Annotated in this window: 41 protein-coding genes and 1 tRNA gene (1 of these 42 running past the window's edge); 16 read left to right on the top strand and 26 right to left on the bottom strand. The window is 48.9% G+C overall.

What is annotated here, in order from left to right:
- Positions 1–348: 348 nt before the first annotated feature.
- Positions 349–1,644 (top strand): IS110 family transposase, encoded by a 1,296-nt coding sequence (locus tag VZT47_RS02425; RefSeq protein ID WP_330223391.1) that lies wholly within the window; start codon positions 349–351, stop codon positions 1,642–1,644.
- A gap of 46 nt (positions 1,645–1,690) precedes the next feature.
- Here the strand turns inward: VZT47_RS02425 and VZT47_RS02430 are convergent, their stop codons facing one another.
- From VZT47_RS02430 to VZT47_RS02450, 5 genes are all read right to left on the bottom strand, one after another.
- The gene (locus tag VZT47_RS02430; RefSeq protein WP_330223392.1) at positions 1,691–1,903 is read right to left on the bottom strand and encodes a hypothetical protein; all 213 of its coding nucleotides are present in this window, start codon (positions 1,901–1,903) and stop codon (positions 1,691–1,693) included.
- Between the two features lie 2 nt (positions 1,904–1,905).
- A complete protein-coding gene (locus tag VZT47_RS02435) occupies positions 1,906–3,438 on the bottom strand; it encodes a sodium/proline symporter (protein WP_330223393.1) in 1,533 nt (510 codons plus the stop codon).
- A 431-nt stretch (positions 3,439–3,869) separates the two neighbouring features.
- The gene (locus VZT47_RS02440; protein ID WP_330223394.1) at positions 3,870–5,168 is read right to left on the bottom strand and encodes an ATP-binding protein; all 1,299 of its coding nucleotides are present in this window, start codon (positions 5,166–5,168) and stop codon (positions 3,870–3,872) included.
- Positions 5,169–5,489: 321 nt separating this feature from the next.
- Positions 5,490–6,593 carry a metallophosphoesterase gene (locus VZT47_RS02445; RefSeq protein ID WP_330223395.1) on the bottom strand — a complete coding sequence of 368 codons (1,104 nt, stop codon included), beginning with the start codon at positions 6,591–6,593 and terminating at the stop codon, positions 5,490–5,492.
- An 837-nt stretch (positions 6,594–7,430) separates the two neighbouring features.
- Positions 7,431–8,357, bottom strand: coding sequence for a hypothetical protein (locus VZT47_RS02450; RefSeq protein WP_330223396.1), 927 nt, complete (start codon positions 8,355–8,357; stop codon positions 7,431–7,433).
- Positions 8,358–8,438: 81 nt separating this feature from the next.
- Here VZT47_RS02450 and VZT47_RS02455 point away from each other — a divergent pair, with 81 nt between their 5' ends.
- The 4 genes from VZT47_RS02455 (at position 8,439) to VZT47_RS02470 (ending at position 12,837) form a co-directional block, all read left to right on the top strand.
- On the top strand, positions 8,439–9,668 hold the full coding sequence (locus VZT47_RS02455) for a WYL domain-containing protein (protein WP_330223397.1): 1,230 nt from the start codon (positions 8,439–8,441) through the stop codon (positions 9,666–9,668).
- Positions 9,655–10,566, top strand: coding sequence for a WYL domain-containing protein (locus VZT47_RS02460; protein WP_330223398.1), 912 nt, complete (start codon positions 9,655–9,657; stop codon positions 10,564–10,566). The genes VZT47_RS02455 and VZT47_RS02460 overlap by 14 nt, the downstream gene beginning before the upstream one ends.
- Before the next feature lie 407 nt (positions 10,567–10,973).
- Positions 10,974–12,449 (top strand): DUF2828 family protein, encoded by a 1,476-nt coding sequence (locus VZT47_RS02465; protein ID WP_330223399.1) that lies wholly within the window; start codon positions 10,974–10,976, stop codon positions 12,447–12,449.
- A 160-nt stretch (positions 12,450–12,609) separates the two neighbouring features.
- Entirely contained in the window at positions 12,610–12,837 is a 228-nt protein-coding gene (locus tag VZT47_RS02470) for a hypothetical protein (protein ID WP_330223400.1), read from the top strand.
- A 171-nt stretch (positions 12,838–13,008) separates the two neighbouring features.
- On the opposite strand, the gene VZT47_RS02475 is transcribed toward VZT47_RS02470, so the two are convergent.
- From VZT47_RS02475 to truA, 7 genes are all read right to left on the bottom strand, one after another.
- Entirely contained in the window at positions 13,009–14,610 is a 1,602-nt protein-coding gene (locus tag VZT47_RS02475) for a subtype B tannase (protein ID WP_330223401.1), read from the bottom strand.
- Between the two features lie 362 nt (positions 14,611–14,972).
- On the bottom strand, positions 14,973–16,391 hold the full coding sequence (locus VZT47_RS02480; RefSeq protein ID WP_330223402.1) for a glutamate synthase-related protein: 1,419 nt from the start codon (positions 16,389–16,391) through the stop codon (positions 14,973–14,975).
- A gap of 351 nt (positions 16,392–16,742) precedes the next feature.
- Positions 16,743–16,922 (bottom strand): hypothetical protein, encoded by a 180-nt coding sequence (locus tag VZT47_RS02485; RefSeq protein WP_330223403.1) that lies wholly within the window; start codon positions 16,920–16,922, stop codon positions 16,743–16,745.
- Between the two features lie 363 nt (positions 16,923–17,285).
- Positions 17,286–18,119, bottom strand: a complete 834-nt coding sequence (locus tag VZT47_RS02490) for an alpha/beta hydrolase family protein (protein ID WP_330223404.1) — start codon at positions 18,117–18,119, stop codon at positions 17,286–17,288.
- Positions 18,109–19,377: a dicarboxylate/amino acid:cation symporter gene (locus tag VZT47_RS02495; RefSeq protein ID WP_330223405.1), complete on the bottom strand. Its 1,269-nt coding sequence runs from the start codon at positions 19,375–19,377 to the stop codon at positions 18,109–18,111. The genes VZT47_RS02490 and VZT47_RS02495 overlap by 11 nt, the downstream gene beginning before the upstream one ends.
- Before the next feature lie 484 nt (positions 19,378–19,861).
- Positions 19,862–19,953, bottom strand: a tRNA-Ser gene (locus VZT47_RS02500).
- A gap of 308 nt (positions 19,954–20,261) precedes the next feature.
- Positions 20,262–20,999, bottom strand: coding sequence for a tRNA pseudouridine(38-40) synthase TruA (truA, locus tag VZT47_RS02505; RefSeq protein ID WP_330223406.1), 738 nt, complete (start codon positions 20,997–20,999; stop codon positions 20,262–20,264).
- 1,207 nt (positions 21,000–22,206) lie between these two features.
- On the opposite strand from truA, the gene VZT47_RS02510 reads away from it, so the two are divergent.
- The 3 genes from VZT47_RS02510 (at position 22,207) to VZT47_RS02520 (ending at position 24,907) form a co-directional block, all read left to right on the top strand.
- On the top strand, positions 22,207–22,590 hold the full coding sequence (locus tag VZT47_RS02510) for a hypothetical protein (protein WP_330223407.1): 384 nt from the start codon (positions 22,207–22,209) through the stop codon (positions 22,588–22,590).
- Positions 22,590–23,876 (top strand): M18 family aminopeptidase, encoded by a 1,287-nt coding sequence (locus VZT47_RS02515; RefSeq protein WP_330223408.1) that lies wholly within the window; start codon positions 22,590–22,592, stop codon positions 23,874–23,876. Before VZT47_RS02510 ends, VZT47_RS02515 begins: the two co-directional genes overlap by 1 nt.
- Before the next feature lie 236 nt (positions 23,877–24,112).
- Positions 24,113–24,907 (top strand): carbon-nitrogen family hydrolase, encoded by a 795-nt coding sequence (locus VZT47_RS02520; RefSeq protein ID WP_330223409.1) that lies wholly within the window; start codon positions 24,113–24,115, stop codon positions 24,905–24,907.
- Between the two features lie 74 nt (positions 24,908–24,981).
- On the opposite strand, the gene VZT47_RS02525 is transcribed toward VZT47_RS02520, so the two are convergent.
- The 4 genes from VZT47_RS02525 to VZT47_RS02540 all read right to left on the bottom strand — a co-directional run bounded on the left by VZT47_RS02525 (position 24,982) and on the right by VZT47_RS02540 (position 27,564).
- On the bottom strand, positions 24,982–25,485 hold the full coding sequence (locus VZT47_RS02525; protein WP_330223410.1) for a transporter: 504 nt from the start codon (positions 25,483–25,485) through the stop codon (positions 24,982–24,984).
- Between the two features lie 457 nt (positions 25,486–25,942).
- Complete coding sequence (locus VZT47_RS02530; protein ID WP_330223411.1) at positions 25,943–26,398, bottom strand: hypothetical protein; 456 nt, start codon at positions 26,396–26,398, stop codon at positions 25,943–25,945.
- The gene (locus VZT47_RS02535) at positions 26,391–26,885 is read right to left on the bottom strand and encodes a hypothetical protein (protein ID WP_330223412.1); all 495 of its coding nucleotides are present in this window, start codon (positions 26,883–26,885) and stop codon (positions 26,391–26,393) included. The genes VZT47_RS02530 and VZT47_RS02535 overlap by 8 nt, the downstream gene beginning before the upstream one ends.
- Positions 26,872–27,564, bottom strand: coding sequence for a DUF4417 domain-containing protein (locus VZT47_RS02540; protein ID WP_330223413.1), 693 nt, complete (start codon positions 27,562–27,564; stop codon positions 26,872–26,874). The genes VZT47_RS02535 and VZT47_RS02540 overlap by 14 nt, the downstream gene beginning before the upstream one ends.
- Before the next feature lie 509 nt (positions 27,565–28,073).
- Here VZT47_RS02540 and VZT47_RS02545 point away from each other — a divergent pair.
- Positions 28,074–28,601, top strand: a complete 528-nt coding sequence (locus VZT47_RS02545; RefSeq protein WP_330223414.1) for a helix-turn-helix domain-containing protein — start codon at positions 28,074–28,076, stop codon at positions 28,599–28,601.
- A gap of 146 nt (positions 28,602–28,747) precedes the next feature.
- Here the strand turns inward: VZT47_RS02545 and typA are convergent, their stop codons facing one another.
- Complete coding sequence (gene typA, locus VZT47_RS02550) at positions 28,748–30,568, bottom strand: translational GTPase TypA (protein ID WP_330223415.1); 1,821 nt, start codon at positions 30,566–30,568, stop codon at positions 28,748–28,750.
- 299 nt (positions 30,569–30,867) lie between these two features.
- On the opposite strand from typA, the gene VZT47_RS02555 reads away from it, so the two are divergent.
- The 6 genes from VZT47_RS02555 to VZT47_RS02580 all read left to right on the top strand — a co-directional run bounded on the left by VZT47_RS02555 (position 30,868) and on the right by VZT47_RS02580 (position 36,666).
- Positions 30,868–31,485 (top strand): GTP pyrophosphokinase, encoded by a 618-nt coding sequence (locus VZT47_RS02555; RefSeq protein WP_330223416.1) that lies wholly within the window; start codon positions 30,868–30,870, stop codon positions 31,483–31,485.
- Between the two features lie 251 nt (positions 31,486–31,736).
- Positions 31,737–32,417: a response regulator transcription factor gene (locus tag VZT47_RS02560; RefSeq protein ID WP_330223417.1), complete on the top strand. Its 681-nt coding sequence runs from the start codon at positions 31,737–31,739 to the stop codon at positions 32,415–32,417.
- A complete protein-coding gene (locus VZT47_RS02565) occupies positions 32,414–33,694 on the top strand; it encodes a sensor histidine kinase (protein WP_330223418.1) in 1,281 nt (426 codons plus the stop codon). The genes VZT47_RS02560 and VZT47_RS02565 overlap by 4 nt, the downstream gene beginning before the upstream one ends.
- 666 nt (positions 33,695–34,360) lie before the next feature.
- The gene (gene panC, locus VZT47_RS02570; RefSeq protein WP_330223419.1) at positions 34,361–35,212 is read left to right on the top strand and encodes a pantoate--beta-alanine ligase; all 852 of its coding nucleotides are present in this window, start codon (positions 34,361–34,363) and stop codon (positions 35,210–35,212) included.
- A 3-nt stretch (positions 35,213–35,215) separates the two neighbouring features.
- Entirely contained in the window at positions 35,216–35,599 is a 384-nt protein-coding gene (panD, locus tag VZT47_RS02575; RefSeq protein WP_330223420.1) for an aspartate 1-decarboxylase, read from the top strand.
- A 101-nt stretch (positions 35,600–35,700) separates the two neighbouring features.
- Positions 35,701–36,666, top strand: coding sequence for a bile acid:sodium symporter family protein (locus tag VZT47_RS02580; protein WP_330223421.1), 966 nt, complete (start codon positions 35,701–35,703; stop codon positions 36,664–36,666).
- Between the two features lie 230 nt (positions 36,667–36,896).
- Here the strand turns inward: VZT47_RS02580 and VZT47_RS02585 are convergent, their stop codons facing one another.
- The 5 genes from VZT47_RS02585 to VZT47_RS02605 all read right to left on the bottom strand — a co-directional run bounded on the left by VZT47_RS02585 (position 36,897) and on the right by VZT47_RS02605 (position 44,350).
- Positions 36,897–37,826, bottom strand: a complete 930-nt coding sequence (locus VZT47_RS02585) for a YihY/virulence factor BrkB family protein (RefSeq protein ID WP_330223422.1) — start codon at positions 37,824–37,826, stop codon at positions 36,897–36,899.
- Between the two features lie 314 nt (positions 37,827–38,140).
- Positions 38,141–41,884 (bottom strand): phosphoribosylformylglycinamidine synthase, encoded by a 3,744-nt coding sequence (locus VZT47_RS02590; RefSeq protein WP_330223423.1) that lies wholly within the window; start codon positions 41,882–41,884, stop codon positions 38,141–38,143.
- Between the two features lie 373 nt (positions 41,885–42,257).
- Positions 42,258–42,458 (bottom strand): helix-turn-helix domain-containing protein, encoded by a 201-nt coding sequence (locus VZT47_RS02595; RefSeq protein ID WP_330223424.1) that lies wholly within the window; start codon positions 42,456–42,458, stop codon positions 42,258–42,260.
- Positions 42,459–42,794: 336 nt separating this feature from the next.
- Positions 42,795–43,568, bottom strand: a complete 774-nt coding sequence (locus VZT47_RS02600; RefSeq protein ID WP_330223425.1) for a hypothetical protein — start codon at positions 43,566–43,568, stop codon at positions 42,795–42,797.
- Entirely contained in the window at positions 43,568–44,350 is a 783-nt protein-coding gene (locus tag VZT47_RS02605) for a hypothetical protein (protein WP_330223426.1), read from the bottom strand. The genes VZT47_RS02600 and VZT47_RS02605 overlap by 1 nt, the downstream gene beginning before the upstream one ends.
- A 205-nt stretch (positions 44,351–44,555) precedes the next feature.
- Between VZT47_RS02605 and VZT47_RS02610 the strand changes: the two genes are divergently transcribed.
- The gene (locus VZT47_RS02610) at positions 44,556–45,173 is read left to right on the top strand and encodes a hypothetical protein (protein WP_330223427.1); all 618 of its coding nucleotides are present in this window, start codon (positions 44,556–44,558) and stop codon (positions 45,171–45,173) included.
- Here VZT47_RS02610 and rpoC read toward each other — a convergent pair.
- The 4 genes from rpoC to VZT47_RS02630 all read right to left on the bottom strand — a co-directional run.
- Complete coding sequence (rpoC, locus tag VZT47_RS02615; protein WP_330223428.1) at positions 45,118–49,263, bottom strand: DNA-directed RNA polymerase subunit beta'; 4,146 nt, start codon at positions 49,261–49,263, stop codon at positions 45,118–45,120. The two genes, VZT47_RS02610 and rpoC, sit on opposite strands and share 56 nt — an antisense overlap.
- A 20-nt stretch (positions 49,264–49,283) precedes the next feature.
- On the bottom strand, positions 49,284–53,153 hold the full coding sequence (gene rpoB, locus VZT47_RS02620; protein ID WP_442877412.1) for a DNA-directed RNA polymerase subunit beta: 3,870 nt from the start codon (positions 53,151–53,153) through the stop codon (positions 49,284–49,286).
- A 515-nt stretch (positions 53,154–53,668) separates the two neighbouring features.
- Positions 53,669–57,097 carry a pyruvate carboxylase gene (locus VZT47_RS02625; RefSeq protein WP_330223430.1) on the bottom strand — a complete coding sequence of 1,143 codons (3,429 nt, stop codon included), beginning with the start codon at positions 57,095–57,097 and terminating at the stop codon, positions 53,669–53,671.
- A 470-nt stretch (positions 57,098–57,567) separates the two neighbouring features.
- On the bottom strand, positions 57,568–57,671 hold the end of the coding sequence (locus VZT47_RS02630; RefSeq protein ID WP_330223431.1) for a lactate/malate family dehydrogenase. 859 nt of this gene lie beyond the right edge of the window; the window shows 104 of its 963 coding nt (coding positions 860–963); its start codon lies beyond the right edge, outside the window — the gene reads right to left on this strand; its stop codon occupies positions 57,568–57,570.

A 57,671-nucleotide genomic window follows, 5' to 3' on the forward strand; every position in this document is an offset into this window, starting at 1 on the left:
CCCCTCGTATCATAGGTGTAGAAGCTAAGAAATATGGCTTCTACACCTATTTGAGCTTTATTAGAAGCTCTATTGTGCAAGGTATCCTGATGCTACAATCTAGGTAGATGGATTGTGACCGGGCAACGGCTTTCCCCCCTTGTGGCACCTTTATGGTGACTACTACGACAGCATGCCGCCTGCCTTAACCGTCACATACTGCGTACACAGATGTTGCACCCTGGGCGAGAAGAGGTTCCAGCAACATAATCTTCTACGGGGCACTGCTTATTTGCGAGGATTCGGTTAGCGGTTAGGATCAGGATACGCCTTGTCACAATCCAAAGTTATCGCCAGAAAGGTGGTGGAATGATCATGACAAAGGCGGAAGACACTTTATCGACGCTGTTTGTCGGGATTGATGTTGGTTCAAGAAATAATGTTGTAGCTCTCATGACATTTAATGACTTGAGGCCGTTTTCTACATTCACTATAACCAACAATCAGCCCGGCTTGGATCTGCTGATCAAGAAACTGGTCAGCTGTCTGAAAAGGCGAAAAGATCTCAGTAAACTGGTTATCGCACTTGAATCCACAGGTATGTACAGCCTGCTTTTTTCAAGCAATCTGGCCTGTGCTCCCGAGCTGAATGTATACGACTCGAAGGTATATATCCTGAATCCAAGGGCGACCAGCAGCTACAAAGGATCGTGTCAAACCATAGGTAAGACCGATAAAATCGATGCTTATGCCATAGCGGATTTTGCCCGTGCAGGGAAGATACAATGCAGGCCCTGGCGCGGAGCCCAATTTCTTGGTCTGCAGCGGTTAACCCGGCAGAGACTCCATCTCGTGAATACCCTAAGCAGGGAAAAAACCTACATGCTGTCGAATATTTATCTCAAGTTCAGCGAATTAACGATGCTGAAGGGAGATGAGCGTCCATTCTACAGCAATTTCACAGCGACAGGACTGTCAACCCTGACCGATTTCCTTTCACCCGAGGATATAGCCAGGACCCCGTTAGAGGAACTGGTAGACATCCTCAACAAAAAGAGCAGGAATGGCTTTGCGGATCCCGTGAAGACGGCAGAACTGCTGCAAAAAGCGGCCAGAAACTCATTTAAACTGGACCGCTGCGCCTACGAAGCATTGACTATTGCTATTGCATCCTCAATCAACCTGTGCAAGGCCATACAGGATGAAATAAAGGCGATAGATAGGGCCATAATTAAGGAGATTCGTGGCTTTGATCCACTTGCCTATGAGGTATTGCAGTCAATCCCCGGAATCGGTCCTGTCTATGCAGCAGGGATTCTTGCTGAAATAGGGAAGATTGACCTGTTCCCCAGGCAGGACTCACTGGCATTATATACCGGCATAGTCTGGAAACGTAATGATTCTTCTGAGTTTAAAGGGGAAGATACCCATATGGCAAAGCAGGGTAATTCTTACCTGCGATACTACCTGATTGAAGCTGCCAACCAGATTAAGAATTATTGTCCGGAATTCTATGAAACATACCATAGAAAATTTTCTCAAACAAAGACGCATCAACACAAGAGAGCCCTCGCACTCACAGCACGTAAACTTGTCCGGTTGATTTTTAGATTGCTGGCTAATAATGAACTGTACTCCCCGGAGAAGGCAAGAAGGCTAAAGTGAATTTAATCATTCTCTAATCTTTGATGGGACCCCCGCAGAGATAGTTTTAGAATACGCCAAATTCCGAATGCAATAACAAAAAGCTTCGGAATTTTTTTATTTTCCCTCTTGACATATGACCAGATTGCTGTTTGCAATAAACCTCCGCTAACATCACCTGAAAAGGCGCGCCCATCTTCTGCCGCGCACCATCTTCACTTACCACTTTTTCATCAAAAAAGCTGTCCCTCATAGGAGAGACAGCTTTTATATTTCCCAAAATCAGAATCCTGCGCCCGCTTCTTTGAATTCTTTTTCTATGGATTCATCAGGAGCTTTTGTCAGCAGGCTGACAACGACGATGAAGAAAAGGCCGGTCAGGAAAGCCGGGAGCAGTTCATAAATCCCGAAAACTCCGCCCATCGGTTTCACCAGGTATTTCCATACAAAGACCATGATACCGCTCGTTATCATACCGCAGATGGCACCGGAAAGAGTAGCCCGTTTCCAGAAAAGAGCACAGATCATAACCGGTCCGAAGCAGGCGCCAAAGCCGGCCCAGGCAAAGGATACGATGCCAAAGACAGAGCTGTTCGGGTCTCTGGCAAGAAGGATACCGAGAAGGGCAATGCAAAGAACGGTCACCCGGGCTGCCAGCATGCTCTTTCCCGGGGAAAGTTCCTTGTGCATGAATTCCTGAAGAAGGTTCTGGGATACGGAAGATGCCGCAGCCAGAAGCTGGGAATCGGCGGTGGACATGACGCTGGCCAGAATGCCGGAAAGAATGATGCCTGCCAGAATGGCCGGAATGATGCCGAAAGTGGCGATAAGATTGGAAATTTCAACAACTACCGTTTCCGTTCCTGATCCGTGCAGCATGGGAATGAGTCCATCCACAGACATTTTTCTTCCTGCAATACCGATGCATACGACCATCAGCATGGACAGGAATGCCCAGGTAGAAGCGACCCGGCGGGAAAGTTTCAGTTTTGCTTCATCTTTGATGGCCATGTAACGGAGAAGGAAATGAGGCATGCCGAAGTAACCGAGGCCCCAGGAAAGAGTCGTAATGATCATAAGAGGAGTGTAAGGTTTGCTTTCACCGGTGGCTTCGATATAGGTTTCATTCATGGAAAGATAACCCGGAAGCTGAGATGCATTTTCAATGACTGCATCGATGCCCCCGGCACTGATTACTGCTACGACCAGGACAAAGAAAAGAGCTGTAGTCATGAGGATACTCTGGATGAGGTCCGTCATGGAAGCTGCCAGGAATCCTCCGGTTGCCGTATATCCTACGATAACGACTGCGGAAATCAGCATGGCCGTCATATAATCCATTCCAAAGAGGGATGCAAAAAGTTTGCCGCAGCCCGCAAAGCCGGATGCCGTATAAGGAATGAAGAAGATAATGATGATGACAGCGGAAATCGCCGTCAGGATACATTTTTCATCATGGAAACGGTTCGCAAAGAACTGGGGCACCGTGATGGCATTCACAACCTGGGAATACCGGCGGATGCGCCTTGCTACCAAGAGCCAGGAAAGATAGGTGCCTGCAGAAAGTCCGATAATCGTCCAGCCCACATCAGCTGCCCCGGAAAGGTAAGCAAGTCCCGGAAGGCCCATCATGAGGTAACTGGACATATCCGACGCTTCTGCCGACATGGCCGTCACGAATGGTCCAAGGGACCGGCCGCCCAGGAAAAAGTCGGACGTGGATGACGTCTTCTTCGCGCACAGGAACCCGATCACAAGCATCCCCACCAGGTACACGAAGATGGTGCCAAGGATAAAAATAATGGATGTCTTCATATTACGCTCCCCCTTTGAGATATCCTCTATATGAGGACAATTATACCATAATTTCATGACTTATCGGGTTAAAAATTCAGAAAAATGATAGAAATATACGAATTTATTGGTTTCACGCATATTTCCTGCTTCCGATTCTTATTTTCTGATATAAAAAGGAGCCGTACAATAATTACGCCATATGTTGAATTGACGAAATTTATAAAGTGATCAGTTCATAGTTCATAGTGATCGGTGAAAGAGTCCCGCATCAAATTAGACAGCGGACCGATTTATAAACGGATCTCATTGAAAAAGTATAAATTTCATATAAAACGGCCGTCTCCCACTATCTGAAGGCGGCCACTACAACTGCGAACTGATAACTAATAACTATATTCCCCAAAATTTATAAAATGATGGTTTCTATTTTTGTACACCCTCTCTTTTGATTAAATTTCCTTCAGATACGACGTCAATCCATAGAGGGGCACATTCACCATCCAGTCCTGCTCCCTCCAGCCTGCCGTGGAGGTGCGAATGGCAAGGAACGGATGATATTTCCCGCAGTATACCTTGAGGCTTTTGGCCTGGAGATTGTCTTCCGCCTTCACCTCGATGGGCACTATATTTCTTCCCTTCTGCACCAGGAAGTCAAGCTCCATCCGGCTTTCATCGGACAGATAATAAGGCGTGAGCCCCGTATCCGAGACAAGCTGCTGGAGGACAAACTGTTCCGTGAGAGCCCCCTTGAACTCCGTAAAAATCTGATTTCCTTCCAGTATGGACAAAGCATCCAGTTCACTCAAAGCCCCCAGAAGACCGATATCCACCATGTAGAGCTTGAATGCGGTAAGGTCCACATACGCCTTGAGCGGCATGGCAGATTTGGTCACACGAAATACTTTATGAATGAGCCCGCAGTCCAGGAGCCATTCGATGGCAATTTCAAAGTCTTTCAGGCGGCTCCCCTTTTTGATCTGCCCAAAGAAGAATTTCTTATTTTCCTTTGCCAGCTGCAGGGGAATGCCATTCCACACCATGCGCAGCCTGGCAAGGTCCGTCCCCTTCACATGTTTGCCGAAATCTCCATCATACTGGGAAAGGATCTGCTGCTGCAGGCGCCGGACTTCTTTATAATCTTTATGCTCACGGAAAAAATCCACGATTTCCGGCATACCGCCCACATAGTAATAGTTTCGGAGCCAGAAAAGGAACCGATCTTTCCAGTCATTCCATAGATTCTTGTCCTCTGACGCCAATGCCCTGACCAGTGACGATTCTCCCATGGCGTCAAGAAATTCCCTGAAATTCAACGGATGGAGATCCAGCTCATCCACTTTGCCTACAGGATAGGAAATACCCTCATGAATGGCCACACCGAGAAGGGAACCGGCCGCAATGATGGGATACTCCGGCCCATTCTCACAGAAAAATTTCAAAGTCTCCAGAGCTCGGGGCGCTTCCTGGATTTCATCAAAAATAAGGAGCGTGTCTCCCGGCGTGATTTCCACACCGCTGGCAATATTGAGACTCATGAGCAGCCGGTCCATTGAAAAATCCTGATCGAAAATGGCTTTCATGGTCCTGTTGTTAAAGAAGGAAATATAGGCAGTCTTCTTGAAATAAAGCCGTCCGAATTCCTTCATAAGCCAGGTCTTCCCCACCTGGCGGGCTCCCTTTAAAAGAAGCGGTTTCCGGTTCGGCCGGTCCTTCCATTCCAGAAGCTTCTCCATAGCATACCGTTTCATAAGATTCCTCCTTTCTTCCTGCCGATTGATTTATTTTCATTATACACTTTTGCTTAGGACTTTTCTTCTATATTATACATTTTTGTCGATGACTTTTTGGTAATTCAATACATTTTTGTTTACAACTTTTAGCGTAATTATTACATTTTTCACTCGCACTTTGTTCTTGTAAATTCAATGCATTCAAAAAGCCCGCTCTCTAATTTTATGCGGGCTAACTTTCTCTGATCAATATGAACTGATTACTTTTCCATTCCCGTTATTTCAACATATGTGTAATAGTTGAGCATCTCCTCTTTATGATGAAAATTCCAAACTTGTTTACCTGTTTTCCACTTTTTTCACTTCAATCAGCACGATTTCCGGTTTATGGCCATTCCGGAAGCAGGCGCCCCAGGCTCCGTAGCCGCTGGTCACGATGGCGGTGAGGTTTCCGTATTTCTTTGTCCCGAAATAGAAAGGGAAATGTTTCCCCACGAAATAGGAATTCGGCCAGAACTGGCCTCCGTGGGTGTGACCGGCCAGGAACAGGTCTGCCCCTTTCCGGGAGGCGTCTTTCATATGCACCGGTTCATGCTCCAGGACGATATGGAATTTTCCCGGGAAGCTTTCAAAGGAATCATCGGGATGGTAGCTGTAGTCCATGACTCCCGTGAGGACGGCGCCATTTCGAAGTTCTTCCGATTCGCCGTGAAGTATCTGAATGCCTTGTTCTTTCAGGATGGTTCCTTCCAGCCTGAGATTCTGTCCATAATGGTCATGGTTGCCAAAGACCGCATAGGTCCCCAGAGGCGCTTTGAAATGGGCCAAGCCTTCCAGACTTTTTTCGCGGAGCACCGTGTTCAGGTCTCCGTCAATGATATCCCCTCCGATGAGGACAAGGTCCGGCTTCAGATGATTGATGCGGCGCACCATCTGCCGTGCGAAGCTTTTCCCAAGATGCGGTCCCAGATGGATATCGCTCACAAAGGCGATGGTGAAATCGTCCACATCTTTTTCCGTTTTCACCTTCACCCGCCGGACGATGGGATGATGACCATCCCAGATGCCCCTTACCAGGATGAGGAATAAAAGGAAGGCCGCTCCTCCGGCATACATGGAAAGAGCGCTTTCCTTATAGGGCAGGAGGGCTTTGAAGAAAAAGGAAATACGGAGGAGAATCCATGGAATGAGGAGGAGCAGACCGTAGTAAACATAAAAGAAAATATACCCGCCCAGGCGGCCCAGAAATTTCACAAAGGTTAGCGGCAGCCTGTGAGCCAGGGTATGGGGAATGACGAAAAGAAAGGGCAGCAGAAGAAATACAATGAGTCCCCCAACATGGTTGATGGAACGGAACCCATGGGAAAAGAGGGCCCAGAGGCCGCCGGAAATGACGGCGCCCATAAGGCCGAGGATGGAATAGAATATATCGCGGGGAGCCATGCAGTTTGTCTCCTTTTAGGGAAATAATGGATGGAGTCACCAGTCCGAATCGGGGTGCGGGGTGCGGGATGCGGGGTGCGGGGTGCGGGAAGGTGGGCGCCTTGAAATAATACAGGCGCCTCTTTTTATGCGCACATCAGGATGACCGGCTTTTGAACCGGGGCTGTCGGGAGGCTCGGGCGTATCGGGGTAGTCGGGAAGGTGGCGCCCTTCGGGCGCAAATTTAGACTTGGCCTTCGGCTCTCAATTGGCGGATCAAACGTTTTTATCAATAAAAAATAGAATGACGGTCAATTTCTTTATTTCTATTATACTATAGGTAAAAAGAGAAAAGGGCGTGTACATAAACAAAAATCATTATTTAAAAACTTTAGGAAAATAGTTATCAGTGATCAGTAATCAGTTCGCAGTTGTGGTGGGCCTTTTTATATAAGAATTTAAACATTTTCCAGAAGAACTGTGTATAAAAATGGCCCGCCATCCAAAGATGCGGGCCTCCTTCACTGAGAACTATGAACTGAGAACTGATCACTTTATAAATTTCAGCAATTCAAGTTTGTGCAATTATTGTACAGTTCCCTGGGGCAGGCGGTGAACCGGCTGTATTATATTTCCCATAAAAAAGGCAGCGCCCTATCTGAAGCGCTGCCGCCTTCACGAACCACGAATCACGATTCGCACCATGAGAAACTAAATGCCAACTGCTAACGGCCAGCTGCTAACGGCTAACTGCTAATGGCTAACTGCTAATGGCTAACGGCTAACTGCTAACGGCTAACTGCTAACGGCTAACTGCTAACGGCTAACTGCTAACGGCTAACTGCTAACGTCTAACCACTATTTCTTCTCTTCCTTTGCCTCTTTCCTCACTTCTTCGGGAATGGTGAAGTCCGTATCTTTTGGAAGGGCATCGAAGGTGATTTCCATGTCCATTTCGCTCTGGCTCAGAAGGCCTTTCATGAGGAGTTTCGTCCCTTCATCTCCCTGGAGGGTATCGAGGAACGCATTTCCCACATTGCGCACCGTATCGGTCAGGGGCAGGGCCATCTTCGTGATGCGGTTTGCTTTTTTATCGATGGACACATTGGCCGTAATCGATCCCTGCTTTGCAATAGCCGAAAGGACGGCGGCCACGGTCTTCTTCTGGTCGGCGGACAATTTGTCCCATTTCTTCTCGTCCCCCGGTTTATAGACGCCGGACACGTCAAATTCCACGGCATACTGGTTCTTGTAATCTTTTTTGACGGACTTCACGGATTTCATGAAGTTGTCCACGGCTGCGGAACCGGCATCTCCGGCGCGTTCGTAGACGGACATGGGGACTGTCTGCTTCAGCCACTGTTCTTTGCCGTTTTTATTGTTTTCAATGTAAATGATGAGGTCTTTGCCATCTTTGCTCTCTTCCGCATAGGCATAGCTTTCGGCGGACCGGTTCCCGTCTACCGTGACGGTCATCACGCTCTTTGCCTGAGTCGGATTTTTCTTCGCATAGATGACGTTGTGGGCAAGGACTTTCCCTACCAGGGGAAATTTCCCCTGCCCGTCGATGGTATACATGCCGCTTTCATCAGCAGTCATATTTCCGATAGCCGATGCCAGCTCGAGGGCCGGGGCGGAAAGGGTCTCCGACGGAGATTTTTTCTCCGTCTGCACTTCCGCAGCCGGTTTTTCTTCAGGGCTCGCAGAGGGTTCTGCAGCCAAAGTATTTCCTGTAAGGCCAAGCAGCAGAGCTGCCAGGCACATTGTTTTCTTCAGAGTATTCATAGTTACCTCCCGTATAAAGAAATTTTACCATAAAATCCGTCCCGAAAGTATATAGTATAATAAAGAAATAAGGAGGCATCCATGGCATACAGCGAACTCATCAAAAACTTTGACCATATCCGCGAATACCTGCGGGATTTTTTCGTTTATGGTTTCCATACCAGGGATGAATTTTCCGCCAAAAGCGGGCGGAGTTATGACAATGAGCGGCGGCGCATCGAAAATTACCTGGATGGCTGGGTTTCTTTCCGCCAGACCCCGACCGGGAAAACCCTCTTTATTTCCCCCGAAGGCAGCCGGGTCACCCACAATCCCCTGTACCGTGCCTTCAAGGCAAAGAGCTTCACCAGCCGGGATATTACCCTCCATTTCATGATTCTTGATTTCCTCTCCGATGGGAAGTCTTATAGTTTTCAGGAAATAGAAAATGTTCTCTACGACCGGTACCTGGCCCATTATGAGGGTCTTTTCTTCGATGAGTCCACGCTCCGGAAAAAGCTGAAGGAATATGCGTCCCTGGGCCTTCTGGTCATGGAAAAAGAAGGACGGAAGGTGACTTACCATATTTCCAAAGATGAAATCCGGCTTGAAGACTGCCGGGACCTTCTCCGCTTTGCTTCGGAGGAAAACCTCCTGGGCGTCATCGGAAGCTGTATGGAAGACCGCCTTGGCGAAGAGGAAAGTCCCCTCCTTTTCCGGAATCATTCCTTCATGAACATGCTGGACAGCGAGACGGCAGCCGTCATTCTGGGGGCCATCCGCGAGAAAAGGTGGCTCAAAATACGGAAAGTGAACCATCGGGACGGTTCGGAAAAGCTTCTCTCCACGATTCCCTGGAAAGTGTACGTGAGCCTCCGGAGCGGCCGGAATTACCTGCTGGCCGGGACTTCCCCGGGAAATCTGGTTTCCATCCGCATCGATTATATCCGTTCCATTTCTGCGGGAGATCAAGCAGCCGATTATGATGAGCTGGCTGCCCGCTGGAAGGAAACCGTTTCCCCCATGTGGGGCGTGGTCATCCGGAGACGGCTGGAACATATTTCCATGGATATCCATGTGGAGCCGGATGAAAATTTCATTGTCAGGAGGCTGGAGCGGGAAAAGCGCTGTGGGAAAGTCACCCGGATCGATGAAAAAACCTTTCGTTTTGAGGCAGACGTCATGGATTCCCTGGAAATGGTGCCCTGGATCCGCACCTTTTTCGGCCGCATCACAAGACTTTCCGCGGACAACCCACGCCTTCTCCGCTGGATTCATCAGGATTTGAAAGAAATGTCCTCCCTTTACGAGGTGAACCATGATATTCAGTGAAATATACAGCCTCTACTACAAGGCGGTCTCCCGGATCCTGGCCCTTTCGGTAGAAGGAAAGCTGACGGAAAAAGACCTGTACGCCATCTCGAGGGAAAATGCCTTCCCCGAAAGCGCCATGACCATCGTCCCCGCCCTGAGAAATAAAGAATGGCCGCTCCTCGCCGATGACCTTCATACGCCCCTTGAAAGAGCACCCCGCCTCCCCCTTTCCACCCTCGAAAAACGATGGCTGAAGGCGGTGCTTTCCGATCCCCGGGTCTCCCTCTTTGCACCTGAAATGAAGGGTCTTGAAGAAATAGAACCCCTCTTTGACCTGCAGGATATTGTCTGCTTTGACCGCTATCGGGACGGAGACCCTTTTACGAACGAAAGATACCGGGCCCGCTTCCGCACCATCTGGAAAGCCCTGAAAGAGAAAAAACTTCTTCACCTGGAATTCATCAGCGGAAAAGGAAATACGGTTTCCGGCACCTGCCTTCCATTGAAACTGGAATATTCCGATACGGACGATAAATTCCGTCTCCTCGCCCTGAAAGAAGGAGAAATCCGCACCATCAACCTTGGCCGCATTACCAGGACGGAAATCGGGAATCCCGCCCCCGACAGTGCCATCCCCGATGAACCTTCCCCGAAAAGAAACGCTGTCTTCATCATCACCGACGAACGAAACGCCCTTCAGCGGGTGCTCATGCAGTTCTCCCATTATAAAAAAGAAGCGGAAAAGCTGGACAAAAAGCACGTGAAAGTCACCCTCACTTATGACCAGGATGAAGAAATTGATCTCACCATCCAGCTCCTCTCCTTTGGCCGGTTCATTGAAGTCCTGTCCCCGGATTCCATCCGGAAAAATATAAGGGAAAGGATTGAAAAGCAGATTCAGTTCTTCAACAATTGACTCCGCCGGACTCATCCAATGACCGAACAAGCAGCAATAGGTAATGGCTGATGGCTATCGGCTAACTGCTAATGGCTAATAGGTAATGGCCTCCCCTGCGCACAAAAACCATGAGCCCATGGTTTTCCCCCGCCTGTGTACATTCCCCATATATAATCGTGCTGCACCAGCAGCACACCTTCCCGCGCCCCGCACCCCGCACCCCGCATCCCGATTCAAATAACCACAAGCAGAGTGAGGATGATACCAATGAACTGCTCTATATTTAGGATACTAAAAGTTGATGGCTCGGCTGATGGCCCGGCTGGCAGCCCCTCAGTTCGCACCTTTTTTTCCGTGAAAAAAAGGTGCTTTTATTTTATCCTTAAACCATCAGAAACGCCGATGAGTCAAAAGCAGGAGGAACCATGTGGAACGAAATGAAGGAAGAAGCCAATGTCACAAGAACCGAAAACGGGGCAAAGACCTGCCACTCCACCCTTTCCGGCTGCCTTGACTTCTTTGCCTCTGCCGGAGCCATGCGGCAGGCGCCGGACGCGGAAATCCGGGACCGGTTCATCCGTGCCTTTGCGGAAAATCCCACACTGGCCATGAAAATCCTCTTTTACGCAAGAGACATCCGGGGCGGGCTGGGTGAACGCCGTCTTTTCCGCACCATCCTGGAATATCTGGGTAATAACAGGCCCGATACGGTCCGTAAAAATCTCTCCCTCATTCCCTTTTACGGGCGGTACGATGATTTGCTGGTCCTCATGGATACGCCACTCTTCAAAGAAACATCCTGTTTTCTCAAAGAGCAGCTGGACAGTGATGTAAAGGCACTGGAAGGAGGGAAAGAAAATTTGTCCCTCCTTGCCAAATGGCTTCCTTCCATCAATACGTCGGATCCGGAAAAAGTCCGCAAAGCCCGGCACCTTGCCAGAGCTTTCGGTATGAATGAAAAGACTTACCGGAAGACTCTTTCCGCCCTGCGGAAGCGGCTGGACGTACTGGAACCCCGCCTCTGCCGGAAAGACTATACCTTTGATTACGAAGAAGTTCCTGCGAAAGCCATATTGAAATACAGGGCTGCCTTCAGGAAAAATGACAGGAAGAGGTACGACCGATTTCAGGATAAAGTGGAAAACCGGGAAGCCTTCATTCACACCGATACCCTTCTTCCCTACGAAATCATCCGTCCCCTGCTCAATGACTATTTCAGGAGGAGACCCACTCCGTATGAAAAAAACCGGACCCTGGAAATCCTCTGGAATAACCAGAAAGACTATGCCGGCGGCCAGAATGCCCTCGCTGTGATCGACGGTTCCGGCTCCATGTACAACGGGGGGAATCCCCTGCCCGCCGCAGTGGCCCAGTCCCTGGCCCTTTACTTTGCAGAAAGAAATACAGGGTCCTTCGGAAATCGGTTCATCACTTTCTCCGAAACGCCGCAGCTGGTGGAAATCAGAGGAAATACCCTCGCAGAGAAGCTGCACCATATTTCTACCTTCAATGAATGCGCCAATACAAATCTCAAAGCGGTTTTCGAGCTCATTCTGAATGCTGCCGTGAAACACCATATCCCGCAGAAAGAGCTCCCTGAAAAGCTCTACATCATTTCAGACATGGAATTCGACGACTGCATGGAAGAAGGGGATGTGACGAACTTCGAATACGCGAAGAAAATCTTCCGGGAGGCGGGCTGCCGTCTTCCTCAGGTCATTTTCTGGAATGTGGCTGGTGATACGAGGCAGTTTCCCGTGACCCTTCATGAAACGGGCACCCTTCTGGTATCCGGCTGCCATCCCATCCTCTTCCGCCAGATCCTTGAAGGGAAAACGGATCCTTATGCATTTATGCTTGAAATTGCAGGAGGTAAACGATATGAACCGGTTACCGCCTGAAATTTATAAAATGCCCCGGGGGCATGCCTGTCAGTCAGGACGGGCCCTGTCCATTCCTGTCAGCCGTTCTCCGCCTGACGCGTAGTTTTAAAAGTGGATATGACATCTGGATTGTCCCTGGTCATGCCATGGATGCAGATGCCAACAGCAAACTTCCAACATGTTACTGATCAGCATCGCTGCTGCGATTCACCATAAAATGCAGCGGCAGCCCTGCGCAGGAGATCAACGGATTCCTTCGGCGGAAGCCGGAAAAGAGCCGAATCATGCAGAGCTTCTATCCGATAAAGTCTTCATCTGGATCAATTCTTCAGGTGCTCACAGCCCTATTTCTTCCGAAGAAACGCTCATGAAGCAGGGCCCATACCCCGGGGCAATCCCATCATGAGTTGTTGAAAAACGCATCTGGTTCGTTTTGATTCTGCGGATGAACGCTTTTATCAGATCCAAAAAGACCGTACAGAATGATTTTCATTCCGTACGGTCTTTTTACGACAGTGATCAGGTCACCGATACTGAACAATTTGCTCTTAAAGTCATTTATGATTTTCCGGTTCTTTCATCTTTTCAGGCATACCGAATCAATCCACCGGAAGAGCTCTTCCAGGTCGTAATCTCCCCCGTGGCCCACGTCCCAGGGAGAGAAGAAATCCACTTTATACCCCGCATTCCGAAGTTTCAATGCCAGCACGGCAGGGACGGCAATGGTGGTATCCGTATCTTTCTCTCCGTGGCGGATGCGCCAATATTTCGCAGTATCCACACCTTTTTCCCCGATATAATTCAGAGGATTCATCATGCGGATGATATCTTTGTCCGCCATGCCCGGTTTCCTGGCGGTATTGTGATGGGAGGAAAAGCCGGTGAAATGGAGTTTGTCTTTCTTTGCCGTGCCGAATTCCTGATTTTCCGCCGAGGACAGATCGAAGGCGTCAAAGGCAGGGGTCCCCTTGAGGCGGCCCACGGTTTCTGCATATTTCTCAAGATCCACGTCATAGACGTTCCCATAGCGCACTTTGAGCCAGGTGAGGTCATTCAGCTTTTTACCCGCATACACCGCTTTCTGGGCAGAAGCTTCGTAGAGACCTGCGATATAATCGGCAAAGGGTCCCGTGCCGTCTTCATCGAGATAGAGCCAGCGCCCTTTTTCATCTTCCAGCGCCAGGTCATTGACGTAACGGATATACATCTTTTTCAGTTCTTCCGCTGCCCTGATTTCTTTGTCCGTGAGAGTTTTCACCTCTCCTGCCGGCGGCGCATTGTCCGGAAGGGTCTGGGACGGTTTTTCTCCGTTTTCCGCTGGAGCCCCTCCGGGAGATTTGTCTCCCGCGGGAGCGGCGGGCATTTTCCTGTTTCTCTGATTATAGGTATGGACGTGGCTGAACATCCACTCATAGGCCATATCCGCATGGTCCAGGTCCGTGATGGGGCAGTATACGGAGGAGCCATAAATATCGTCCCTTTCATCCGCGGCGCCTAAAGCTTTGAGGTAAGGTTCGTAATCTTTCGCATTGCCCGTGGCGCCGATCAGGGAAGAAAGAGCTCCGCCGGACGAAGTGCCGTTGGAAATTATTTTTTCCGTGTCTCCGGGAAGGATGCCTTTATTGTGGCGAAGATAGCGGACCGCCGCCTTCATATCCACGATACAGGCAGGAGCCTTTCCCGTATATTTCCCCTTTGCATCCTGATTCGTCCGCCCCCGGGCACCCGGAGCAGCCACTACATAGCCATGGTCCAGGGCAGAGAGAATCGCATTGGGCCCGCCGGTCATCCGGTCATTTTCCAGAGGCGTCCCCGCCTTCCCGGGCATGTAGCCTCCCACCGTATTGGGAAGGAAAATGGGCGCCGTTTCTGCCGTATAGCCATGAATCGTTTCCCCCTGGAAATACCCTTCGGGGACGTAAATATTCATGGTCTGGTACTCTTTGTCTACCGGTTTGGCCACATAGAGAAGGTTCCTATAGGCACGGAACGTCACGTCCCGGCCTTCCACCTTCATGGTCATGGTTTCATAATTGTCGGCAGAAAGGTCCAGCGGCGAGGCGGCTTTGATTTCCTGAAAAAGGGGCGGCACTTCTCCCCCTTTTGCCGAAACATTCCAGGGCAGGAGGAGAGCCGATGCCGCAAGAAGAGCCAGCCCGTATTTCCTTACCATTCTCATAAATGCTCCCTTTCTAAAACAAGAATCATCTATCTGTAAAGTATCATGAGAAATATGTTTTTGCAAGCAAAAAGCCCGGCTCTTTCGAGCCGGGCTTTTCGTTCCCAAGTCGTTAAAAAGGTAACACGAAGAAAACAGACTGTTTCCTGTCTCAAAGAATTTCCATCTGATTGCTGAAGATCTTCATTTCGGTACCGATTCGGGAAAAACTCATCGCTCCCCGTCCCGCATTCCATGGTTGCGCGCTGCGGGACCCTGCGGGGAACGATTTATTTCTCTCTATAGATATAGTAGAAAAAAATTGCGTTTTGTATCATTAATTTTTCATTAAGTCTACAAAATTCTCTGCCATCAAGGAGGATTCAATCTTCTCCCGCATGACGGATGCCGGTGTATTTGTGGATTTCTTCACTCGTCGTAATGAGGTCTTTTACGGAAAGGTCATGGATATCATGATGGCCTGTGACTCTGGCAAAAGAGGCCAGTTCGGAGAAAGCCACCTTGAAATAGTTGGCCACTCTCTGTGCCCCGATATCCACATGGAGACGCTTCCGGAGTTCCGGATCCTGGGTAGCAATGCCTACGGGGCAATGACCACTCCCGCAAATCCGATACTGCTGGCAGCCCAGGGCCATTAAAGCTCCCGTAGCGACTGCAATGGCATCAGCTCCCATGGCAATGGCTTTGGCAAAATCTGCGCTCGTCCGAAGTCCCCCGGTAATGACGAGGCTCACGTCGGAATGCTGTTCATCCAGATATTTCCTTGCCCGGGCAAGGGCATAAATGGTGGGAACCGTGGTCGCTTCACGGAGCAGGAAGGGGCTCGAGCCCGTAGCGCCGCCCCGTCCATCGATGGTGATGAAATCAGGCTTTGCAAAGAGGGCAAATTTCAGATCCTTTTCAATGTGCCCTGCCGCCAGCTTGATGCCGATCGGCCGTCCCTCGGAAATTGTCCGCAGTCTGGCAACGAACGCTTTCAGGTCTTCTTTCGTTTTTATTTCCTTGAACTTACTGGGGCTCTGGATATCCTCGCCCACCTTCTTGCCACGAATTTCCGCGATTTCCGGAGTGACCTTTTCTCCCGGAAGATGGCCGCCCATGCCGGGCTTCGTGCCCTGACCGATCTTGATCTCGATGGCGTCCGCTTCTTTCAGGTTCTTTTCCGTCACGGAGTACATATTCGGGATGATTTCAAAGATATACTTGTAGGCTGCCGCCTTTTCTTCCGGAAGGATGCCCCCTTCGCCGCTGCACATGGCCGTCTTTGCCAAAGCCGTCCCCTTTGACAAAGCCTCTTTGGCTTCCTTCGAAAGGGCGCCGAAAGACATGTGGGACACATAAACCGGTCCGTCAAGAATCATGGGCTTTGCCGCATGTTTGCCGATCACCGTTTTCAGGTTCACTTCTTCATCATCAAAAAGAGGCGCCGGATTCAGCTGCCCCCCCAGGAGAAGAATATCTTCCCATTTCGGAAGGGGAAGACGGGTGCTCATGCAGGCATGAAGAGTCTTTCCGGTGACCGCCATTTCATGGATTTCCCACATGGCACGGACCTTCGGGTCCTCCCTGGCCGTTTCAGGATCATAGGCAAGAGAAATTTCTTCTTTTGCCGGAGTCTCCGGAGCTGCCGGAGCCCGTCCTGCATCCTCAGATTCCTCAATCTTCACGAAATTGCTCACGTCTTCCCGGCACTTCGGGCAGAACTTCAGCTCGGAAATGGGCTTTCCTTCCTTTTCTTCATCATAAATATAACCACATATCCTGCACTTGTACCTGGCCATAATGGACCTCCTTTATAAAAATTGTTTCAGCCCTTCCCCAAGGCGCCTGAAACAGGATTTCCAATCGATGAAAGACAAACTCTTACTTTAATTATAACGGCAAAGAATTTTTTAATCAATAAAACGAATACATGGAAATGTTCATCGTCCGGGGCCTTTTCAGGCAAAGCAAAAGAGCCCATCCTTTCGAATGAGCTCTCATTGTGGCGGAGAGAGGGGGATTCGAACCCCCGTGACGGTATTCGCCGTCAACATAATTTCCAGGTACACCTGTTAACGTCCAACAAATATTTTTCTGTCAAGGTGTCGCAAAATACCCGATTTTATCGTATATTCTGTCACTTCGAATGTTTACGGATATTTCTTTATGCTGACATCTTTCCCATCAAAGCTGATGATGTCCCCTTCAGGAAGCGTAACCATTCTATTGCCGACATGGTCAGGATCGTCCATGCTGAAAAGGATGGATTCCCCAAAACCATGTCCTCCTGTTTCCTGTGCCGTCAGTGTTACAGGTTCTTCTGATTTCATTGGCCTTTATTTCACGCAGAAAAGACTTCTTCGTTGTTCACTCGCCCTCGTGATTCTACTTTTACAGCTTATAGCTCATACAATTGTATGAAAAGAAGAAGATGAAAAGGACACCGAAAATATAGAGCCAGATACCGATGTTGTGCGTACCACCCTTTTCCCTTTCCAGCCATCTGCTGAGACTGTATACCCCCAGACCAGGGACAAAAGCTCCTGGACCAGCCCAAAATGATTTCAGCACCACGACCAGTCAGGTTATAAAAAGCAAACTGCCCAGGCAGCTGATGAGATATGAAATCTGAAATCACAGCTGCCATGGGCAATCACCTTCTTTATACCAATTCTTTTTTTATTGCTGTGTCCTTATCCCATGACTTTCCCTATCCAGCCGCAGATGGTTTTGGCCAGGACTAATCTGGCCGTATCCATCCCGTGGTTAGAAGGCAACAGCACATAGTCATGTATGGCTTTAGTACCTGCGGTCTGCAAGGCCTTCCAGAAAGGATCCAGGATGACGGCAGGCGGTGTAACAGGGTCCTTAGTACCACCTATCAGCAGCAGATTGTGGTCCTTGAAATAAGGAGCGGAACCGGCAAATCTCCATTCTTCCTGGTGACTGATGCTATCCTGCCATAATTCTTCAAAATCCTTTACGTGGAGCACTGTGGCGAACTCCTTGAATTCCTGCTTCAGCAGAGGCTCGGTTTCATCTCCGTGCAATACCGTATGGTCCAGGGGACAGTAGGCAATGACCCCGCGGATAAAGGGGCGTTTTCTGGCCGCATTGATAACAGTAGAGCCGCCGGCGGAGTGACCAGCTAAAAAGATAGCATCCGGATCAATGCCATATTTTTCCACCCCTGTAGTCCGGGCCCAGTCTGTGGCTGCCAGGCAGTCTTCCAAACAATGGGAGAAGGTATAGTCCCCATCACTGCCCCAGGCGCCCCGGTGATACAGCCGGATTACCACACAGCCTATGCGACGCAGGCATTGGGCCAGATCATCAAAGTTGTTGGTGCCAGGAATCCCATGGCACATGATTACGGCAGGATGAGGAGCCTCATAGATACCACTGGGCAGATAGAGTTCTCCCAGCATCCGGTCTCCGTTTACAGGAAGTATGAAATCCAGGGAATCCGGGAGAGGAGCGTCTCCATAGTCCGGTTCCTGAAGAACGTAATTCGCATTAAGTATCATTATATAATTCGCCCTTTCCACTCAAATTTTTCTTATACCAGTCTTTACCGTGGAAGATACGGGTAATCAACATAGAGACAACCGTATCACCACAGGAGTTCAACAGAGTGCAGCCTGGGTCGAACAGTTCGATAACCATCAGCAGGATGGGGAAGGCACTTTCTGGCAGGTGGAACACGGACAAAATCATGGTTTCGCCGGCAGCACCGCCACCAGGAACAGAAGATGTAGCTACGGAGGAAGCCACACCGATGAAGATAACCAGCAAATAATCAAAGCCCATCAAAGGACGACCGAAGATCGTGGTTGCCAGAACCTGGGCATAAACCATGGCGATGCAGGCACCATCCATGTGGCAGGTAGCCCCCATGGAGACAACTACGGAAGAGATATCCCGAGGTATACCCAGCTTATCACAGGCTTCCATCTGCAGAGGAATGGTAGCTGCAGAAGAACGGGTACCCAGTGCAGTCAGAGCCGGTGCCAGGATAACTTTGAAATAATTCCGGATGCCCCAGGTACCGGCAGCCAGATAAGCATAGAAGCCAAGGAATACGAAAAAATATACGATTACAACGCCGTAGAACACCAGCATAGCGCTGCCATAAGTCTTCAGCAAGTCAACGCCATAAGTGCCGGTCAGGTCGGCGAAATAAGCACCTAAGCCGATAGGAGCGGCCTTCATGAGGACGGCTACCATCTTATAGCAGACGAGGGTCATAGCATTCATCCATTCTACGACAGGCTTTGCCGGTTCACCGACGAGGGTAACACAGAGTCCGAAGAAGATACTCAGGATGATTAAAGGAAGCACGTGAAACCGCGAAATCAGAAGGGGCATATCCCCTACGGTCAGGGTATCTACAATCTGCTGACCAATGGGAACGGGCTTGGCAGCCTGAGCTGTTTCAGGTGCAGCAAAGGAAGAAGGCACACCAGTGAATTGCGTGACAATAAGAATCAGCACACCGGAAATAATTGCCGTCAGAATGAAGATAATAAGGGTATAGCCAAGCATCTTCCCTACTTTGCCCGTATCCTTCGTATTAGCGATAGAACCGGCAATGGAGAAGAAAATCAAAGGTACGATGAGACAGAATAATAAGTTCAGGAAAATCTGACCGACAGGCTTCAGGAAAGAAGCCTTGTCCCCCATGGTGAGACCGATGATAGCGCCCGCTATACAGAAAGCAATCAAGATAAGAGGGCCTCGATAGTTAGACAGCGTAGATCGTTTTGACGATGATTCAGTAGACATAAAAACTCCCCCTTAAAAACATAATATATATTAAATTATATTCCTTTAACGGAGAAAAGGGAAGAGTATATAAAAGACAGTGTAGAGTACATTGCGGGGCTTCGCAAACCTGGAAGAAATTTTTCCTGACCAGACAGGATAAAAAGCAAACTGCCCGGGCAGCCAATGAAATTGGTAATTTATACAGTCTCCACAATGATCACCTCCTTTCTTTTAAGCAGTTTTACTATCATGTTGTTACTTGTAGGAAAGAAATTGATCATTGAATACCCGGTTATCCTTTTGGATTCATACCCGGAAGTAGTTTTCCGGCAAATCAGTTATGACGAAAAATTAAACAAATCCTCATTATTTACAGTTTTTACAACTTTCCGAAAAATTTCAAATCATTGTCAAAATGTTGTCAGTAACCAGAATTTTTGTGGATGTCACAATCAAAAGAGGCAAAGCAAAAGAGCCCATTCTTTCGAATGAGCTCTCATTGTGGCGGAGAGAGGGGGATTCGAACCCCCGTGACGGTATTCGCCGTCAACATGATTTCCAATCATGCACCTTAAACCGCTCGGACATCTCTCCATGCTGCTTATCCCTAGCCTTGTGACCAGCGACTTATTTGATTACGTCAGTGGTTGACTGACTTGATTAGTATAACAAGCGGGGCGGAATATGTCAAGGGATTTTTTTGAAATATTTTTATAGAAGTAATCAATGGGTGAGCATGCCGAATCATAGGAAATGATTCTTTTTATTAATAAGATTGGCTGGCGGCAAGCCAGCCACATCCTTCCCGATTCCCCCGATCACCCCGACAGCCCCGACACTCCCGAAACAAAAGTAAAGATACCCTGCAGTAATCCCTTCGAATCAGAAGTTTTTTCACTCCTTCAATACAGCACCTCCACCAGCGTCAGTCCCTGGGGAGGAGCCGTGAAGCCGGCTTTTGACCGGTCTCTGGCGGCAAGGATGGAGGAAATATCGGTATCCCTTTTCTTTCCTTCCCCGATTTCCACCAGGGTTCCCGTGATGATGCGAAGCATATTCTGCAGGAATCCGTCTCCCCGATAGTCGATCCGGAGTTCTCCATCCCTCTCAGTAATTTCAATGGTGGTAATGGTGCGGACTGCTGATTTCTTCAAATGCTTATTTCCACAGAAAGAAGTGAAATCATGGGTGCCGATGAGAAAGCCCGCTGCCACGCGCATGGCGATGATATTGAGATTCTCTCCCAGCTGCCACACATAGCGGCGTTCAAAGACGTTTTTCTCTGAGGAAATACGGATGCGATAACGGTAATGTTTCTCCTTCGCCGAGAACCGGCTGTGAAACCGTTCTTCCTTTTCCTCCATATGGGAAATGGAAATATCGTCCGGAAGGGCGCGGTTCAGTTTGTCCTGAAGCTCAGAGAGCGGCATGCTTTTTGCCATATGAACGTTGGCATACTGCCCCAGGGCATGGACTCCCGCATCCGTCCGCCCCGCCCCGATGACCTGCACCTTTTCTCCCGTCACCTTTTCAAAAGCGCTTTCCATCTTCCCCTGAATCGTCTCCCCCGTCCGTACCTGCCGCTGCCAGCCCTCATACCGAGCGCCGTCATAAGAAACGATGAAACCATAATTGATCATGCCTGTCACCTCGTAAATCTGATTTTTCTTCATTATAGCATGAAATGAGCCGTTAGCCGTCAGCAGTTAGCCGTTAGACGATAATCAGCCGTTTACGCTAATCCCATTTCTTCATTGAAACTGTACATTGGGGTTAATGGTTAATCGGCCGGACGGCTGTCATCTCATTTCTTCGTTGAGACTGTACATAGGGGTTAATGGTTAGCCGGCCCGACGGCTGTCATCCCATTTCTTCGTTGAGACTGTACATAGGGGTTAATGGATAATCGGCCGGACGGCTGTCATCCCAATTTCGTCATGGAAGCTGTACATTGGGGTTAATGGTTAACCGGCCCGACGGCTGTCATCTCATTTCTTCGTTGAGACTGTACATAGGGGTTAATGGTTAACCGGCTAACGGCTAATGGCTAACGGCTAACGGCTAATGGCTAACGGCTAACGGCTAATGGCTAACGGCTTTCTGCCTGGCTCAGGCAAAACCGGTGGGAAAGCAGTCTGTCTCCCCGCCTGTGCAAATCCCCCATATATACTCATGCCGCATCAGCGGCATACCTTCCCGCACCCCGCACCCCGCTCCCCGCACCCCGATATAAAGTTCATGAGGATTAAAGTTATTCATACCATGTTCCGCTTGACCCCATATATACTCCTCGCTGCATCAGCAGCGACACCTTCCCGACAGCACCGACATTCCCGAAACAATTCCCGAGACTCCCGATTCAAAAGCTTCAAAACCTTAAGCTGCCTTTTCTGAGAGCAGTTTCCAAATCTAATTCCCATAAAAACTCATGCCGCATCAGCGGCGCACCTTCCCGCTCCCCGCACCCCGTTATAAAGTGCATGAAGATGAAGTTATTCATGCCATGTTCCGCTTACCCCTATAAGAAAATGCGCCCGCAGGGCGCCACCTTCACGGACCACGGACCACGGAGCACGCCCCACGAATTACTCAATGTCTGATTCCCCGCCTGTGTACAGTCCCCATATATACTCCTCGCTGCATCAGCAGCGACACCTTCCCGTTAGCCCCGACACCCCGATAGCCCCGACACCCCCGATTCAAAAGTATTTCTTCCTTCCGCTTCCTTTCACTTTCAGCCAATCAAAAAATTAAATCCTTCGACTCCCGGTCTATTTATGGTATAATATAGAAAGGTATCAACCGAAATCGAATATGACGGGAATTTCCCGGGAAAGTGAGAATCCTATGAAAAAGTTTGTTATTGCCCTTGGCATGGCTGCTGCCATTGCTGCAGGCACCCTGTCTGTTTCCGCTGAAAATTTCTGGAAATACAGCGACACCATCACCATCGATATGGATGAAACAAAGGTGAAGCAGACCACCAATGGTCATGAAATCCTGAGTTTCGTAGCCGTAGAAGCCATCGAAGGCGGCACCTGCACCTATACTTACGCCTATGACCGTACCGCAGGTACCATTACTGTCGTAGAAATGGAAAAGGAAACGAAATCCCTCCACTATACTTCCAACTTCACCCCGGCCTCCATTAACTCCCGCAACCCGGTCATCCGCCAGCGTGCCAAGATGGCTGAAGACGTTTATCAGCGGAAAGTGAACAAGAAGAAATAATGGCTCTCCAGAAACCGGAGTCCCCGGAAGAAGTTTCCGGGGACCTTCTTCATTTCATCGCCCGATCTCCGTCCACCTTCCATGCCGTGCGGGGCATGAAAGCGGCTCTCCTTTATGCGGGATTTCGGGAAATCCGGGAAGAAGATGAATGGCATATCGAAAAGGGCGGGAAATATGTGGTCACGAGGAATGGCTCTGCCCTCATCGCCTTTTCCGTGCCCGAAGAGGGCGGGGAAAATTTTCATGTAGTGGCAGCCCACTGTGATTCCCCCACCTTCAAGATCAAAGAAAACCCGGAAATCAAAGCCGGTGCCTATACGAAACTGAATGTGGAAGCCTATGGCGGCATGATCATGTCCACCTGGCTGGACCGTCCCCTTTCCGTGGCAGGAAGGCTCATTGTCCGCGAGAATGGTCATCTGGCAGAAAAACTGGTGGCCATCGATGGGACCATGCTCGTCATTCCATCGGTAGCCATCCATATGGACCGGAATGTGAACCACAAAAAAGACTGGAATGTGCAGACCGATCTCCTTCCCCTCTATGGACTTTCTTCCGGAAAGACTCCTTTCATGGATGTCATTGCAGCCTCTGCAAAGGTGAAATCCGAAGATATCCTGGCCCATGACCTCTATTTATACAGCCGTGTGCCCGGGACCATCTGGGGTGAAGAAAGGGAATTTATTTCCTCTCCGAAACTGGATGACCTCCAGTGCGCCTTTGCCGCTTTCCGCGGATACACCATGGGCAAAAAGGAAAAGACCATTGCCGTCTATGCCCTTTTTGACAATGAAGAAGTGGGCAGTGAAACCGCCCGGGGCGCCGGTTCTCCCTTCCTTGCGACCGTCCTCACCCGTCTCTCCCTGTCCTTAGGAAATACGTACGATCAGACCATGGCCATGATGGCCCGGTCCTTTATGATTTCCGCAGACAATGCCCACAGCATTCACCCGAACCATCCGGAATATGCGGACCCGGTCAATCAGCCCGTCATCAATGGAGGCATCGTCATAAAATACTCCGCCCGCCAGAGCTATGCCACCGATGCCTTCTCGGCAGCTTATTTCAAAGACCTCTGCGGGAAATTCGATATTCCCACACAGATTTTTACGAACCGCAGCGATAACCCCGGCGGTTCCACCCTTGGAAATATTTCCAGTACGAAAGTTTCCATGCCTACCGTGGATATCGGCCTCCCCATGCTGGCCATGCACTCTTCCTGGGAAACAGCCGGCGTAAAGGATACGGAAAATCTGGTCCATGTCATTTGTGAATTTTTCGCCTGACATGACGTTCCTTGCAAGTAGAAATACTTGACGTTAAAAGTTATCAGTTCATAGTGATCAGTTCTCAGTGAAGGTGGCCCGCCTCAAATCAGAAGCGGGCCAATTTTTATATGAAATTTTATTTTTTGTAATGCAGCTATACCACATGAGCAGCCATACAACTGATAACTGCTAACTTTTAAAAATGGTATAATGTACTCAAACTTATCCTTTCGTTTTTTAAAGAGGTCACAACTATGAAACTACGAATCGGACTGATCCAGATGCAGGTGGAAATGGGAAACCGGGCGGCCAATTTCGCCCATGCGAAGGAACTTCTTGAAAAGGCCATGGAAAAAAAGCCGGATATCCTTGTGCTGCCGGAAACCTGGAATACGGGATTCTTCCCGAAAGACCGGCTTTTAGAACTTTCTGATGAAGAGGGAAAGGAAACAAAAGCCCTCCTTTCTTCCCTTTCCGGGAAATATGGAGTCAATATTGTCGGTGGGACGACGGCCGTTCGAATCGGAAAAGATGTATACAACAGAAGTTTTGTATTTGACCGGAAGGGAGACCTTGTTTCCTCTTTCGATAAAATGCATGGTTTCTCCCTTTCCGGAGAACCGGACTACTTCCGGATGGGAGACCATCTGGCCCACTTTGAGCTGGACGGCATCCCCTGCTCCATGGCCGTGTGCTACGATATCCGTTTTCCCGAACTCATCCGCCGGGAAGCTCTCATGGGCGTAGATCTTTTCTTCGTGCCCGCAGCCTGGCCGAAAATCCGGAATGCCCACTGGGTGGGGCTCAACCGGGCCAGGGCCATTGAAAATCAGTTTTACCTTGCCGCCGTCAACGAAGGCGGTAAATCGGGAGGCCTGGATTACGCGGGCGAATCTCTCCTTCTGGACCCCTGGGGAGAGGATATCTGCCATCTGGGCACGGAAGAGGAAATTGCTTTCGGCCGCATGGATACAGATGTCATTCAGGAAGTGCGGACAAAAATCAATGTATTCCGTGACCGCCGGCCGGAATGGGATATCGTAGAATAGCTGTTATTTTCAAATAATGCAATACAAAAAGAGCCGTGAAAATGATTTCATTTCCACAGCTCTTTTTATTTCCATCAGAAGTGATAATTGAGCCCGATACCGATACCGCCTTCGTTATCGATATCATCCCTGTCATAATAGGTGTAATTCACATCCAGATCAAAGGACGTGGGAACGATATCCAGCTGAAGGCCTGCCTTGTACTGTCTTTCTTCCTCGGAAACGAGGAGGCCTGCGTACGCATCGAGGGGTCCCAAGACTTTTGCCCTTCCTTCCACCAGGCCGAATACTTTCGCATCCCGGTCATAGTAATTTCTCGAACCGGCGCCGACATAGATATTTCCGATTTTATACTTCGCATACACATCGGTTTCATCGCCCCGGTGGTTCCAGTGACGATATTCCGCGCCGATGGCCAGTTTCGGAATCGGTTTGATTTCCAGATGGCCGCCATGAATGCCGTCAGCTGCCGTATTGTAACTGTAGCCTGCATCGATATCCATAATCCCGCCAATGGCAAATGCGCTTCCCGCACCCGAGAGTGCCAGGACTGCCGCTAAAACTAAAATCTTCTTCATAAGGACTCCTCCTTTCTGTAATTCTCTCTTGATTATTATATACCCGATTTCAGGAAAACGGATAGAAAAATTATAAAATTTCTATAAATAACGGTTAGAGAAGTTTGACACATATCGTGATTCGTTGTTCATTCTCCGTTGTTCGTGGTCCGTGGTCCGTAGTCCGTGAAGGATATAGCTATTTTGCGAACCAATCTTATATGGTGTCCGCTTCATGAATGGATGCGGCCTCCTTCACTGACCACTTATCACTAACCACGGTTTTATTCGTTCTTCGTAAAGATGCGTTAAAGAGGCAGGGCAGAATTATGGATTCTTCACAGGTGCATTATTAATTTTTAAGAGGGACTACAGTTATGGGAAAACAAAGGTACTTTTTCTTATCAGCATAATCGATCAGGTATTTCCGAAGGCAGAAATTGAGCACGAATGGGTAGAAGGAGTAAGTAAATGAAATTTATTTCTTATATTTTCCCATTGCTTTTAACAGCTTCGGATCTTCCCAGGAACGATAAACAGGATTATTCATCAATGAAATTTCCCCGGAACGTTCCAACACGCTTATCGCAAAATCATCCACAATTTCAAGATCCCGACCTTTACAGGTACTTATATCAACTTTAGCAAAAATATATCCCAAAAAGTCATACGGATTTGGAATAAATTGATCCGTACCACAATAATAGATAAACAACTGACAAAAATTAATTACATCTTCCTTTAATGTACACTTTTTTCTTAAAAACTCATTCCAGGTTTCAAAAATATCAGCCCAGGCATAACCTTCTATAACTTTTTCGGCACAATCAAGATGATCCGTATGATCTTCAGAATCAAAATTTTCGTCATTAAAATCATTATTAAACAAATAATCCGTATATTTTTCCAGTTCAGCTTCCTTTTCCTTATTCATTTTCATTTCTCCGTCTCTTTTTGAACAGAATTTGCGGTAATTTGCCAAATGCCTCATCAGCCACAGCCATAGATTGGGAATTTGGTTTATAATGTCCGCTTCGATTATCATATGAGTATATTTTACCCCCGTGAATAGATAATATTCCAGCCATTTTTACAACAGGATCTTTCCCTCCAATCAAAGTAGGATGGGGTGTAGGTAATCCATTTTCACCATTTCCATTTCGTTTCCCTACAATGATATTTCCATTTTTATCAATTACATAAGTCAAATGTTGCTCATTAAAATTTTTAGAGACAATGTAATTTCCCTTGATCATCTCGTTTAGATTTCTTGCTGTAGGATTCTTATCATAATGACCATCGTGAAATGTTTTATTTCTAACATCAAAGTCATGCATATGTTTTTCTACATGATACTCAGCGGCAAATGGTTGTGAAGAGCCGCTTGTTCCGCTGTAAGCTCCGCTGCTACCGCTTCCCATATTTCCCTCCATCCATATGTCTGATTTTGATCCAGTTATCATAATGATAAAACCGGGTGACATTACGATAATCTCCAAAAATACTATCCGGCATCGTTCCATAAACAAGAACAATTTCTGGTTCAAGAGTCTTTAGCATCTCTTCCAACCCACATTTAAAATTGTATTTTTCCAATTTGCTTTTAAGTTGTCCATATGTTCCAATAGAAACTATGCTATGTTTCACTATTCCCAGAAATGCCACTTGTTCCTTCAAGATACATTTGGTATAAGTTCTTTCATCTCCCCATCGAACTTGCGGAATGACATAACAACCTTTTTTCTGTAAATAGCTTCCAATGATACGGTTTCGATAAATATTAATCAGGTTGTTCATAAACGGTGCATCATAATACAAAGAGCAATCCGGAGTAATCACCGCAGTAAATTTCAACAATTCATCGACATAGTTCTGTGGATTCCTAATCAAATCAGCAAACATGATATCTTCTTCATAAAAGCCAATCGCCACTCTTTCCCTGCCAGCCTTTTTTCTTTCAGAAAAAGGAACAATAATGTCCGGAATGATAAAATGACTTGGCCTTTCAACAATTGGAAATTCCAAAATTCCATCAAATCTGGACCCTGCAAACAGTTCCGGATTACATCCATCATCAAGACTGAGTTTACGTCTGCGCATATTTTCACTTCCTTTGATAAATAAAAATAAGCCGCAATGACATGAATCACAGTTACAGCAGGAATTGCTGTTTTTCTGCGGTCTAGCACGTCAATGCGGCTTATCTGCAAGTAAGACATAAGAAGTCTTTTTATTCCATATATTATTGTTTACCTATAGTGATTACGATGTCCTTACCTCCTTTTGCAACACATTTCTTTAGCACCTGAATCGGCCACTTTAAAGAATTTTTAGTTTTAATGATGAAACAATGCTTTCCGATAGGACATTTGCGGTCACAATAAAATATTTCCATCTTCTTTTCCTCCTTTCCCTATCTCTATCTCTAATTTTAAAGGGCGAAAATCATGTGGAATAGTTATCTATACTGTTAACAGATAATCAGCAAGTAGATTTGCAAAAATGATTGAAAGTGGTTATACTCGAAGTAAAGTAAATTCAACAATTCGTAAATGAGTTAATCATATCGTAAACATAATATTCACGGTATCGTATTCAGGAGATAATGCATGGATCAAGATGACTTAACGCAGGAAATTGGGAAACATATAAAACATTACAGGAATGAACAGAAAATATCTCAACATGATTTAGCTGAAAGATCCTGTATTGCTGCGACAACTTTAAGCAGCTATGAAAACAATAAAAGAACGCCCAGTCTATATACGTTAGCTAAAATTGCCAACGCTCTTAATGTGACAATTGACGAACTTTATTACGGACGATATGACTATACCTCCACGCAAAGGCTGACCCCTGGCGAAGAGATTGCCAATGCAGTGTTTGTATTATGGAAAAACGATTCATTAAATCTCGAAAGATATAATGAACCTGCATCCAGGCTTTCTTTTAATTCTTATGACCATGAAATTCATCATCTGATCGGAGCCTTAAATGAAATAAGGGCTAGAAAAGATACGTATAATAATCCGGAAATGTTTTTGGAAGAACAATTGAGATCAGCGGCTACCGTTATGGAAAGGCTCTACGAACAGCGTGAAAGGATATTGAAATCGTCTTATAACCTTTTAAAATAATTTTCTAATTTTAGCTGCTTTTTAACTTCACTACAATTCCGGTAATTGAAATCAAACATCTATTAACTTTCACCGGAACAAAATACAAAATAAAACCCTGTCCGCAAAGCAGACAGGGTTTTATTTATGTAAAGTTCCAGAATGTATTACTGCTGGCTCTTCTTCACGTTGGCATTCTTATAGCGTGCCTGACGGGAGAGGACCATTTTTCTCATGCGGAGGCTCTTCGGGGTCACTTCTACCAGTTCATCATCGTTGATCCATTCGAGGGCGGATTCAAGGGTGAATTTGCGGCAGGGCGGCAGTTTGATGGCATCATCGGAGCCGGCTGCACGGGTATTGGTGAGGTGTTTCTTCTTGCAGGGATTGACGTCCATATCCTGGTCACGGGCATTTTCACCCACGATCATGCCTTCATAGACTTCTACGCCCGGTTCGAGGAACAGATCGCCGCGGTCAAGAACGGAGTTCAGACCGTAAGCAGTCGTTGTGCCTGCTTCGAAAGCGACCAGGGAGCCTCTGGTTCTTTCAGGAATATCTCCCTTGTAAGGAGCATAGCCCTGGAATACGTGGTACATAATGCCCGTTCCGCGGGTGGTGGTGAGGAGTTCATTTCTGAAACCGATGAGTCCGCGGGCAGGAATGGAGAATTCCATCTTCATGTAGCCTGCCAGTTCATCCATGGAAATCATTTCCGCTCTTCTCGGGCCAAGGCCTTCCATGACGGCGCCCATGAATTCCTGGGGAACTTCGATGGTGAGGCGTTCCAGCGGTTCACATTTCTTTCCATCGATGGTCTTGTAAATAACCTGGGGCTTGGAGACTTCCAGTTCGAAGCCTTCACGGCGCATGGTTTCGATGAGGACGGAGAGATGAAGTTCGCCGCGGCCGGAAACCTTGAATGCGTCGGAAGTATCGGTATCTTCTACGCGGAGGGCCACGTTGGTTTCGATTTCTTTATAGAGACGGGCACGGATATGACGGGAAGTGACGAAATCCCCTTCCTTGCCGGCAAAGGGGCTCTTGTTGACATGGAATACCATGGACAGGGTCGGTTCGTCGATATGAATGGTGGGGAGAGCTTCGGGATTGGTGGCATCTGCTACGGTTTCTCCGATATTGATATCTTTGAAACCTGCCATAGCGCAGATATCGCCGGCTTTGACTTCAGCTGCCGGGGTACGTTTCATTCCCTGCCAGGAGAAGAGGGAGCCGATATGGTCGGTGCGGGATTTTTCTCCATCCGTGATGGAAACGGTCATGCCCTGCTTTGCGGTACCGCGGGTGACACGGCCAATGGCCACTTTGCCCAGATAATCATCGGCTTCCAGGGTGGTCGCCATGATCTGAAGGCTGCCGTCCGGATCCACATCCGGGCAGGGGCAGTATTTCAGGATGGTATCAAAGAGGGGTCCCAGGTCTTTGCCTTCGTCTTCCATATGGAGTTTGGCAATGCCGTTTCTGGCGGAAGCATAGATCAGCGGGAAATCGAGCTGGTCGTCATCTGCTTCCAATTCGATGAAGAGGTCCAGGATTTCGCCTTCCACGTCGGAAATACGCTGGTCCGGGCGGTCGATTTTATTGATGACGACGATTGGCTTCAGCTTATGTTCCAGAGCCTTGCGGAGTACATACTTGGTCTGGGGCATGGGTCCTTCATGAGCATCTACCAAAAGCAGAACACCGTCAACCATATTGAGGATACGTTCTACTTCGCCGCCGAAATCCGCATGCCCTGGGGTATCAACGATGTTGATCTTTACACCATTGTGCATGACAGAGGTATTCTTGGCCAGAATGGTAATGCCTCGTTCTCTTTCCAGCGGGTTGGAGTCCATGACACGTTCTTCCACTTTCTGGTTTTCCCTGAATACATGGCTCTGTTTCAACATAGCGTCCACAAGAGTCGTCTTGCCATGGTCGACGTGAGCGATAATGGCAATATTGCGGATATCTTCTCTTTTCATTTCTTTCTTTTTCTCCCTCGGGTATACAGCAAAAAAATAATGCATCTTTGTCATTATACCATAGAAATACAAAGATGTTTATGGCAATTGTCAATACGGTTTATTATACCATGATTCCCAGGGGATTGCCAATCATTAATACAGGAAATTATCTACTGAAACAACTTTTATTTCAGGACCTTCAGCACCCCTTTTCAAAAGCTGTAACTTACTTCATTTCCTCTCCACTTTCCATGTTATAATAAAGAATACCCTATGTATGTAAAATTTAAATTTATTTACTTATAGAGGAAATAAAAATGCCTGAATCCATATATGGAATCCATAAAGATGTACTGCCAAAAGTGCTTGACAGACTGATTTCCAGCATCAAAGCTTTCAGTGACGGTCATAAGGAAAAAACCGGTGAAGCTGCCTATGAACACCTCATTTACAGGATCAAATCAGAAGACAGCATGCGGGAAAAATGCCGCCGAAAGGGGCTTCCCGAAACGGCTCATTCCGCCCTGGTGGATATTCATGATGCCATTGGCATCCGTATTGTCTGCTGCTTTCTCAATGACATTTATGAAAATATCGATTTCATCCGGTCCATTCCGGGTGTGGAAGTGGTCAAAGGCAAGGATTATATCCGGAATGCCAAACCCAATGGCTATCGCAGCTACCACATGATCATTACCGTGGAGGCTCCTTTCGAAGACCCGGAAGGAAATAATCCGGGAAAATTCTATGTGGAAATCCAGCTCAGAACCATTGCCATGGACTCCTGGGCCAGCCTGGAACACCAGATGAAGTACAAGAAAAATATCCGAAATCCGGAAATGATTACGAGAGAGCTCAAGCGCTGCGCCGATGAACTCGCCTCCTGCGACCTTTCCATGCAGACGATCAGGAATCTGATCAGGCAGGAACACTGACATATCAGTCCTGTTTCGATTAACGTGATCCGTGAATCGTGTTCCGTGGCCCGTGAAGGATATGGTTTTGCTTTGCAAAACCAATTTTATATCATGGTCCTTCGGACCATGACCTTTGGCTCTCATGAAACCAACATATAAAAAGGCGCCCCTATAATTTCAAGGCGCCACCTTCACGGACCACGGAACACGGACCACGGTCCACGATTAAGAAAACAGGCACAATCTATTGATCACATAAAGGAGAAAACATGAAATTACTCTACGCCGAAGACGAAAAGGACATGGCCAAAGTGGTCGTGGCCATTATGAAGCACCAAGGTTATGAGGTGGACTGGGCGGAGAATGGGCAGATTGCCGTGGACTTTGCGTCAAAGAGGAATTATGACTGCATGATTTTCGATATCATGATGCCCGTGAAGGACGGGATTGAAGCGTTGAAGGAAATCCGCTCATCCGGCGACTTGACGCCGGTGATCATGCTGACGGCAAAATCGGAAATCGATGACAGAATCACGGGCCTTGATTCGGGGGCTGACGACTATCTCACGAAGCCTTTTGCCATCGGAGAGCTGCTGGCCCGGGTCCGTTCCCTCACGAGGAGGGTGAAGGATTTCACCCCCTCCATTCTGACTGTGGGCTCCACTTCTCTCGATACGGAGGAACAGGAGCTTTCCGCCCATAATGCCATCCGCCTTTCGGGAAAGGAAACGAAGCTTCTGAAGCTTTTCATGCTGAATGCAGGGAAGCTTCTTTCCACGAATTATATTTTTGAGAAAATCTGGGATGATGAAAAGGATGTGGACGAAAGCGTGGTATGGATCTATATTTCTTACCTTCGTGAAAAACTTTTCGCCATCAATTCAGACCTTGCCATCGAGGGAGAGGAGGGGAAAGATTTCTGTCTCACCCAGAGGAAGGAGGACGCATGAATCCTATCCGCAAACTTCGCCGCCGGTTCATCGCTCTGGCCACCCTGGCTGTCTGCATTATCCTTATCGGGGCGCTGGGCCTCATCAATGGTATCGGCTACTATACCATGAAGAATCACTGCCTCGATACGATGGCTTTTATTTCCGAAAACGGTGGAACCATGCCTTCCCGGTATCACAGGAATCCCTCCATCTGGATTGAAGATATCCTCCCCGGATTCACCTGGGCCGAAGATACGCCGGAATTCGCCTTCCAGACCCGGTATTTCTCCATCCGTCTCAATGAGGACAGGGAAATCACGCAAGTCAATGTGAAAAATATCTATGCCTTCTCCGAAAAGCAGGCCGTAGAATTCGTGAAAACCGCCCTGACAGAAGATGAGGAGAGCGGTTTCATCATAAAAAACAAGACCCACTATGGATACATGAAAACAAACCTTAAAGACGGCGGTTCCCTCATCGTCATTATGGACTGCACGAGAGAATTCTCCGATGTCCATACCTTCATATCCTATTCCTTCTGGTTCGGACTCCTCTGTGTCATCCTTTACGTCATTATCCTGGCATCCCTTTCAAAAAAAGCCATCGAGCCCTTCGTACGAAATGCGGAAAACCAGAAACGGTTCATCACCAATGCCAGCCATGAACTGAAGACACCACTGGCTATTATTTCCGTCAATGCGGAAGCCATGGAAATGATGGAAGGGAAAAATGAATTCACCGAAGGAATCAGAAAGCAGGTGCGCCGCATGTCCGGCCTCATCAGCCACCTCATCCTCCTTTCAAAAGCAGGAGAAAGCACGAAAGCGGAACTGAAACCGGAAGTCTTTGCCCTGAAAGACGTACTCAAACGGAATGTGGAAGAATTTGACGTCCTCGCCCAGGACCAGCAGAAAAAACTCACCCTTGCCTGCGAAGAAGATTTCAAAGTGAAGACGGATGAAAAATTTCTTTCCGAAATCCTTCACATCCTCCTTGATAACGGCATCAAGTATTGTGACGATGAAGGGACCATCACCGTTTCCGCCGTGAGAGGCCCAAAGAAGGAAATCAGACTTTCTGTCTCCAACGATTACAAAGATGGCAAAGACGTGGACTATAAACGATTCTTCGAACGGTTCTACCGGAACGATGAATCCCATAACAGCAAAAAGTCCGGCTACGGTATAGGCCTCTCCATCGCCAGGGAACTTTCCGGTCTCCTCTCGATTCCCCTTACCGTAAACTGGAAGGATGGGAGGATATATTTTACTCTCATCATGAAAGAGGGAAACTGATCGGCCCTTTTGTGCTGAATCGTTGTTCGTTGTTCGTTGTTCGTTCTTCGTTGTTCGTTCTTCGTTGTTCGTTCTTCGTGATGGTGGGCGCCTTAAACAATACAAGGCGCCCTTTTATATTTTAAAAAATTTGCAGCCGAAGGCGGCCACCTTCCCGAGTTCCCCGACACTCCCGAAATGACTCCCGAGGCCCCGATTCAAAAGTTTCCGGATCAATAGCTTCGTTTCGAAAGAAAATTTAGAAACTTTTAATAAATGCCTTGACAAAAAGTTCCCGCCGCGTTATTCTTTCCCTTGGATGGCATGAGGCGTCCAATTCATATGGGTATCCCGGTGGGAGCTTAAAATGATGAGGATTCCTCGCTTCAAGGGAAAATTTCCCGGGCATCTGCGCAGTAACCGTCTCGGAGCTGCAGCGGGTCAGGGAGGAAATCGGACCGCAGATGTCTCCGACAAATTCATATCGCTTGGATTGTAATAACCGAGACGAATGCAGCGATTTCAAAAATACGGGCATCTTTCGGATGCCCTTTTTGTTTGGTCACCATGTGGCAAAGCAGGCATTGACGCATTCTCTTTGGAGTGCGTCTTTTATATTGAAATCCTGTCCCGTTGTTGCAGAAAAGCAGTAGGGAAAGCTGATTTCCCAGGAAAGGATGTCAAAAAATGATTATTGCTCACAAGATCAGCGAACTGAAAGAATTCGTTCACCAGTGCAAGAAGGAAGGCAAATCCATCGGCCTCGTAACCACCATGGGAGCCCTTCATGAAGGTCATGCTTCCCTGATCAAGGCTGCAAGGGCTGAAAACGATATCGTCATTACTACGGTATTCGTCAACCCCACCCAGTTCGGACCGAACGAAGACTATGCCAAGTACCCGAGAACCCTCGAAGCCGATGCCAAAGTAGCTGAATCTGCCGGCGCTGATTTCCTCTTCAACCCAGCTCCGGAAGAAATGTATCCTCACAAGGATCCGACCTGGGTCGAAGTGGAAGGACCGATTACCAAAGTTCTCTGTGGAAGAACCCGCCCGATTCATTTCAGAGGCGTTGCCACTGTCTGCACGAAATTCTTCAACCTCACGGAATGTGACCGCGCTTACTACGGACTGAAAGATGCCCAGCAGACACAGGTCCTCCAGCGCATGGTAGAAGACCTTTTCATGAATCTTGAACTCCGCATCTGCCCGATTGTCCGCGAAGCTGACGGCCTGGCAAAGAGCTCCAGAAACGTTTACCTCTCTGCCGAAGAACACAAGGCAGCCCTCGTCCTCTCCCGCTCCCTGAAGCATGCCAAAGAAGCTTTTGAAGCAGGCGAAAGAAACAAACAGAAACTCATCGACCAGGTCATCGCAGAAATCAGGACGGAACCGATGAGCGACATCGACTATGTAGAAATGTACGGCATGCCGGGCCTCACCGAAATGGGCGAAACCATCGAAGGCAAAGCGCTCCTGGCCTTGGCCGTCAAATTTGGCAAGACAAGACTCATCGATAACGTAGTACTGGAGGCATAAGCAATGACTTACACAATGATGCATGGAAAACTTCACAGGGCAACTGTGACGGAAGCCAATCTGAATTACATGGGAAGCATCACCATTGATGAAGATCTTCTGGATGCCGCAGGCATTCTTCCCGGTGAACTGGTACAGATCACCAATAACAATAATGGCGCCCGTCTGGAAACCTATACCATTCCCGGCAAACGGGGAAGCGGCGTAGTCTGCCTTAACGGGGCAGCTGCCCGCTGCACCGCAGTCGGAGATATCGTCATCATTATGGCCTATGCCCAGATGGATGAAAAAGAAGCCCGTGCTCTTCAGCCAAAAGTCGTCATGCTGGACGAACACAACCGTCCCATGAAGGTTAGAAGCCATGAAAAAGAAAGAGAAATCGGCTGATTCCATCATCATTGCAGAACTCCATCCCTGAAATTCCGGGTCGGGAAAGGGAATCCGAAATTCCTCCTTCCCCTGCCCTTTTCCATCTAAGGAGCTTTCACATGTTACAAAAAATCGTCCGTTTCTGTACGAAATATATGTCCGTCGGCGTCGTGCTGATCGGTATCTTCAGCGTATTTTTCCCGAGCGTCCTGAAACCGCTGGCCAAATACATTCCGATTATGCTGGGTGTCATCATGTTCGGCATGGGTATGAGCCTCACCCCGAAAGATTTCAAAAATGTTTTCAAGCAGCCCAAGAATGTGGCGCTGGGGACTCTTCTCCAGTTCATCATCATGCCGGCTCTGGCCTACATCCTGATTAAACTTTTTGCCCTTCCACCGGCTATCGCCATCGGAGTTGTTTTAGTCGGCTGCTGCCCCGGAGGTACGGCATCCAATGTGATTTCCTACATTGCCCATGCTGACGTAGCTCTTTCCGTTTCCATGACCATGGTGAATACGATTCTGGCTCCCTTCGTCACCCCATTCCTCATCTGGCTCATTGCCGGTGCCTGGGTTGATATTTCCTTTACTTCCATGATGATGTCCATCGTGAAAATGGTTCTCCTGCCACTCTTAATCGGTGTCGGCTTCAACTATTTCTTCCCGAAACAGGTTGCCAAAGTCACTACTGTGACCCCACTCCTTTCTGCCCTGGTCATCATTTTCACCGTAGGCTGTGTCGTATCCCTTTCCGGTCATACGATTATTGATAACGGTCTCATCATTCTGGCAGTCGTTATCCTTCATAACCTCTTCGGTATGATTCTCGGCTACTTCTGCGCAAAGAAATTCGGCATGAACAAATCCCAGATCCGCGCCATGTCCATCGAAGTAGGCATGCAGAATTCCGGCCTTGCTTCGACGCTCGCCCTCATGTATTTTACAGCTGCCGGCGGTATCGCAGGCGCTATCTTCTCCGTATGGCACAATGTGTCCGGTTCTCTCTTTGCTTCCTGGTGTGTAGGCCGGGATGAAGAAGAAGAACAGGATAACAAGTCCCTTGCCGGTGAAGCTGCGAAGTAAGATTTTAGTTTTTGGTTCTTAGTTATCAGTTATCTCATAGCAGCTGACAAACTAATAAAAAAGCCTTTCAGACGCTGTCAATTCTGAAAGGCTTTTTTTGATGAGGAAATATGAAATTGCAGCCTTCTCATCCCCTTCCCCACCTGCCCCAATCCCCGATTCCTGATTCTCAATCCCTCTTCCGCCAATATAAAAAGTGCCCTTATGCAGGCACTTTTACGAGCAGCGGTTCATTCCGCTTTTTCAACTCCCAGATACTTGTCTCTTCGTTCTGCCGTCTCATTCCAGGTCACAATGATTTCTCCCCCAGCGATAATGACCATGGCAGCCAGGCGGAACCAGATGAAGAGGACAATCAAACCGATGAGGGAGCCATAAGTAATGCCCATGGAGGAAATATGAAGGATATAGTACCCGTAAGCCGCGGTGAGGCCGAGCCAGATGAGGGTGACAAAGAAAGAGGCTGCGAGGACCCGTTTCCAGTTCGATCTTTTCCCGTCGGGCGCATACTGGTAGAAGAAGCCCAGGGACAGGGCGACGATGCTGAAAGGAATGGCAAATTTCGCGATGGTCCATAAATCCAGGAAAAGGGCAGGCACTTTGAAATAGTAGGCAATGGCATAGACCACGGCATTTCCAAAGACGATGAGCCCGAGGGAGAGGATCATGGCAAAGGAAATGAAAAGGGTGAAAATGATGGATTTCGCATTGACCATGAGGTAGGACTGCCGGTTCCGGTCTCCAAGGAAGGCTTCATCCATGGCACGGATGAGGGTATCCACGCCCTGGGAAGAGGTCCAGAGGGCACCGGCAAGGCCGACGATCAGCCAGATGGAGCTCCGGGCCTGAAGAATGCGGATGATATTCTCTTCCATGGTCTTCGCCACGTCGGCAGGAAGGTAGGTCAAAAGGCGCAGGATCAGGTTCATCTGGGGCGCCGCAAAGAAAAGGATGGCATTTACCATGAAAATCATGAAAGGAACGAGACCCAGGATGAAGTAATAGGTGGATTCCGCCGCCAGCGCCGTCACATTGTCATCATTGAACCGCTGGAAGAAACGCTTGAGGAAGAACATTTTCGTCCCGTCCGTTTCCTTCGGATAGAAGTCCTCTATGGTCATGGCCTTTCCTCCCTTCGTACTTTCTCTTAATAAATTCATTATACCTTTTTTCGAAGCTGTTGGCCAATGGATAAAATAGCCGTCAGCTGTCAGCACTTCTGTTTAGTGATAAGTGAAGGTGGTGCGCATCAGGTATGGAAGCGCCCCAAACGAAAAAATAAAACCCATCAGATTCAACCTGAACCTGATGGGTTTTATTTTTGAAATAATGAGGAAAATGATCTAATCGTCACTCAAAAGCCAAAGGCTCAGGCCCGAAGGGCCTTTTCATAAAATTGGTATCCGAAAGAAACTAACCCTTCACGAATCACGATTACGATAAAAGCCACTGAGCCTTTCCTGTCGCAAGTGAATCAGCCCCGGAAATACTTCACACCGGCTTCGATGAGGGGCTGGTATTTATTTCCGGAAATATTTTTGGCAATATTGGTGCCCCGTCTTTCGGTGTGACCCATCTTGCCCAGAACTCTTCCATCCGGGGAGGTAATGCCTTCGATGGACCAGCAGGAGCCGTTCGGATTGTACCGGCTGTCATAGGTGGCATTTCCGGAAAGATCCGTGTACTGGGTGGCAATCTGTCCATTTTCGGCAAGGGCTTTGATCTGTTCGTCGGAGGCGATGAAACGGCCTTCGCCATGGCTGATGGCAATGCTGTAGAGATCTCCCGGTTTGCAGAGGGAAAGCCAGGGAGATTTCGTGGAAACCACTTTCGTGGTGACATAACGGGAAAGATGGCGTCCGATGGTATTGAAAGTCAAAGTCGGCGCATCATCGGTCAGAGGCTTGAATTCACCGTAGGGTACGAGACCCAGTTTGATGAGTGCCTGGAAACCGTTGCAGATGCCAAGGGCGAGGCCATCCCTTTCATGGAGCAGTTTTTCCATGGCATTCTTCAGCGCATCATTCCGGAAGACCGCTGCGATGAATTTGCCGCTTCCGTCCGGTTCGTCGCCTGCAGAGAAGCCGCCGGGGAACATGACGATCTGGGCATGGCGGATCCGTTCTGCCATTTCTTCCACTGCTTCTTTGAGTTCTTTTGAATCCCTGTTTCTGAAGATAAATACATCGGATACGGCCCCTGCCCTTTCAAAGGCCCGGGCGCTGTCCACTTCGCAGTTGGTTCCCGGCATGGTGGGGATGAAAACTCTCGGTCTTGAGATATTCGTATGGACGTAGAAGACCGGATGGAATGTCTTGTCCGGAAGATCCGGTACTTTTTCATCGCTCCCTTTGGCGCGGCGCGGGAAAATGGGATCCAGCGGTGCTTCATAGGCTTTGAGGAGATCGGAGAGGGCAATGGTTTCGCCATAGGCTTCCATGGTATCTCCGCCTACGGTGCCAAGAAGCTTTGTATGAGGCTGTTTTGTAAATTCTGCTGCCAGTTCCGGCGTCGTTTCCACGATGATGGCACCATAGAAATTTCCGAAGAACTTCGGGAGCGGCAGATTTTCAGTGAGTTTCACGCCCAGTTTGTTGCCGAAGGCCATTTTAGCCAGGGTTCCTGCAACTCCGCCATGATCTACGGCTTTCATGGCTGCAATATGGCCTGCCTGTACTTCTTTATAGAGGAAATCGGCATGGGCTTTAAATACGTCCAGGTTTGGCATGCCTTCTTTATCTTTCGGCATTCCGAAGAGGACGAGGGCATCTCCTTCTTTCTTCAGTTCCTGGCTTACGGCTTCAGAAGCTTTGCCCGGAGCTACGGCAAAGGAAACAAGGGTCGGCGGGACATGAATATCATTGAAAGTACCACTCATGGAATCCTTGCCGCCAATGGCGCCAAGTCCCAGGGCTTCCTGCATATGGAATGCCCCCAGGAGAGCTGCGGCCGGTTTGCCCCAGCTCTTTTTGTCGGTGAGTTTTTCGAAATATTCCTGGAGCGTCAGATAAGCTTTTCTCCAGTCCGCCCCCAGGGATACCAGACGGGTCACCGAGAGGAGGACGGCATAGACAGCCCCATGGAAAGGAGACCAGGTGGCCAGTGCCGGATCATAACCGTGAGTCATGAAAGAAGCGCTGTCTGTTTCTCCCTTTCTCACCGGGAACTTGGCCACCATGCCGTCGGTCGGTGTTTTCTGATAAGCGCCGCCAAAGGGCATGAGTACAGTGCCTGCTCCGACGGTGGAGTCGAACCGTTCGGAAAGTCCCTGCTGGGAGCAGTTATTGAGGTCTCCCATGAATTTGAGCCAGGTTTCTTTCACCGATTTGATGGCTGCCGGATGGAAATAGCCGGCTTCATCAGGCTTTGCGATATAGGCGGATTTCACCTGCTGGGCACCGTTTGTATCGAGGAAGGCTCTGGAAATATCGACAATGGGAGTCCCTCTCCATTTCATGATGAGTCGTTTTGTATCGGTTACATTGGCAATGACGGTAGCTTCCAGATTTTCTTCTGCCGCATATTTGATGAACCGGTCTGCATCTGCTTTTCTGACAACCACGGCCATTCGTTCCTGGGATTCGGAAATAGCCAGTTCCGTGCCGTCGAGACCTTCATATTTCTTTGGTACTTTATCCAGATTGATATCGAGACCGTCTGTCAATTCTCCGACAGCCACGGATACGCCGCCGGCGCCGAAATCATTGCACCGTTTGATGAGACGGGTCACTTCTCCCCTACGGAAAAGGCACTGGATTTTCCGTTCTGTCAGAGGATTGCCCTTCTGTACTTCAGCACCGCAGGTTTCGATGGATTCCGTATTCAGTTCCTTGGAAGATCCCGTAGCCCCGCCCATTCCGTCACGGCCGGTCCGCCCGCCTACCAGAATGACTACATCTCCCGGCTCCGGAGTTAAACGGATGACATGATCTTCCGGGGCTCCGGCAACCAATGCGCCGATTTCCATGCGCTTTGCCACAAATCCGGGATGGTAATATTCCTTGACTTCGCCGGTGGCAAGGCCAATCTGGTTTCCATAGGAGCTGTACCCTTTGGCCGCCTCAATGGTGATCTTCCGCTGGGGAAGTTTGCCCGGGAGCGTCTCGGAAAGCGGAGTCCTCGGATCTCCGGCGCCGGTGACGCGCATGGCCTGATATACATAGGAACGGCCGGAAAGGGGATCCCGGATGCATCCGCCCAGACAGGTGGCTGCCCCGCCGAAGGGTTCGATTTCCGTCGGATGGTTGTGGGTTTCATTCTTGAAGAGGAGGAGCCAATCCTGCATTCCTTCTTCCGTATCCACTTTGACTTTGATGGTACAGGCATTGATTTCTTCGGACTGGTCGAGATTTTCGAGTTTCCCTTCTTTCCGGAGGGCTTTGACCGCTGCGGTGGCCATATCCATAAGGGTCACGGGGCGTTTTATATCTTTGCCGTAAATATGGATTCTCGTTTCTTTATATTCATCAAGTGCTTTCGCAATGGGCGCGCTGTAGGTACCTTCTTCCACGCCGATATCGGTGAGTTTCGTGGAAAAAGTGGTATGGCGGCAGTGATCGGACCAGTAAGTATCGAGCACTTTAACTTCGGTGACAGTAGGATCTCTCTTTTCTTCATCCCGGAAATAGTCACGGATCATGGCGAGATCGTCATGACTCATGGCAAGTCCCATGGATTGGATGAGGTCATCAATGCCTTTGTCATCAAGTTTTGTAAGGCCTTCCACTGCAGGAACCGGTTTTGGTTCTTCAATGGGAAGATCAAGGGTATCTGCCGGAGCCAGGGATGCTTCTCTTGATTCCACCGGGTTTACGAGGAATTTCAGGATTTTCTCCCGGTCTCCATCCGCAAAATGGCCATTGAAAACATAAACAAGGGCACAGCGCACTCTGGCGCCATCTTTTCCTGTCACAATGGCCAGGCACTGTTCGGCAGAATCGGCTCTCTGGTCATACTGGCCCGGCAGGAATTCCACCCCCAGCACCAGATTCCCTTTCGGACATTCCGTAGTGATGCTGTCTACCGGCGGTTCAGAGAAAACGGTGGCTACGGCCTTTTCATAATCTTCATCGGTGAGGCCGTCCACATCATAGCGATGGTAAATGGCAGAATCGGAAATGCGATCCCCCAGCACCTCGCGGAGCTGACTGGTCAGGCTTTCCTCTCCCTGGCGGAAACCTTCTTTCTTTCTTACGTACAAACGTCTGATATCAGACACTTTCAACACTCCTTCCCCTCGCGGGCAAATCCCGCAATGCTCAAGAAACAGCGAAAATGTTCATGGTTATACATTATTATATTACCACAAAGGGCCGCCCGCCTGCGATAAAAAAGTAGGGATTGGACCGGCCAGAATTTTGGAATTGTCATTCGCTATTCGGGTTTGCTGCTCATCAGATGTCAGCCATCAGTGAAATAACATTGGATATTTTAAAAAATCTACTCGGGATACCAGGAATGACCAGGTGTTAAAAAAGCTGTTTTCGATCCCATAAAAAGCCTCAAGCATCCAATATCCCTGCGGCCGGGAGGGAAATATTCCACTAAAAAGGATTCTCTCCTCTGAGAGAATCCTTCCACGCCCTACACACTTATTTCCCTGCTTCTTTCCCGTAAAGCCTTTCCATGCCTGCCCTGGTGATGAGCCAGACCCTTCCCGACTGACGGCATTCTTCTTTCGAAAACCGGGGCGGGTAGCCTTTCTGCCCCCGGCAGGCGGATTTCAGGGTATTGGGTGAAACATGCCACCGCACTGCCGCTTCTACGATTGTCATGACATCATCTATAATCATAGTCCTCCTTTGCCTGCGATTTTACTCACTTTTTCCGGTTCCCGATCTACGCCGGAGTCCTCCGGAGAGGCCTGTCTCTGCCCTGTTGAGGCTCTTCAGGGAGATAAAAAGTAATGTCAGGGAAATGATCAATGTAATTCTTTTCATGGATTCCCCTTTTCCACAACCATGAATCCTGCCCCCTCCTTTCCATCTTACAGAAACAGCATACCACCCGCCTGTGACAACATCTGTCATAATAAAAAAATATTTCAAAAATTTTTCAATAAAAAACCGGTTAGTCGGTTCTGCCGATTAACCGGATACTTTATCTTAAATTCCTGATGGCCGGGCTTCTTACTTCCCGTGGGACTCCATTTCTTTTTCGGCTCCTTTTTTCTGAGCATCTCCCAGGATTTCTCCCAGGTCTTTGTAGCCTTCCGTTCCCAGAAGTTCTTCTTTTGCCGCTGCTTTGGCCAGATCATCGATGGCATAGACCAGCGGACCTTTTCCTTCATCGGGTGTGAAAAGCATGAGGATTTCCAGGTATTTCCTGTCGGAAGAGGGGAAAAGATAGGCCCTGGTGTACATCGGAAGGATGAGTCCTTCCTCATCATAAACAACCCGGGCGCCGGCGGTCAGGACATAGGCTTCATTGGCAGTGAGCCGCCGGAGCGGTTCTTCCCCTGATATGTCTACCTTCACATTTTTTTCTGCCAGAGGCCCCACGGCATTCACGGCCAGGCCCAGCATGGTCTTTTCCATTTCTTTCCGGATTTTTGATTCCGGATCCAGGAAGGCGCGGTTCAGATCAGAGAGGACTTTCCACTGCTCTTCCCCCAAATTCATTCCGAAGAAAGACATCATGGATTCCGTGGACTGCGCAGGAACACGGGTGCGAACAATGTAGCCGGAAGAAAATTTCTTAGCGCTGTTCAGATTGACTGCCAGCTGGCCCATCTGGTAGGACACTTCTCCTCCTGCGAAAGGAATCTTTTCGGTACCGGGAATATCTTTGTAGGTAAACCGCTCCGGCAGGTTCTGATCTGCCAGGACCTGAATGTCATAAGCCATGGCCGCCTGCCCTGCCAGAAGGGAAAGAGCAAGAAGGAGGGATGTGATTTTTTTCATCAGCTTTCACTCCTTTTCAGACTGTAAAATCCATAGATCAGGATCGGTTCCATTTCCCTGGCGGTGGCATGGCTGCCATTCGTCATGAGCAGGAAATAGGTATCCCCTTCTTTGAAGAGAGCGGAATAAATCCACATAGGGAAGGAAAGACCTTTTTCATTGGTCATGACCACCCGCACCTCCTGGGCCCAGTGATAGGTCCCGTCATCTCCTTTATAGGCGCGCCAGGGTGTAAATTCCTGAATCCGCACATGCCCTTTTCCGCCTTTTTCTTCCATCACATGATCAATGAGACTCTGGAATTCGGAAATCTGGATTTTGGGAAGGCCGAAGAGAGAGGTGGGCCGCTCCGCATCTTCCCTGAAAGCGCTCCGCCAGAATTCCCTGGCCTTTTTCCTCCCTTCATGGAAGAAATCTTCTTCCGTCCCTTTGATGACAAAGAGGGACGCCGTATAGAGGCCGTCCACCTTTGCCTTCTTCAGCTGGTAAATATGGAGGGAATCATAGGGATAAGGAGGTTTCTCAGGATGGAGGTTCATGCCCGGTGGCACGGTAAGAATGGCCCACATGGCAGCTGCGGCGGATTTGCCATAGCCCTCGCGATGGGACCCTTCGATGAAAAACCGGTTAATCGCCGTATGCCCTCCGTCGGTGACGGAAACCCGCTGCCCGAAGGGAATCGTACCAAGGCCTTCAATGGAAAGGTCTTCAGCCTGTGCCATTCCTGTCCCGCCCAGAATAAGGGACAGGGCCAGCGTGATATTTCGAACTGTATGAAACATGGGAACTCCTTCCTTAAAAATTGAAGCAGTTTCTTTTATTGTATTGAAGTTTGGGAAAATTCTCAAGTGAAAGATTTCCGGTCCCCGGAAGGCTTCCTTTCCTCCGTTTCCGCCTTCCGGAATCTTCCGGCCCGGTGTTCTGCTTATGAGGACTTCCTTTCGCAGTCCGGCAGGAAATCCACTTCTGAAAAGGGGCCCTATTTCCATGAATGGCGAAGAAGCTATTTCTAATGAAAGTCTAATGATACAAATCGCGTTTTTTGCTACTATATGTACAGAGAAAGGAAAAGGCCAAAGCCTTCCACCTGATTCCATCCTGCAGCCCGGGAAGGATGGGCAGATGGAAAGCTTACATGTAAATTCTTTCCCTGCTGCGCAGCTTCATTATTTCCTATATTTTTTAAACACAAAACAGAAAATCCCCCAAATATTTCCGGATTCACAAAACCTCTGCTTCTGCCACCAACGTTGTATCACGGCAACGCATACGTATAAGCTAACGATTTCTGCACCGTTTGAGCCGCTATGCGAAGCTCCGGTTCCTGTCATTCCTCCGGAAAGTGGGGGGCTTTCTGCTGTCCAAAAGGCAGTGATTCCACGAATCACTGCCTTTTTTTCGTGCATGAATCCCCCGGTAAAGGGAAAAATCCTCCCCGGAATCCGACGGTGCCGGATCCGACATGTCCTGACCTCTCAGAGCGGTGCGATTCCTGTGGCTTTCGGGAAAAATAAAAAACATCGGACTCTGTCCGATGTTTTTTATTGGTTTATTCAGCTTCTTCTGCAGGCTGGGCAGCGGGCTGACCGTTATGAACTACATTGAGTTTGCGATAACGGCTGAGGCCGGTGCCGGCCGGAATCAATTTGCCGATGATGACGTTTTCTTTCAGGCCGAGCAGCGGATCTTCCTTGCCTTTGATAGCGGCTTCGGTAAGAACGCGGGTGGTTTCCTGGAAGGATGCAGCGGAGAGGAAGGAATCCGTAGCGAGGGCTGCCTTGGTTGTACCAAGGAGCAGGTTTTCGCCGCCGGCTTTCTTTCTGCCTTCATCTTCAAGTCTTTCATTGACAGCGCGGAATGCGACGATATCCACGGTTTCACCAGGGAGCCAGCCGGAGTCGCCCGGTTCGGTGATCTTGATCTTGCGAAGCATCTGGTGAACAATGATTTCAATGTGTTTATCATTGATTTCAACGCCCTGGCTGCGGTAAACTTTCTGGACTTCTTTTACGATGTAGTTCTGGGTAGCCTGTACACCGAGGACATCCAGGATATCGTGAGGATTGATACTGCCTTCGAAGAGACGGACGCCGGCTTCGATATGCTGGCCGTCAGTGACGGAAATCTTCTTGGCTACCGGAATCTTTTCGCTTTCCGATTCCTCATCATTGGTAATGGTGATGATCTTGACATTCGGATTGTCTTCTGCCGTGGTGATGGAGACAGTACCGGCAATTCTGGAAATAATGGCATTGCCCTTTGGTTTACGCGCTTCAAACAATTCTTCGACACGTGGAAGACCCTGGGTAATATCTTCTGCCGATGCTACGCCGCCGGTATGGAAGGTACGCATGGTCAGCTGGGTACCCGGTTCACCGATGGACTGTGCGGCAATGATGCCGACTGCTTCGCCGATTTCTACATGACGGCCGGTTGCCAGGTTTCTGCCATAGCATTTAGCGCAGACGCCGTGGGAGGAATGGCAGGTCAGGATGGAACGGACCTTCAGTGTTTCATACTGTTTTCCGATTCTTTCCGCCTGGTCATCGGTGATTTCTTCATTCTTCTTCGCGATGACTTCACCGGTTTCCTTGTCGATTACATCTTCCAGCGGGCAGCGTCCTGCGATACGGTCTGCCAGGGATTCGATGGGCTGGCCGCTTTCTTCAATCTTGGAAACTTCCACGCCTTCCATTTCATCCATGCGGACATGAATAACCGGAATGTCTGCGGAAAGCAGGGTTTCTGCTGTTTCGGTATCGATTACGGTACCGGCCGGGAGAATGACATGGCCCTGACGGTCAATGGCATCGTCTTCCAGCTTTTTGCCGGCGAAATGAACGGTCAGGTGATGGCGCATAGCGCGGTTGTATTCTCTCACTGCATCGGAAGTGCCGAGGTCAAAGGTCTGCGGCTTTTCTTCTTCAGTACCTTCAGCAGATGGAATGATGACCGTGACGGATTCTACCAGGTGATGATTGAGAAGGGTCACATCATCTGCATCCAGGGTTTTGCCTTTGACGAGGAGGATATCCCCGTTTCTGCGGTCAATGACATCTTCATCGAGAACTGCGCCGAGGAGTTTCGGTTTCAGGCTGAAAATCTTATTTCTTACTTCCGGCTGGGAAGCGATGATGCTCTGTTCACGGTCAAAGTTCAGGACCTGTACATCGCAGTCTTCTTCGCGGACGATGACATCCTGGGATACATCGACCAGCCTGCGGGTCAGGTAACCGGAGTCTGCCGTACGAAGTGCGGTATCAGCCAGACCTTTGCGGGCACCGTGGGAAGAGGTGAAGTAATCGAGGACGGTCAGGCCTTCACGGAAGTTTGCCTTAACCGGCAGTTCTACGGTCTTGCCGGAGGTATCGGCAATCAGGCCGCGCATGCCGGCCAGCTGGCGGATCTGGTTATCATTACCACGGGCACCGGACTGGGCCATCATGGTCAGCGGGTTGAATTTCACCATGGAGCTCTTCATGGCTGCGCCCACTTCATCGGTCTTTCTGGACCATACGTCGACGACTCTTCTGTATCTTTCATTATCGGTCATGAAACCGCGGCGGTAGGATTTCTTAATGCTTTCTACCTGGGCATCGCCTTCTGCCAGGAGTCTGTTCTTTTCAGGCGGTACAGCGACATCGTAAATACCGATGGAAATACCGGAAACGAGAGCGTAATGGAATCCGAGGGCTTTGACGGAGTCAAGGAGGTCACCGGTCGCTTTGAAGCCCAGTTTCTTGAAGCAGTCATTGACAAGTTTGCCCATCTGTTTCTTGCCGATGGTGATACCGAGGCCGTTATTGACGACTTCATAGGTATTTCCATCTTCGCCGACTCTCTTTTCATGGCGTTTGTAGAAGAAGCGGAGTTCTCTCGGGATCGCGTAGTTGAAAATCAGGCGGCCCGGTGTTGTGATGACAAGGTCTTTGTCATCTTCATTAAATCCATCAGGGCGGTCTTCTTTCGGAATCCGTACTTTGATGAAATCATGGATCCGGATTTCATGGAGCGCATAGGCCAGCATGACTTCGTCATAGCCGGTGTAGGCATGGAGACGGGAGGAATCCATTTCGTCTTCTGCCTTTTTCCATTCCTTCATGGGGTCGAATTTCTGGCCCGGTTTTGCTTTCTTTTCTTCATCAGTGAAGTCAACTTTGGCATCGTTCTTCGTTTCCACGATGGTCAGGTAGTAGGAGCCGAGGATCATATCCTGGGAGGGAATAGCCACCGGCTTGCCATCCTTGGTGGAAAGGATGTTGTTGATGGAAAGCATGAGGGTTCTTGCTTCCGACTGCGCTTCTACGGAAAGGGGCAGATGGCAGGCCATCTGATCCCCATCGAAGTCTGCGTTGTACCCCGGGCATACGAGCGGATGCAGTTTGATGGCGCGGCCTTCCCACAGGATTGGTTCGAAGGCCTGGATGCCCAGTCTGTGCAGAGTCGGCGCACGGTTCAGGAGTACCGGGTGTTCTTTGATGACGTCGCCCAGGACATCCCATACTTCCGGAGCCAGTTTATCGACTTTCTTGCGTGCTGCCTTCAGGTTGCTAGCAATGTGTCTATCAATCAGTTCATGCATGATGAAGGGCTTGAAGAGTTCGATGGCCATTTCCTTCGGCAGGCCGCACTGGTACATTTTCAGTTCAGGACCGACAACGATTACGGAACGGCCGGAGTAATCGACACGTTTACCGAGAAGGTTCTGACGGAAACGGCCCTGTTTGCCTTTCAGCATATCAGAGAGGGACTTCAGCGGACGGTTGCCCGGTCCGGAAACGGCCCTGCCCCGGCGGCCATTATCGATGAGCGCATCGACAGCTTCCTGAAGCATGCGTTTTTCGTTTCTGATGATGATTTCCGGAGCGCCCAGTTCCATCAGTCTCTTCAGGCGGTTATTTCTATTGATTACACGGCGATAGAGATCATTCAGGTCGGAGGTGGCGAAACGGCCGCCATCGAGCTGGACCATCGGACGAAGATCCGGAGGAATGACCGGAAGGATAGTGAGGATCATCCATTCCGGTTTGTTTCCGGAATGAAGGAAGGCTTCTACTTCTTCCAGACGGCGGATGCATTTCACTTTGCGCTGGCCGCTGCCTTCTTCGATTTCTTTCTTGAGGGCTGCTTCCAGTTCTTTCAGATCCAGTTCACGAAGGAGTTTCTGGATGGCTTCGGCACCCATCTGTGCTTTGAAGGAACCTTTACCATAGGTTTTAACGGCGTCCTGGTATTCCTGTTCGTTCAGGACCTGTTTCTTGGAGAGGTTTGTGTCTCCCGGGTCAATGACGATGTAGGCTGCGAAATAGAGAACTCTTTCCAGCTGTCTGGGAGAAATTTCAAGAATCAGGCCGATACGGGACGGGGTGCCCTTGAAATACCAGATATGGGAAACCGGGCAGGCGAGCTGGATGTGGCCCATCCGTTCACGACGTACTTTGGAAGAGGTGACTTCAACACCGCACTTATCGCAGACAGTGCCTCTGTAACGCATCTTTTTATACTTGCCGCATTTGCATTCCCAGTCTTTTGTCGGTCCGAAAATCTTTTCACAGAAAAGGCCGTCGGTTTCAGCCTTCAGGGTTCTGTAGTTGATCGTTTCCGGCTTTGTGACCTCGCCATGAGACCATTCAAGGATCTTTTCCGGAGAGGCGATGCCGATTTTCATGGTATCAAATTCGTTTACATCTAACAATTGAGCGTTCTCCTTTCCGGTCAGTCATCAGAGCCATCATAATGGCTCATTTCATCATTTAAATCTTCTTCGGCAAAGCCGGCTTCCTCATCCGTGGGAGCATTGACTTCTGCTTCCAGGGTATCATTGAAGGAAGCTACATCGTCAGTGCCTTCTTCTTCTCCACCGTTCATGGATGTTTCCATGGCAGAACGGGAAGCATTCACGGCAGAAGTACCTTCCATGTCCTTAATCATTTCGTCCATGGCTCTCTTCTTCTCGGCTTCTGCTTGTTCTACTTCATCCCAGGCTTTGTCTCTGGCTGCTTTTTCTTCGTCCGTCAGGTCATGGTTTTCGGCACGGCGCCAGCCATTTCCTCCGCCGTAGCCCTGTTCCAGGTCACTTTCATCCAGTTCGCGGAGCACCACTTCGTCTCCGTTTTCATTGAGGATACGGACATCGAGGCCGATGGACTGAAGTTCCTTCATCAGTACTTTGAAGGATTCCGGAACGCCCGGGCTCGGGATATTTTCGCCTTTGACGATCTTTTCGTAAGCCTTGACACGGCCGATGACATCATCGGATTTCACGGTCAGGATTTCCTGCAGGGTGTAGGCAGCGCCGTAAGCTTCCAGCGCCCAGACTTCCATTTCGCCGAAACGCTGGCCACCAAACTGTGCCTTGCCGCCCAGAGGCTGCTGGGTAACGAGGGAGTATGGACCGGTGGAACGGGCATGAATCTTATCATCAACGAGGTGATGGAGTTTCAGCATGTATTTCCAGCCGATGGTGACCTGATTGTCCAGTTTTTCACCGGTACGGCCATCATAGAGGTCGGTCTTCGCATTGGCAGGAAGATTTGCCGCCTTCAGCATGGCAGCCAGATCTTCATCGCGGCAGCCGTCGAATACCGGGGTTGCGATATGGATACCGGATTCGGTAGGCTGGGGCATGCCGTATTTGTCAAAATCATAGCCGCAGTCGATGAGACGCTGCTTCATTTCTTCATATTTGACCGGATCCTTCAGTGCTTCGCGGATTTCTTCGCCCAGCATGTGGCAGGCCCAGGAAAGATGGATTTCCAGAATCTGACCGATATTCATTCGGGATGGTACGCCCAGAGGATTCAGTACCAGATCTACCGGACGGCCGTCCGGGGTAAATGGCATATCTTCTACGGGAAGGATTCTGGAGCATACGCACTTGTTTCCGTGACGACCGGCCATCTTGTCGCCTTCACGGATTTTTCTCTTCTGTGCGATGGAGACGCGGACCAGACGTTTTACGCCCGGAGGCAGTTCATCAGTGCCGCTGTTGAACTGTCTGACATCCACGACTTTACCGAATTCACCATGGGGTACGCGGAGGGATGTATCGCGGACTTCTCTTTCCTTGTCGCCGAAGATGGCACGGAGAAGCCGTTCTTCCGGAGTCAGTTCGGTTTCGCCCTTCGGGGTAACCTTGCCGACCAGGATATCCCCCGGTCTTACATCGGCGCCGATCATGATGATGCCGTCTTCGTTCAGATATTTCTTGGCTTCATCGGAAACGGAAGGAAGTTCACGGGTGATTTCTTCCATGCCGAGCTTGGTATCGCGGGCATCGCAGTCATATTGTTCAATATGGATAGAGGTATACAGGTCATCTTTGCAGAGGCGTTCGGAAATCAGAACGGCGTCTTCGTGGTTATACCCTTCCCAGGATACAAAGGCAACGAGCACATTATGGCCCAGAGCCAGTTCACCCTGATCGGTACCCATGCCGTCGGCCAGGGTATCCCCCGCTTCTACACGGTCGCCATTGAATACAATGGGGCGCTGGTTGATACAGGTGGACGAGTTGGAGCGCTGGAATTTGATGATGTTATAGGTATCCAGTTCACCGTTATCTGCGCGGACGAGAATCTGGCTGCCATTGACATGTTCTACGACCCCGCCTCTCTTTGCAAGAATGCAGACACCGGAGTCCTGGCCGGCAACCCATTCCATACCGGTCCCGACGAGCGGAGCTTCCGGACGGAGAAGAGGTACAGCCTGGCGCTGCATGTTTGCACCCATGAGGGCACGGTTCGTATCATCATGTTCGAGGAATGGAATCAGGGATGTACCGATGGAAACGACCTGTTTCGGGGATACGTCCATGAGATCTACTTCCTCAGGTTCTGCTTCCAATACATCGGCACCGCGGCGGCTTGCCACGTTCTTATGAATGAAATGGCCGTCTGCATCCAGCGGTTCAGATGCCTGGGCAATGATTTTATCTTCTTCAATATCAGCGGTTACATATCTGCATTCGTCGCTAACTGCGTGGGTCTCTTTGTTTATCAGACGGTATGGGGTCTCGATGAGGCCGTATTTATTGACGATACCGTAGTTGGACAGGGAGGAAATCAGGCCAATGTTCGGACCTTCAGGAGTTTCTACCGGGCACATACGGCCATAATGGGAATAATGAACGTCGCGGACTTCGAACCCTGCGCGTTCACGGGAAAGGCCACCGGGGCCGAGGGCGGACAGACGGCGTTTATGAGTCAGTTCTGCCAGCGGGTTTGTCTGGTCCATGAACTGGGACAGCTGGGAGGAACCGAAGAATTCCTTGATAGCTGCCGTTACCGGGCGGATATTGATAAGGGCCTGGGGAGTCATCTTGTCCTGATCGGAAGTGGTCATTCTTTCACGAACTACACGTTCCATACGGGTCAGGCCGATGCGGAACTGATTCTGGAGAAGTTCACCAACGCAGCGTACACGGCGGTTTCCGAGATGATCGATATCATCGCTCTTGCCATAGCCCTGCATCATGTTCAGCAGGTAATCGATGCAGGCAATAATATCGCACCGTTCGAGGACTCTGTAATTATCTTCCCGGTTGCCGGAAGAGCAGATGACTTTGACCGGGGTGCCGTCTTCCTTCTGGGTCATCACTTCTACCTGATCGAAGGAGGAGAATACCCCGCTTTCTTCAATCTTCCGGATGGCTTCCTCATCGATGATGCTGTTGCCTTCAATGACGATTTCACCGGTTTCCTGATTGACGATGGGGCCTTCTGTCCTGTGGCCGCGGAGACGGTTCTTCCAGGCCAGTTTTTTGTTCAGCTTGTAACGGCCTACTTTTGCCAGATCATACCGGCGCGGGTCATAGAAGAAATTATTGAGGAGGGTGGTACCACTTTCTTCGGTAGCCGGTTCACCCGGGCGGAGTTTGTGGTAGATTTCAATGAGAGCGGACTTTCTGTCCGTAGTGTTATCCTTCTTCAGGGTTTCCTCGATATGGATATCATGATCGAAAAGGTCAAGGATTTCTTCATTGGAAGAATACCCCAGGGCACGGATGAGGACGGTCACCGGCATTTTGCGGTTGCGGTCGATACGGACGGAAACAATGCCGGAAGGATCCGATTCCAGTTCGATCCAGGCGCCGCGGTTCGGGATCAGCTGGGCGCTGTAAATTTCCTTGTCGAAGGCATCCTTTTCCTTCTTGTAGTACACACCCGGGGAACGGACCAGCTGGGAGACGATGACACGTTCAGCACCATTGATGATGAATGTGCCGGTATCCGTCATAATCGGGAAGTCGCCCATGAATTCATCATGTTCCTTCAGTTCGCCGGTTTCCTTGTTTTCCAGACGTACCTGTACATAGAGCTTTGCTGAATAGTTGACGTCTTTTACTTTGCACTTTTCAATGTCGAAATTCGGTTCACTGAAATGATATTCGCCAAAATGAAGTGCCCATTTGTGTGCACTGTCTTCAATAGGGGAAATATCTGCCAATACGTCTTTCAGCCCTTCCTTGCAGAACCATTCGTAGGATTTCGTCTGCAGATCAAGCAAATGCGGCATTTTCAGAACTTCCTGTGATCTGGCAAAAGTGTACCTGTATTTCTGGCCAACTTTCACGGGTCTGAACATCTTGCTGTTAGGCATTCCTCGCCTCACCCTTTCATAAAAAACCGACCGTCCGAAAGAGGCTCCCCTCTTTCTTTCAGTCCCTTTACTTTGTATAAATAAATAAAAGAAGGAACGTTGCGAAAATCAATTTTACTACAGATAAAAGATGATTGCAAATGTTTCTTCTTTTTTGCCATTAAAGAAATATTGAATATCAGAATCACAATATTTTCTTTTATAAAATATTTTATTTCCGCTATAGAAATATTCTTGCGTTAAAAATTTCTCTTGATTTTTACGGCCTTTTTGTTCCACGGTATTGTAGCACGGTTTGTTTCAAATTGCAATACTCCGGAATGCGTACGAAAACCGGGCAGAGACTTCACCGCCATCCCATACGGTCACGTCCCCTTCCGCAGCGGGATGGAAACAATCGGTTTATAAAGGAGCGGGACAATCATCAGGCTGCCGGCTCCATAAGATGCAAAAAGGACATCCCCCAAATGAGGATGTCCTTTTTATTTCATGGGAACGGATTATTCAATCACCATGAGCAGATCGCCGGATTCGATTCTCTGGCCCGCTTTAACGTGAATTTCAGAAACGATGCCATCAATCGGAGCAGTGATGGTGGTTTCCATCTTCATGGCTTCGGTAACGATGACGGGCTGTCCTTTCTTCACGGATGCGCCTTTTTCTGCCAGGAGTTTAACCACGGAGCCGGAGAGGGTTGCGCCTACTTCGCCCGGGATATCTTTGTCTGCCTTTCTGGAAGTCACGGCAGATTCAGCCACATGCTTATCGTGGACTTTCAGTTCACGGGGCATACCGTTCAATTCGAACTGGATTTCCCTGTTGCCTTCGCCGTCCGGTTTGGTGATGTTGTCCAGTTTCACAAGAAGCATCTTGCCCGGTTCCACATTGACCCGGATTTCTTCGCCCGGTTTCATGCCGAAGAAGTAAGTCGGGGTATCGAGGATGGAGAGATCGCCGTATTTATGATACCGGTCGATATAGTCACTGAACACCTTCGGATAGATGCAGTAGGAGGAAACGTCTTCTTCCCTGGTGGGTAGATGTTTTTCCTTCATTTCCATCTTCACCTGTTCGAAATCCACATTGGCCGGTTTGCTTTCCAGATTCGGCTTCCTGCCGCGCAGGATGATTTCCTGCAGCTTTTCCGGGAATCCGCCATAAGGAACACCCAGTTTGCCGTCAAAGAATTCCACTACGGACTTCGGGAAGTCCAGGGTTTCACCCTTTTCATAGATATCTTTTTCGGTGAGGTGATTCTGGACCATGAAGAGGGTCATATCACCGACGACTTTGGAAGACGGGGTAACTTTGATCACATCGCCAAACATCATATTGACCTTTGCATAGACACGGCATACTTCCGGCCACTGATCGCCAAGGCCTACGGCAGTTGCCTGCTGGCGAAGATTGGAATACTGTCCGCCGGGCATTTCATGCTGGTACAGGGTGGTATTCGGGGAAGCCATTTTGGAATCTACGCCCGCATAGTACGGACGGACGCCCTGCCAGTAACGGTCGATGGTTTCGAGGGCTTCGATATCCAGTTTCGGCTGGCGCGGATTGTTCTGGAGCGCATAGTACATGGCAGTCATGGATGGCTGGCTGGTACCGTTGGAGAAGGCAGAAGTTGCCACATCCACAATATCCACACCTGCTTCAGCTGCTTTTGCATACGTATAAAGTGTGCAGCCGCCGCCTTCATGGCTGTGCAGGTGAATCGGAAGATTCACGGCATCTTTGAGGGCGGAAATCAGGTCATAGGCTGCTTCCGGTTTCAGGAGGCCTGCCATATCTTTGATGGCGATGATATTGGCGCCGGCTTTTTCCATTTCCTTTGCCAGATCGGTGTAGTATTTCAGGGAATATTTCTGGCGTTTCGGATCTTCGATATCGCCGGTATAGCAGAAGCAGGCTTCGGCCAGTTTGCCTTTCTTTCTGACTTCATCGATGGAAACGGTCATATGGGAAAGCTGGTTCAGGCAGTCGAAGATTCTGAATACATCGATTCCATTGTCAGCAGCCTGGTCGATAAAGTGACGGACCACGTTTTCCGGATAGTTAGTATAGCCAACGGTATTGGCACCGCGGGTAAGCATCTGGAAGAGGATATTCGGAGCCGCTTCTCTCATCTGTCGGAGACGATCCCAGGGAGATTCATCAAGGAATCGGTAAGCCACATCGAAAGTAGCACCGCCCCAGTTTTCAAAGGAGAAGAGCTGCGGTACATGAACGGCGGTGTAATGAATGGCGTTCATGATATCATGGGTTCTGACACGGGTAGCCAGGAGGGACTGATGGGCATCACGATAGGTGGTATCCATGAACATGAGCTCTTTCTGGTCCATCACCCACTTGGAGAATTTTTCCGGTCCCATTTCGTCAAGGAGCTGTTTGGTGCCCTTTGGCGCTTCTTCCTTGGACGCATCGAGGATGGGAAGTGGTACAAAATCCGGTTTATCCTGATGACCGGTGCCTGCATAACCATTGACCGTGATGTCGGCAATGTAGGAAAGAAGCCTGGTGCCGCGGTCGGAAATGAGGTCCGGTTCCTGAAGAAGCCAGGGGTTCCGGTCGATGTAATTCACATCGCATTTACCATCCTGGAAGTCCCTTGTGCGGAGCATATTCTGGAGGAAATAAATATTGGTCTTTACGCCGGAAATGCGGAATTCATCGAGACAGCGGAGCATCTTGTGGATGGTGTCTTTCGAATGAAGGGCATGAGCGGTAACCTTGACGAGGAGGGAATCATAGTAGGGAGTAATGACAGCGCCGGTATAAGCCGTACCTGCATCGAGACGGATGCCCGGGCCGCCGCCGGAGCGGTAGGCAATAATCTTGCCGGTATCCGGCATGAAATTGTTCTGCGGATCTTCGGTGGTAATACGGCACTGGATAGCTACACCTTTGTACCAGATTTCATCCTGCTGGCCGATAGCGATTTCCGGTCCGTCCAGAGCATAGCCTTCCGCAATGAGAATCTGGCTCTTCACGATATCCACATCCGTAATCATTTCGGTAACAGTATGTTCTACCTGGACACGGGGATTGACTTCGATGAAATAGAAATCCTTTTCATTCTGATCTACCAGGAATTCGACAGTGCCGGCGTTGACATAATGAACATGCTTCATCAGTTTGACAGCTGCATTACAGATACGCTGGCGGAGTTCGACAGGAAGAGACCAGGCCGGAGCCATTTCTATGACTTTCTGATGGCGGCGCTGAATGGAGCAGTCACGTTCAAAAAGATGAACCACATTGCCATGTTCATCCCCCATAATCTGCACTTCGATGTGCTTCGGATTCATGATGCACTTTTCTACATACAGATCTTCATCGCCAAAGGCCATTTTGGCTTCGGACTTTGCACGGTCATAGGCATCGCGGAGATCTTCCATGCGGTCTACATTTCTGATGCCTCGTCCGCCGCCACCGTTGACTGCTTTAATCATGACCGGGAAGCCGTTCTTTTCGGCAAAAGCTTTGACTTCTTCGAAATTCTTCACTGCCCCGTTGGTGCCGGGAATCATGGGAATGCCGGCTTTGGACGCAGCGATACGGGAATTGACCTTGTCGCCGAACATGATGAGATGTTCCACTTTCGGTCCGATGAAAGTAATGCCCTCTTCTTCGCAGCGCCTGGCAAGTTTTGCATTTTCAGCGAGGAAACCGTAGCCCGGATGAATGGCATCGACATCATGTTCCTTGCAGATGCGGATGATATCTTCGATATCCAGATAAGCATCGACCGGTTTATCCCCTGCCCCTACCAGGTAAGCTTCATCAGCTTTATTGCGGTGAAGGGAAAGAATATCTTCCTTCGAATAAATGGCAACGGTGCGGATGCCCATTTCGTTACAGGCCCGAAAAATGCGGATGGCGATTTCGCCTCTGTTGGCCACAAGGACCTTGCGGATGTGTTTCATAAAATCCTCCCTCAGATTTTCATTCTACCCCTTTCAGGAGTCCCCTGAATGTGGTTATTGTTATAAACTGCGCGGCATGGTGCCGCGGATGATTCCATTTTACTAAGGGTAATTATAAAAATCAATAGCTTTTTTGAATAAGTATGGATTTACCCATCGATTCATAAAACATATGGGTGCATATTTTAAGTTAAAACAATAATAATTCTTTTGAATCGTATTTTTATCTATAAATTTCTATTTCCATGTATTATATACTATTATTTCTTATCGTAAAAATGGAAATATTCGGGATTTCATATATTGAGCAGCTTATCAATCAGATAGTTCTCCCGAAGGATGTATGAAAATTCTAAACCATATCATTCCAGCATATCCGATATATTTCCATATATTAATAGGGAAATTGATATTTTCCCATTTCAGCCATAAAAAAATGCGCCGCGGAGCAGCGCATTTTTTTATTCCGATTATAACTTCTCACCGGCCAGAACCTTGTCACCTTTGGCAATATTTGCACGAATGGTAGCAATGCATTCCTTGAACCGTTTCATTTCATTTTCAGGAAGATTGT

The organism is Dialister sp. (assembly GCF_036343215.1).
Taxonomy (GTDB): Bacteria; Bacillota; Negativicutes; order Veillonellales; family Dialisteraceae; genus Dialister.

Bases quoted from the DNA above. Each gene is read 5' to 3' on its own strand.
- VZT47_RS02605 (WP_330223426.1), bottom strand. From the start codon at position 44,350: ATGTTTCATACAGTTCGAAATATCACGCTGGCCCTGTCCCTTATTCTG.
- VZT47_RS02480 (WP_330223402.1), bottom strand. From the start codon at position 16,391: ATGGCCAGGTACAAGTGCAGGATATGTGGTTATATTTATGATGAAGAA.
- VZT47_RS02490 (WP_330223404.1), bottom strand. From the start codon at position 18,119: ATGATACTTAATGCGAATTACGTTCTTCAGGAACCGGACTATGGAGAC.
- VZT47_RS02585 (WP_330223422.1), bottom strand. From the start codon at position 37,826: ATGAATTTATTAAGAGAAAGTACGAAGGGAGGAAAGGCCATGACCATA.
- VZT47_RS02525 (WP_330223410.1), bottom strand. From the start codon at position 25,485: ATGAAGAAGATTTTAGTTTTAGCGGCAGTCCTGGCACTCTCGGGTGCG.
- panD (WP_330223420.1), top strand. From the start codon at position 35,216: ATGACTTACACAATGATGCATGGAAAACTTCACAGGGCAACTGTGACG.
- VZT47_RS02625 (WP_330223430.1), bottom strand. From the start codon at position 57,097: ATGAAACACATCCGCAAGGTCCTTGTGGCCAACAGAGGCGAAATCGCC.
- VZT47_RS02450 (WP_330223396.1), bottom strand. From the start codon at position 8,357: ATGAATACTCTGAAGAAAACAATGTGCCTGGCAGCTCTGCTGCTTGGC.
- VZT47_RS02520 (WP_330223409.1), top strand. From the start codon at position 24,113: ATGAAACTACGAATCGGACTGATCCAGATGCAGGTGGAAATGGGAAAC.
- VZT47_RS02435 (WP_330223393.1), bottom strand. From the start codon at position 3,438: ATGAAGACATCCATTATTTTTATCCTTGGCACCATCTTCGTGTACCTG.
- VZT47_RS02530 (WP_330223411.1), bottom strand. From the start codon at position 26,398: ATGAATAAGGAAAAGGAAGCTGAACTGGAAAAATATACGGATTATTTG.
- VZT47_RS02470 (WP_330223400.1), top strand. From the start codon at position 12,610: ATGTTACTGATCAGCATCGCTGCTGCGATTCACCATAAAATGCAGCGG.
- VZT47_RS02560 (WP_330223417.1), top strand. From the start codon at position 31,737: ATGAAATTACTCTACGCCGAAGACGAAAAGGACATGGCCAAAGTGGTC.
- VZT47_RS02440 (WP_330223394.1), bottom strand. From the start codon at position 5,168: ATGAAACGGTATGCTATGGAGAAGCTTCTGGAATGGAAGGACCGGCCG.
- VZT47_RS02540 (WP_330223413.1), bottom strand. From the start codon at position 27,564: ATGCGCAGACGTAAACTCAGTCTTGATGATGGATGTAATCCGGAACTG.
- VZT47_RS02610 (WP_330223427.1), top strand. From the start codon at position 44,556: ATGAATGGCGAAGAAGCTATTTCTAATGAAAGTCTAATGATACAAATC.
- VZT47_RS02515 (WP_330223408.1), top strand. From the start codon at position 22,590: ATGGCTCTCCAGAAACCGGAGTCCCCGGAAGAAGTTTCCGGGGACCTT.
- panC (WP_330223419.1), top strand. From the start codon at position 34,361: ATGATTATTGCTCACAAGATCAGCGAACTGAAAGAATTCGTTCACCAG.
- VZT47_RS02545 (WP_330223414.1), top strand. From the start codon at position 28,074: ATGGATCAAGATGACTTAACGCAGGAAATTGGGAAACATATAAAACAT.
- VZT47_RS02595 (WP_330223424.1), bottom strand. From the start codon at position 42,458: ATGATTATAGATGATGTCATGACAATCGTAGAAGCGGCAGTGCGGTGG.
- rpoB (WP_442877412.1), bottom strand. From the start codon at position 53,153: ATGTTCAGACCCGTGAAAGTTGGCCAGAAATACAGGTACACTTTTGCC.
- truA (WP_330223406.1), bottom strand. From the start codon at position 20,999: ATGATCAATTATGGTTTCATCGTTTCTTATGACGGCGCTCGGTATGAG.
- VZT47_RS02580 (WP_330223421.1), top strand. From the start codon at position 35,701: ATGTTACAAAAAATCGTCCGTTTCTGTACGAAATATATGTCCGTCGGC.
- VZT47_RS02445 (WP_330223395.1), bottom strand. From the start codon at position 6,593: ATGGCTCCCCGCGATATATTCTATTCCATCCTCGGCCTTATGGGCGCC.
- VZT47_RS02455 (WP_330223397.1), top strand. From the start codon at position 8,439: ATGGCATACAGCGAACTCATCAAAAACTTTGACCATATCCGCGAATAC.
- VZT47_RS02600 (WP_330223425.1), bottom strand. From the start codon at position 43,568: ATGAAAAAAATCACATCCCTCCTTCTTGCTCTTTCCCTTCTGGCAGGG.
- VZT47_RS02535 (WP_330223412.1), bottom strand. From the start codon at position 26,885: ATGGGAAGCGGTAGCAGCGGAGCTTACAGCGGAACAAGCGGCTCTTCA.
- VZT47_RS02465 (WP_330223399.1), top strand. From the start codon at position 10,974: ATGTGGAACGAAATGAAGGAAGAAGCCAATGTCACAAGAACCGAAAAC.
- VZT47_RS02475 (WP_330223401.1), bottom strand. From the start codon at position 14,610: ATGAGAATGGTAAGGAAATACGGGCTGGCTCTTCTTGCGGCATCGGCT.
- typA (WP_330223415.1), bottom strand. From the start codon at position 30,568: ATGAAAAGAGAAGATATCCGCAATATTGCCATTATCGCTCACGTCGAC.
- VZT47_RS02460 (WP_330223398.1), top strand. From the start codon at position 9,655: ATGATATTCAGTGAAATATACAGCCTCTACTACAAGGCGGTCTCCCGG.
- VZT47_RS02565 (WP_330223418.1), top strand. From the start codon at position 32,414: ATGAATCCTATCCGCAAACTTCGCCGCCGGTTCATCGCTCTGGCCACC.
- VZT47_RS02495 (WP_330223405.1), bottom strand. From the start codon at position 19,377: ATGTCTACTGAATCATCGTCAAAACGATCTACGCTGTCTAACTATCGA.
- VZT47_RS02425 (WP_330223391.1), top strand. From the start codon at position 349: ATGATCATGACAAAGGCGGAAGACACTTTATCGACGCTGTTTGTCGGG.
- VZT47_RS02555 (WP_330223416.1), top strand. From the start codon at position 30,868: ATGCCTGAATCCATATATGGAATCCATAAAGATGTACTGCCAAAAGTG.
- VZT47_RS02510 (WP_330223407.1), top strand. From the start codon at position 22,207: ATGAAAAAGTTTGTTATTGCCCTTGGCATGGCTGCTGCCATTGCTGCA.
- VZT47_RS02485 (WP_330223403.1), bottom strand. From the start codon at position 16,922: ATGAAATCAGAAGAACCTGTAACACTGACGGCACAGGAAACAGGAGGA.